This is a genomic window from Stappia albiluteola (assembly GCF_014050225.1).
Classification (GTDB): domain Bacteria; phylum Pseudomonadota; class Alphaproteobacteria; order Rhizobiales; family Stappiaceae; genus Hongsoonwoonella; species Hongsoonwoonella albiluteola.
In genome coordinates, this window is sequence record NZ_JACFXV010000043.1 from 575219 (window position 1) to 632188 (window position 56970).

Consider the following 56970-nt stretch of genomic DNA (forward strand, 5'->3'; position numbering starts at 1 on the left):
CTCGACAAGATCCGCGAGGAAACCGAGGAACTGGGCGCGGAGGTCGTCAGCGCCACGCCCGACCGCGACCGGATCGAGGACGAGATCGGCGACCTGATCTTCGCCATCGCCAATCTCGCCCGCCATCTCGACATCGACCCGGAAAAGGCGCTGAAGCGGACCAACGCCAAGTTCCGCAAGCGTTTCGCCTTCATCGAGAAGACGGCGGCAGAGCGCGAGACGACGCTGGAAGCCATGTCGCTTGAGGACATGGAAGACGCCTGGCAGGCGGCGAAGAAGGCATGAAGAAGCCCCTCGCGGGCGACCCGCGAGGGGCTGGTTTTTCCCTTGCCGATATCAGTGGCCCAGCACCGCCAGCAGCAGCAGCGCCACGATATTGGTGATCTTGATCATCGGGTTCACCGCCGGGCCGGCCGTGTCCTTGTAGGGATCGCCTACCGTGTCTCCGGTGACCGAAGCCTTGTGAGCCTCCGATCCCTTCACGTGCTTGACGCCGTCCTTGTCGACGAAGCCGTCCTCGAAGGACTTCTTGGCGTTGTCCCAGGCACCGCCGCCCGCCGTCATCGAAACGGCGACGAAGAGGCCGGTGACGATCACGCCGAGCAGCATGGCGCCGAGGGCGGCAAAGCCGTTATCCTTGCCGGCAATCCCACTGATCACGAAGTAGATGACGATCGGCGACAGCACCGGCAGCAGTGACGGCACGATCATCTCGCGGATCGCGGCGCGGGTGAGCATGTCCACCGCCCGGCCGTAATCCGGCTTCTCCGTGCCCTGCATGATGCCCGGCTTCTCGCGGAACTGCCGGCGCACCTCCTCGACCACCGCGCCGCCCGCCCGGCCGACGGCCGTCATCGACAGGCCGCCGAAGAGGTAGGGCAGCAGGCCGCCGAACAGCAGGCCGACGACCACGTAGGGGTTGGAGAGCGAGAAGTCGACCGAGACCCCGTCGAAGAAGGTGCCGGTTCCGGCGGCCTTCTCGGCGAAGAACTTGAGGTCGGACGTATAGGCCGCAAACAGCACCAGCGCGCCGAGGCCCGCCGAACCGATCGCATAGCCCTTGGTCACCGCCTTGGTGGTGTTGCCGACCGCGTCGAGCGCATCGGTGGTCACGCGCACTTCCTTCGGCAGCCCCGCCATTTCGGCAATGCCGCCGGCATTGTCGGTGACCGGGCCGAAAGCGTCGAGCGCCACCACCATGCCGGCAAGCGCCAGCATCGTCGTCACCGCGATGGCGATGCCGAACAGACCCGCAAGGTTGAAGGCCGCCAGAATGCCGCCGATGATGATGAGGGCGGGCAGCGCCGTCGCCTCCAGCGACACGGCAAGTCCCTGGATGACGTTGGTGCCGTGACCTGTGACGGACGCCTGGGCGATGGAGCGCACCGGACGATAGCCGACGCCAGTATAGTATTCCGTCACCCAGATGATGAGCCCGGTGACGACCAGGCCGACGATACCGCAGACGAAAAGCGCGCCGCCGGTGAAGGTCACCCCTGCCGACGTCGTGTATTGCGTCCCGAAGCCGAGCCAGAAGGCGACGATGAGCAGCAGCGCGACCGCCGAAAGCACGGCCGTTGCGATGAAGCCCTTGTAGAGCGCGCCCATGATGGAATTGTTGGCGCCGAGCTTCACGAAGAACGTGCCGATGATCGAGGTGACGACGCAGGCGCCGCCAATGACGAGCGGCAAGAGCATCAGCTCCACCGCGGTCCCGCCCGTGAAGAAGATCGAGGCCAGCACCATGGTGGCGACCACGGTCACCGCATAGGTCTCGAACAGGTCGGCCGCCATGCCCGCGCAGTCGCCGACATTGTCGCCGACATTGTCGGCAATTGTCGCCGGGTTACGCGGATCGTCCTCGGGGATACCCGCTTCCACCTTGCCGACGAGGTCGCCGCCGACGTCCGCACCTTTCGTGAAGATGCCGCCGCCGAGACGCGCGAAGATGGAAATGAGCGAGGCGCCGAAGCCAAGCGCCACCAGCGCGTCGATGACGACGCGGTCGGTCGGCTCATAGCCGGCGAAACCCGTCAGGATGAGGAAATAGACCGCGACGCCGAGCAGGGCGAGACCGGCAACGAGCATACCGGTGACCGCACCCGACTTGAAGGCGATCTCGAGACCGGCCGCCAGCGACTGGCTGGCCGCCTGGGCGGTGCGGACGTTGGCACGCACGGAAACCAGCATGCCGATGAAGCCGGCGGCCGCCGAGAGCACCGCGCCGATGGCGAAGCCGATCGCGACCGGAATGCCGAGCAGTATGGCGCCGATAATGAAGATGACGACGCCAACGATGGCGATCGTCGTGTATTGCCGCGTGAGATAGGCCTGCGCGCCTTCCTGAATGGCGCCGGCGATTTCCTGCATCCGTTGATTACCTGCGTCCGCTGCCATGACGGACTGGACGGCCCAGACGCCATAGGCAACGGACAAGAGCCCACAAAGTATGACAATGACGAGTTCGGTCATTCGCTCCCCCCTGGATCACCGCGCGCTCAGGCCTCCCCCCGATTGCGCAGGGATGATCGGTGAAATAACTGCGGAGCGGACCGCACCCGTTCGCACGAGCACGACGGCTCCGAAACGAAACTCAGGACTACCGGATTGTTTTTGTGATTGCCGGCGAAACAGACGGTATCCCGCCTGTGCCGGTCGTCAAGCTGGACTTTGCAATGACAGGAAGAAGTGGGTGCCTGTGGTCAGGAAGCGACGGTCCGCCTTTCGGCCAGCACCAGCCAGCCGAGCAGCAGGAGGGCCGCGGCACTGAAGGGAATGACGATCCAGTTCACCGTTTCCCAGCCAAAGATGTGAAGTATTTTTCCAGAAGAAAATGACGCTGCGGCAACAAAGCCGAAGACAAGAAAGTCATTCGCGGACTGCACGCGCGTGCGTTCGTTCGGCCGATAAGTGTCCGTCAGCATCGCGGTCGCGCCGATGAAACCGAAATTCCAGCCGACGCCGAGAAGAACGAGCGCGGTCCAGAAATGCGCCACGTCGACACCGTTCAGGGCGACAATGGCGCATCCGGAAAGCAGAGCCAGGCCGATGGAGACGATTCGTTCCTTGCCGAATCGCGCAATCAGCGAGCCCGTGAAGAAGCTCGGCCCGTACATGGCGATGACATGCCACTGGATGCCGAGCGCGGCATCCTCCGTGCTCAGCCCGCAGCCGACCATTGCCAACGGCGTCGCCGTCATGACGAAGGTCATCAGCGAATAGGAGACGACGCCGCAGGCGGCCGCCACGATGAAGCGACGCTGGGCGAAGATTTCCTTCAGCGGCCGCCCCTTGACGGCCACGGGCCCGCTCTCGCGATTGGGGACGCGGATGAAGGACAGGATGGCGCAGCAGACGAGCGCAAGGCCGGCCTGGGCGATATAGGTACCGGCGAACAGGATCGGGTCGAACAGATCCTTGGTGTAGATCACCGTCTGGGGCCCGACGACGCCGGCCAGCACGCCACCCGCCAGAACCCAGGAGATGGCCTTGGGCTTGAACCCCTCGCTCGCGGTGTCGGCAGCCGCGAAGCGGAACTGCTGGGCGAAGGCGCCAACCAGGCCCTGGCCGAGGATCGCCACACACAGAAGGGGGAAGCTGGCGCGGAACACGGCCACAGCCGCCAGCAGCGAGCAGAGGGCGGAGAAGAGAAAAGCCGCTGTGAAGCCGACGCGCCGCCCGAAGCGGTGCATGATTGCGCCTGCGGGAATGGTGCCGAAGGCGATGCCGAGCACGAAGAAGGACACTGGCAGCGTCGCGAGCGACTTGTCGGCGCCGAGCAGGCTGGACCCGACCAGCGGCGCCGTCAGGAAGATGATGGAGGCATTGGCCCCGCCAAGCGCCTGCGCGCCGGCCAGAAGCCGGGCATTGCGGCGCGCCAGACCATCGTCGATGAAACCGGCATCCGCCGTCGCAGCTGTGGCTGTCATGTCTTCCAGCCGGCTTTCCGGCCGCCTCTCCGGTTGGCCGGAAAGCCGGCCGAAATATCCACTCTCCGCTTACGCCGTTTCGCGGAGCGATCCACCCATATTAGAAAAATCAATAATCAAAAATGCGCGAAGCCGCCAGCGGCAGAAAGGTCAAGCTCCTCGCCTTTCGACAGGAATCGGGCCTTGCCCTCGCCTTCCGCCAGCGCGCCGATGCGCGTCACCGGCACCCCGGCCTTCTTCAACGCGGCCTGGTAGGACGGCGCCTGCTCCGCCGGGACGGCGGCGAGGATCTCGTAATCGTCGCCGCCGGTGATGCAGCCCGAAAGCACCGAGGGATCCTTGACCAGCGCATTCCAGACGGCCTTCGAGATCGGCAGCGTCTCGATATTCACCATCGCGTCGACGCCTGAAGCCTCGCACAGATGGGAGAGATCGGCGACGAGACCGTCCGACAGGTCGATCGCCGCATTGGCGTATGTCCGGACTGCCTCGGCGGCCTTCACGCGCGGCCGGGGCAGCAGGTAGCGGTTCTGCAGATGGGAGACATCCGCATCCGCGAGGCCGAGTTCGGCCGCCATAGCCGGATTCTGCCTGAGCTTCAGCCCGAGGGATGCGTCGCCCACGGTGCCGGTCAGGAAAAGCTGGTCGCCGGGCATTGCGCCGGACCGGCGAACGGCCCTACCCTCCGGCACGATGCCGATGGCGGTGATGGAGACGAGAAGCTTGCCGGGCGAGCGGATGGTGTCGCCGCCGTAAAGCGCGCAGGCATAGGTTTCCTGATCAGCCTTCAGCCCGAGCGCGAATTCGTTCATCCAGCCCTCGGTCCAGTCCGCCGGAAGCCCGAGGCCGAGAAGATAGCCTTTTGGCGTCGCACCCTTCGCAGCGAGATCCGACAGGTTGACGCGCAGCGCCTTGGCCGCGATCGCCGCAGCCGGATCTTCGGCGAAGAAATGCACGTCCGCCGCCAGCATGTCCTTGGTCAGGACGAGATCGTGACCCGGCCAGGACGGCAGCACGGCCGCGTCGTCGGTCAGCGCGAGGCTGCCGGGGTCGGTGGCAAGAGGGGCAAGATAACGGGCGATCAGCTCGAACTCGCCGGGACGTTCGGCCGCCATCTACTTGGCCTCGCCGGCGCCGCCGAATTCTTCCGAGCGCAGGGTGTGGGCGAGACGGTCGAGCACGCCGTTGACGAGGCGCGGCTCATCGCCTTCGTAGAAGGCCTTGGTAACGTCGATATATTCGTTGATCACCACGCGGGCCGGCACGTCCTTGCGGCGCAGCAGCTCGAAGGAGCCGGCGCGCAGGATAGCGCGCAGCGTCGTGTCGATGCGCTTCAGCGGCCAGTCCTCGGTCAGTGCCGTGTGGATCTTCGGATCGATCGAGCGCTGCTCGGCGACGACACCGGCCACGAGATCGCGGAACCAGGCGGCATCGGCCTCGCGATACTGGTCGCCGTCGACTTCCTTGCCGAGGCGGAACGCCTCGAATTCTCCAAGCACGTCGGCAAGCTGCGAGCCACCGACTTCCATCTGGTAGAGGGCCTGGACGGCAGCAAGGCGCGCGGCGCCCCGCTTGTTGGCGGGACGCGCCTCACGCTCCGGGCTCTTCTGCATCCTGTCGTTCATCTGTATCAGGCTCCGAGCTCGTCCCGGACCTTGATCATGGCAAGGGCTGCTTCTGCCGCGCCACCGCCCTTGTTCTTGCGCGTCTTGTCGGCGCGCGCCCAGGCCTGGTCGGCGTTCTCGACCGTCTGGATGCCGTTGCCGACCGGGAGTGCCGCGTCGATGACCAGTTCCATGATGGCACGTGCCGATTCATTGGCGACGATGTCGTAATGGGTGGTCTCGCCGCGAATGACGCAGCCGAGCAGCACGAAGCCGTCAAAGTCCGCCGAGCCGTTTTCCATGCCGGCAAGGGCCATGGACAGCGCCGCCGGAATTTCCAGCACACCCGGCACGGACACGCGCGAATAGGTAGCGCCAGCCCGCTCCAGCACCTCCGTCGCGCCTTCCAGCAGCGCGTCCGCGATGTCCTCGTAGAAACGGGCTTCGATGATCAGGAGGTTCGGTGCGGCGGACATGGCGAGGTCTTCTTTCGATTGGTTTCACGTCATGGACCACGCCTTGCGGCCTTTGTCCATAAAAGCTTGGCGAAGGGGCGCGTATCAGCGCGCTGCGAACTCTGCAAGGCGGGCCACATACCGCGCCATCATGTCGACTTCAAGATTGACGCGGTCGCCGATCTTGCGGTCGCTCCACGTCGTCACGCTCAGCGTATGCGGGATCAGGAGGACGGAGAAGCTGTCGCGCTCGACCTCGTTCGCCGTTAGGGACGTTCCGTCAATTGCGACCGATCCCTTCTTCGCGATGAACGGTGCGAGATCCTCCGGCACGCGGATTTTGAGGTAGACGCTGTCCGGCTTGTCCACACGTTCGATGATCTCGGCCGTGCCATCCACGTGCCCCTGTACGATATGGCCGCCCAGTTCGTCGCCGATCGCCAGCGAGCGCTCTAGGTTGAGGCGGTCGCCTTCCCGCCAGTCTGCCACGGTGGTCAAGGCGAGCGTTTCGGCGCCGGATTCGACCTCGAACCAGTTGCCATGCCCGTCCCTGCCCTTCGCCGTCACCGTATGGCAGACGCCGGAACAGGCAATCGAGGCTCCGATGGCGATGCCCTCCGGATCATAGGCCGTGGCGATGCGGGTTCGCAGACCCGCCGGGATCTTCTCCACCCGGGTGATCCGTCCCACATCGGTAACGATGCCGGTAAACATGGCCTATCCTTCCTCACGCCGTAAATATTCGAAGCTCTCGCCGCCCACGCGCCTGCGGCCGGGCAGTCGAACGAACCCCTTTTCGTCGAGCAGTTCCAGCCCGTGGTCGCCGAGGGGTTTCACACCTCCCTCGCCCACCGTGGCGGTGCCGTGATAGGCCATCACCTCGTCGACCGCCCCGGCCGCCACGAAGCTCTCCGCCACGCGGCTTCCGCCCTCCAGAAGCAGCCGCGTGATGCCCCGCTGCCCGAGCACACGCAGCGCCACATGCGGGGCGATCCGCCCGGCTTCGTCTTGCGGCACGCGGATGACGGTCACGCCCCGGGCGGCAAGGGCATCGGTCTTTTCATAATCCGCGGCATTGGAGACGATCAGCCAGACGGGAACCTCGCCCGCCGTCCTGGCGAGATAGCTGTTCATCGGCAGATCGGCCCGCGCATCGAGCACGACGCGCACAGGCGAAAGGTGACTCATGCCCGGCAGCCGGCACGTCAGTTCGGGATCGTCGGAGAGGACGGTTCCGATACCGACGCATATCGCGTCGCATTCGGCGCGGAAAAGATGCACCCGGCGCGCAACATCCTCTCCCGTGATGAGCACCTGTCCGCCATTCCGCCGGCCGATAAAGCCGTCCTGCGAAATCGCCAGCTTCAGGAGCACCTGCGGCCTGTTGTGGCGCATGCGCATGACGAATCCGGCATGGTGGCGCCTCGCCTCGTCTTCGCAAACGCCGGTGACGACCTCGACCCCGGCATCCCGCAGCATGGCGATGCCTCGGCCGGAAACCCTCGGGTTCGGATCGGCAAGCGCCACCACGACGCGGGAAATTCCGGCCTCGATGAGCGCGATCGAACAGGCGCCGGTGCGACCCTGATGCGAACACGGCTCCAGCGTCACATAGCAGGTGGCGCCGCGCGCGGCATCGCCGGCATTCCGCAGCGCGACCGCCTCGGCATGCGGTCCGCCCGGCGGCGAGGTCCAGCCCCGGCCGCGAATGACGGGTAGATCCCCGCTCTCGTCGACGATCAGCGCACCGACGGCGGGGTTCGGCCAGACGCGACCGCTGGCACGGCGCGCAAGCGACAAAGCAGCAGCCATGAACCGCTCGTCAGGCGGACATTTTGCGCCCGCTCCCGATCCATTATCGCTCATTTCCGATACACTTCTGATACGCGCCGCCTAGCAGGCCCGGCCTCAATCGTCTTCGAGCAGGGCGCCCTCGGGCCCGCTCATCTCGTCGAGAAGCGCCTCGAAATCCCTGGCTTCCCTGAAATTCTTGTAGACCGAGGCGAAGCGCACATAGGCGACGTCATCGAGCGCCTTCAGCCCTTCCATGACCAGATTGCCGATATCCTCCGCCTGGATATCCGCCTCGCCGGAGCTTTCCAGCTGACGCACGATGCCGCTGACCATGCGTTCCACCCGCTCGGGCTCCACCGGGCGCTTGCGCATGGCGATCTGCACCGAGCGCATCAGCTTTTCGCGGTCGAAGGGCACGCGGCGGCCCGAACGCTTGACCACCGTCAATTCGCGCAGTTGCACCCGTTCGAAGGTGGTGAAGCGCCCGCCGCAGGACGAGCAGATCCTGCGGCGACGGATCGCCGTATCATCCTCGGTCGAGCGGGAATCCTTGACCTGGGTCTCGCTTCCCCCGCAAAAAGGACAACGCATCGCGCCCTACGCTCCTGCCTTCGTTCAAATGCAGCCGATCAGAGACCGGAATAGATCGGGAAACGGTCGGTCAGCGCGATCACCTTGTCGCGAACCGAAGCTTCCACCCGCTGGTTGCCGTCATCATCATTGGACGCCTTGAGGCCGTCCAGCACCTCGACGATCAATTTTCCGATCTCGCGGAACTCCGCCTGTCCGAAGCCGCGCGTGGTGCCGGCCGGCGTGCCGAGACGAATGCCGGAGGTCACGAAAGGCTTTTCCGGGTCGAAGGGAATGCCATTCTTGTTGCAGGTGATGTTGGCGCGTCCAAGAGCGGCTTCCGCCCGCTTGCCGGTCGCATTCTTGGGGCGCAGGTCGACCAGCATCAGATGGTTGTCGGTGCCGCCGGAGATGATGTCGAGCCCCTCTTCCTTGAGGCTTTCCGCCAGCGCCTTGGCATTGGCGACAACATTGCGGGCATAGGTCTTGAACTCCGGACGCAGCGCCTCGCCGAAGGCGACCGCCTTGGCAGCGATCACATGCATCAGCGGACCGCCCTGCAGGCCCGGGAACACCGCCGAATTGATCTTCTTCGCGATCGCCTCGTCATTGGTCAGGATCATGCCGCCGCGCGGCCCGCGCAGCGACTTGTGCGTCGTGGTGGTGACCACATGGGCATGCGGCAGCGGCGAAGGATGCGTGCCGCCTGCGACCAGGCCGGCGATATGCGCCATGTCGACCATCAGATAGGCACCGATCTCGTCGGCGATCTCGCGGAAGCGTTTCCAGTCCCAAACGCGCGAATAGGCGGTGCCGCCGGCCAGGATCAGCTTCGGCCTGTGTTCCTTCGCCAGCCGCTCGACCGCGTCCATGTCCAGCAGATGGTCGTCGGACCGCACACCGTAGGAGACAACGTTGAACCACTTGCCGGACATGTTGACCGGCGAGCCGTGCGTCAGGTGACCGCCGGAATTCAGATCGAGGCCCATGAAGGTGTCGCCGGGCTGCAGCAGCGCCAGGAACACGGCCTGATTCATCTGGCTGCCGGAATTCGGCTGGACGTTGGCGAATTCGCAGCCGAAAAGCTTCTTCGCGCGCTCGATCGCCAGGTTTTCGGCGATATCGACGAACTGGCAGCCGCCATAGTAGCGCTTGCCGGGATAGCCTTCGGCATATTTGTTGGTGAGGATGGAGCCCTGCGCTTCCAGAACGGCGCGCGAAACGATGTTTTCCGAAGCGATCAGCTCGATTTCATGCCGCTGACGGCCGAGTTCCTTGCCGATCGCATCCGCGATTTCCGGATCGGCGTCGGCAAGCGAGCGCGTGAAGAAATCGGGATAGATGGGCATGTCGTTGGAGGCATCGGTCAGCGACATCGTCGTTCCCCTTGGTCGGTCTCAAAATACGGTGCCGCTCCGGCACCCGATCGGGCCTGAGCGCCATATCACAGTCGTGACGGCGAACCAAGGCCCGCAAGGTCCCCGGTCCGGCCGCTCTCACTCCTTAGCGCGGGCAAGCCGCCATTGCAGTTTCTTGACTGCCAGGGCTTCGAGGCTGCGTTGCGGCGTGCCGACGGGCCCGAAGACAACCACTTCCACGCCTGTATCCGCGTCGATGGCCGTTACTTTCACCTGCCGGCCAACGGTCACAAATTCAAAGAAGATCTCGCGCGGCTTGGCATCGCGGCCGTTCATCGAACCATCCTCCAGATCCTGCCGGAGCCCAAACGAAAAAGCCCGGTCGAATGCGACCGGGCCTTATACGATTTCGTCATGCGGCGGCAATGCCAATTGTCGGCGCGACGATTACTGCAGGTTGGCCTGCACGTCCTGATTATCTGCGAGCGCGAAGCCGTCGCGATTGTAGATGTCGTCCCGGAAGTGGATAACCCCCTCCGGGGTCGCCCAGGCTGTCACGTAGGTCAGGTAGAGCGGCACCTGCGTTTCCAGCTTCACGTCCTCGCGCACGCCGGTGCGGATCGTGTCGTCGACGCGCGAACGGTCCCAGCCCTGGGTGGTGGATTCAAGCATCCAGGTGATCAGCTCGCGCACGTTCTGCACGCGCACGCAGCCCGACGAATGGAATCGATAGTCGGAGCCGAAGAGCGACTTCGACGGCGTGTCGTGCAGGTAGACCTGATGCTCGTTATGGAAGTTGATCCTGACGGAGCCCAGCGAGTTCTCGTCGCCCGGGTCCTGGCGGAACTGGTACTGGGTCGCCTCGTCAGTATTCCAGTCGATCTGCTGCCAGTCGAGTTCGTTGTTCTTCCAGTCGAAGATGCGGATGCGGTTGCGCGCGAGATATTCCGGATCCTGCTTCATCTTCGGGATCAGGTCCTTGCGGATGATGGAAACCGGCACCGTCCAGTAGGGATTGAAGTTGAGCTCGTAGATCTTGGAATTGAGGATCGGCGTCTGGCGATCGATCTTGCCGACGACGGCCGTGTGGCGCGAACGGACGCGACCGTTCTCCACCGCTTCGATCTCGGCCGCGGGGATGTTGACCATCACGTAGCGGTCGCCAAGGAAACCGGACATGGAGCGCACGCGCACCAGATTGGTCTCAAGCTGCGCCAGGCGCACTTCCGCGGGCACGTTCAGCGCCACCAGCGTGCTACGTCCGACCACGCCGTCCGGCGTCAGGCCGTGACGCACCTGGAAGCGGCGCACCGCCGCATCGACGTAGGAATCGAAGGTATCGGAAAGGCCGGCATTCTGCTCCAGGTCGCCGGTCGCCATCAGACGGCGGCGCAGCGACACCACATTCTGGTCGCGCGCGCCAAGGCGCATTGCCTGCTTGCCCGACGTCACCCGCGGCCAGCCGCCCTGGCCGACAATAAGGCCATATTGCTGGATCGCCGCCTCGATATAGACGGCGGTGTCGACAGATAGCGTCGGCTGATCTGACTTGATTGCCTCCAGGCTGCGCAGCGTCGCGTCGAAACGGTCTTCCCATTCGGCGCGCTGCTGATACTGCCGCGTCGCTTCCAGCGGAGACTGCGCGAAGGACTGGCCCACGGCCAGTGCGAACACCGCACCGGAGACGGCCATGCGAAGCCCGGCCCTGAACCGGCTGGCTGATCCGCGACGGTCGGCCTTGCGTAAGGTCACTGCAAGCACTCCCAATTCCAATTCACCTGCATCCGCGATGATCGAACCTTGCACGAATATGCTTAACAAATTTCGCGCCGACGTTCGGCTTCCGTGCGCCCTGCCGCTTCACCGCACAAGGCCGGAGCGTCAGGAACCTGTAACTACCCTACAGACATTGGGCCGCTCTGGAAAAGCACCCGCTACCACAACGCAGACATGCGTTCCTTGACGGGCTGGCCATGACAACCTGGATCGCGACCCTGAACCCGCTTTCGACCACGCTCGTCGCCACGCTCCTGATAGTCAGCATATTGTGGCGTATTCATGTCGCATTGCGGGATGCGAGCATCATCGACTTCTACTGGGCGCCGGGCTTCCTCGTCATCGCCCTTCTCTGGCTACGGTCTTACGGCGGAGTATCAATAATATCTGCCTTATTGCTGATATTGCTGGCGATATGGGCAATCCGCCTGACCGCACATATCGTCCTTCGGCACAATCGGACCGGGAGGGAAGATGCCCGCTACACGGCCATGCGCGATGCCGGCGGGCCAAAGTGGTGGCTGCGCTCGCTTGTCACCGTATTCTGGTTCCAGGGGGTAATCCTGTGGGCCGTGGCAAGTCCGATTCACACCCTGTTCGCCACCAGCCCCTCGGCGAGCGTGGCCTGGAGCGAAGCAGCGCTCGGCGTTGCGGTTTTTCTTTTCGGCTTCACCTTCGAGACCGTGGCCGACTATCAGCTAGCCTCCTTTCTCTCGGAAAAATCGAATCGGGAAAAGCTTTACACGGGCGGATTGCGCGCCTGGTGCCGCTATCCCGCCTATTTCGGCGAAATTCTCGTGTGGTGGGGCTTCGGCCTGATTGCGCATGCGGCATCCGGTTCGCCGTGGAGCTTCGCCGGTCCGCTACTGCTGACCGCCGCCCTGATGCGGCTGTCCGGCGTCTCGCTGCTCGAGCGCAGGCTTTCGTCGAACAAGCCAGGCTACGAAGAGTGGGCGGCGCGCACCAACGCCCTGATACCGTGGCCGCCAAGAAAACGCGGCTAGGCGACCTCCAGTTCCCGCGCGACCTCCGCCAACAGACCAGCCACATAGGGCAGGAACGAACGCCAGCACTCGATGACGAACTGATCCTTTCCCGTCCGCCACAAGACGATTTCCGCCTTGGCGAAGAGGGTCCGTGTCGCCATGCCGACATGGAAAACCGTATCATCGAGATCGAGAAAGAGCTGGGAATTGAGGAGCCAGGCGGCTCTCGGGCCGCTGACGATCAATGCCGTATTCCGCTCGGAAACATCGACCAGCGCATGAGGCGTGTCGCCAAGGGCAGCCTCGATTACACCGAAGATCTGGCCGGCAGAGCCATCGGCCGCCAAAAGCAGCCATTCATCCGGCCCGAGCCAGAGGGCAGCCCGCGTTTGCGTGTGGCTGGATGAAAGCGGCGTGGTGGGCAGGCCGGTGCGGAAGGCCGGCCCGGCCTTGACACAGGCCGCTTCGGGCCCGCGGAACGAAAAGCGGGCAAGTGGCGCGGCGAGATTGACCTTCGCACCCCTTGCCGAAACGACAGGCGCCGCACCGTTTGCCTGATGAATGGCGATCTCAGACATCGAGCCTTGCTCCCTGCGGGTCATAGAAGACGGGCGATACCACCTCGACGGCAATCGGGCCGTCGGGCATCGGCACATACAGCGTCGAGCCCGTCTTCGCCCGTCCGTCCGCGACAAGGGCGAGCGCGATGGACCGGCCCAATGCCGGCGAATGATAGGACGAGGTGACATGCCCGAGCGCAGATGTCTTCAGCGCAGGCCTTGCCTCCTGGGTCACCTGCGCGCCCTCCTCCAGCACCACGGAAGGATTATCGGTCAGCAGCCCGACCAGCTGCTTGCGCCCCGAAACGACGATATCCGGCCGCGCCAGCGAGCGCATGCCGACGAAATCGGCCTTCTTCTTGCCGATCGCCCAGTCCATGCCGACATCATCCGGGGTAACCGTTCCGTCGGTCTCCTGTCCGACGATGATGTATCCCTTTTCGGCGCGCAGCACATGCATGGTCTCCGTGCCGTAGGCACAGCCCTCCAGCGCCTTCACCCGCTCCCATACAGCCTCCCAGACCTCACGCCCCTTCGACGCGGGAACGTTGATCTCGAAGCCCAGTTCGCCGGTAAAGCTCACCCGGAACAGCCGGGTCGGCACACCGCAGATCGTGCCCGTTTGCATGCTCATATGCGGCATCGCCTCGGGCGCAAGGTCGATCCCTTCGACCAGCGGCGCGATGGCCTCCCTCGCCTTCGGCCCCTGCACGGCGATCACCGCCCATTGTTCCGTCGTGGACGTCAGCCACACGTCCAGGTCCGGCCACTCCGTCTGGAGATAATCCTCCATATGAGCCAGCACGCGCGGCGCCCCGCCCGTTGTCGTCGTCACATGAAAGCGGTCCTCGGCGATCCTTCCGACGACGCCGTCATCCATGATGAAACCGGCCTCGTTCAGCATCAGGCCGTAGCGCAGCTTGCCGACACCGAGCTTCAGCCAAGGATTGGTGTAGATGCGGTTGAGGAATTCGGCGGCGTCCGGGCCCACGACCTCGATCTTGCCGAGCGTCGAGGCATCGAAAAGACCGACCGTCTCGCGCACCGTGGCACATTCGCGGGCGACCGCCTCGTGCATGCCTTCGCCGGGCTTCGGGAAGTACCACGCGCGCTTCCACAGGCCCACGTCCTCGAAGGCGGCACCCTGTTCCTCCGCCCAGCCGTGGATCGGCGTCTGGCGCACCGGGTCGAACAGATCGCCGCGCGAGGTCGTGGCAAGCGTGCCGAAGGTCACCGGCGTATAGGGCTGGCGGAATGTCGTCAGCCCCACGTCCGGTATCGTCCGGTCAAGCGCAGTCGAGGCAATCGACAGGGCATTCATATTGGACAGGCGACCCTGGTCGGTCGCCATGCCGGTCGTCGTGTAGCGCTTGATATGCTCGATGGACTGGAAGCCCTCGCGCACGGCCAGCTTCACGTCCTTGGCGGTTACGTCATTCTGAAAGTCGACGAAGGCTCGCACCCTGGCAGCATCCCGGTCGTGCGGCAATGCGCCGAGCGTGCCGCCGCTGCCGGCTTCGCCGCCAGACACCTCAGGCGCCTCCGGGCGTTTGCCCTTGCCGATCGCCGCCTTGGCCGCTACCTCGCCGGCTTCGAAGCCGTCTTCAATAACGGCCGCAAGCCCATTGATGCCGCGACAGGAGCCTGCAGAACGCTCCGCCTGCACCGAGGGGCCAGGAACAAAGGCGCCGGACGCCTCGTCGAAGACCACCTTGCCGCGCGACTGCGAATAGAGGCTCACATTGGGCGTCCAGCCGCCCGACATCAGCAGGCAGTCGCAGGCGATCGAGCCGGCGGAAACGACGCTGCCGTCGGGCCGGACCCTGCCGAGCAAAGCCTTGGAGACCCTTTTGCGGCCCTGCGTTCCGGTCACCACCATCGCCGGTTCCACACGAATGCCCGCCGCTTTCGCCGCATCAATTGCCGCCCCCTGCGGGTCCGGCCGCAGATCGGCGACCAGGTCGACCTCGATGCCCGCCTGCTTCAGGTCGATGGCGGCGTGGTAGGCCGTATCGCAGGCGGTTGCGATGACGACCCGACTGCCGACCTTCGCGCCGTAGCGGTTTAGATAGATACGCCCGGCCTCGGCCATCATGATGCCGGGCCGGTCGTTCTCCGGGAACACCATCGGCCGCTCGATGGCACCGGTGGCGATCACAACCTGTTTCGCCCTCACCTGCCAGAGGCGCTCGCGCGGCAGCCTCGGGTCGGGATCGGCGAGATGATCGGTGACCCGTTCGGCAAGCGCCACGAAGTTCTGGGCGAAATAACCAAATGCGGTTGTCCTCGGCAGGAGCGTGACCCTGTCGTTCGCAGCAAGATCCGCAAGCGTCTTTTCGACCCACTGGCCGGCGGGCTCGGACGAAATTGCCACTGAAGGGTCGTTTTCGTGCAGCAACGACCCGCCCATCTCGCGCTGTTCGTCGCAGAGGATCACCCGAGCGCCGGATTCTGCCGCGGCGGTGGCTGCAGCCAGCCCCGCCGGACCGGAGCCGATCACCAGTACGTCGCAATGGGCATAGGTATTGGCGTAGCGGTCCCGGTCGGCATCCCTGGGTGCATTGCCGAGACCTGCCGCAGCGCGGATAAAGGGTTCGTAGACCTTGTTCCAGAAGCTCTGCGGCCACATGAAGGTCTTGTAGTAGAAGCCGGCAGCGAAGAGCGGCGACAGCAGGTCGTTGACCGCGCCGATGTCGAAGGAAAGCGACGGAAACCGGTTCTGGCTGACGGCATCAAGGCCGGAATAGAGCTCGATCTGGGTCGCCCTGAGGTTAGGCGTGTTCTGGCCTTCATCGCGCCTGAGCCCGACAAGAGCATTCGGTTCTTCGGAGCCGGCCGTCAGGATGCCCCGGGGACGATGGTACTTGAACGAGCGTCCGACCAGATGAATGTCGTTCGCCAACAGGGCGGAAGCCAGCGTATCACCCTTGAAGCCCTGATAGGTCTCGCCGTCGAAAGTGAAGCTGAGCGGTGCGGCGCGGTCGATGCGGCCGCCGGAAGCGATGCGCTGCGGCTGTTTCATTGCGCCGCCTCCGCCGCGAGTTTCTTCATGTCAGGTCGTTTCTCACCGGCCTTGTAGACCTTCAGGAACCTGTCGGAGACGGTGTCGCGGATCGCGTTGAAGAAGCGACCGCAGCCATGCACGTGCCGCCACCGCTCGGCCATCAGCCCGCGCGGATTGGTGCGCATGTAAAGAAATTCCGCCCATTCCTCATCGGAAAGCTTTGAAGGCTCGGCGGGCCGCGCGATATGCGCCTCGCCACCGTAGCGAAACTCGATCTCCGGGCGCTCGACGCCGCAATAGGGACAGTGGATCAGCAACATAGTCGAGGCCTCAATGCGCCACGGCGGCGGCAGCCGCTTCGTCGATCAGCCGGCCGGTACGGAACCGGTCGAGCGTGAAGGGAGCGTTGATCGGGTGGGGTTCGCCCGTCGCCAACGTATGGGCGAAGACATGACCGGATCCTGGCGTCGCCTTGAAACCACCGGTGCCCCAGCCGCAATTCACGAAAAGTCCCGGCACCGGCGTCTTGCCGATGATCGGCGAGCGGTCCGGCGTAACGTCGACGATGCCGCCCCAGTTCCGGAGCATCCGCATGCGGCGGAACATCGGGAAAAGCTCGCAGATCGCGTCGACCGTGTGGGTGGTGATCTGCAATCCGCCGGTTTGGCTGTAGGACACGTACTGGTCCGTGCCGGCGCCGATCACCAGTTCGCCCTTGTCGGACTGCGAAATATAGGCGTGGATTGTGTTCGACATGACGACGCACGGAAAACACGGCTTTACCGGCTCGGAGACCAGCGCCTGCAGCGGGTTCGATTCCAGCGGCATGCGGACATCCGCCATCGACATGACCACACTGGTGTTGCCGGCGGCAACGACGCCGACCTTCTTTGCGCCGATGAAGCCGCGCGTCGTCTCGACGCCCGTTGCCGCGCCGTCCGGCCCGCGCCGGATGCCGGTAACCGCGCAATTCTGGATGATGTCGACGCCGCGCTGGTCCGCCCCCCTTGCATAGCCCCAGGCGACCGCGTCGTGGCGGGCGACACCGCCCTTGCGCTGGAGCGCCGCGCCCAGCACCGGATAGCGCATGTTGCGGGAGATATTGAGCGGCGGGCAGTAGTCCTTGGCCTGTTCCGCCGTCAGCCATTCGTTCTCGACGCCGGCCAGGCGATTGGCATGGACGTGGCGCTTGAACACCTGGACGTCATGGATGGTATGGGCCAGCATCATCACGCCGCGCGGCGAATACATCACGTTGTAGTTCAGCTCCTGCGACAGGTTCTGCCACAGGTCCATCGCGTGGTCGTAAAGCGCTTCGCTTTCTTCCCAGAGGTAGTTGGAACGCACGATCGTGGTATTGCGGCCGGTATTGCCTCCGCCGAGCCAGCCCTTTTCCAGCACGGCGACATTGGTGATGCCGTGTTCGGTTGCGAGGTAATAGGCGGTCGCCAGACCATGGCCACCCGCGCCGATGATGACGACGTCATATTCGGCCTTGGGTTCGGGCTGGCGCCATTGCCTGCCCCAGTTCTGGTGCCCGGTCAGGGCATTCCTGGCAAGTTCCAAAAAAGAAAAGCGGGTCATCGCGTTCCGATACTCCCGAAACACCGCCGAGTGCGGTAATCGCCTGACTTGTTTTGACTGCCCGGCCGACGGCGCTCTTGCTCGAATCCGACATGACAGGGCTGCAAACCGTCGCCCTTTTTCACCCGCGGCGGATCAATGCTGCAAGGCCGGCAAATGCGGTCGTTGCCCATCCGACGATGAGGAGCGTGCCGCCGGCGGGCGCCGCCATCGCAAACAGGCCGCTGCCCTGTCCGGCTCGCCACAGCAGGTCGCCGCAAAACAGGGCGAGGCCAAGCGCCATGAAAAGGAAAGCCGGGAATACGAAGACCGGACCTGCCTGCCGGCCGGCCACCCCCAACGCGAGAAAGGCCGGGGCGTGCGCCAGCAGAAACCGCGCGGGAATTTCGATCGTTCCTCCGGATGGGACATGCGCGGCCACCGCCGACAAGGCCACGCCGGCGGCACCGCTGAGACCGGCCAGAAGCAGGCCGATGGCCAGGCTAGCCGCGCGCGGCCCCTTCCGCTCCTTAAATCCGTGGCTGCCGGCAGCCTTGTCCATCGCCTGTTCCCATCCGCATAAATCCCAATTGCCGACAATCGCATAGCCAGTTGCCTGCGAAAACCGCAGATGCAGCTTACTGCCGTTGCGATAGGCGAAAATTGCGCTATTCCGCAAGCTAAGGTTTGACGTCGCCGCATTCTGCTGCATATTTTTCCTATAAGGGGGAAACAAGCCCCCCGCTTGGGAGGATTCGACAAAATATGCAGGATTTCGGCGCAGCCTTTGGTCTGGCCTTCCATCTGCTTGCTGGCATGGATGCCGAGCTGGTGGAAATCGTCGGCCTGTCACTGCGCGTCACTTTTGCCGCTGTATTTGTCTCCTGCGCCATCGGCCTGCCGCTTGGCGCGCTTCTGGCGGTCTCGCGCTTCCCCGGACGCCAGGTGCTCGTCGTTCTCTTCAATACTCTGATGGGCCTGCCGCCGGTCGTCGTTGGCCTGCTCGTATACATGATGCTGTCGAATGCCGGTCCGCTTGGCGTATTGCGGCTGCTCTATACGCCATCCGCAATGATCATCGCCCAAGCGATCCTGGTGACGCCGATCATCATCGCCCTGTCGAGGCAGGTCATCGAGGATCTCAACAATGAATATTCCGAGCAATTCCGTTCGCTCGTCGTTCCGTTCCCCAGGGCGATTGCAGCATTGCTGTGGGATGCCCGCTTTACGCTCGTCACCGTGGCCTTGGCGGGTTTCGGCCGGGCTGTGGCGGAAGTCGGCGCGGTGATCATCGTCGGCGGCAACATCAATCACGTCACCCGGGTGATGACGACGGCGATCGCGCTGGAAACCTCCAAGGGCGATCTCGCGCTGGCGCTGGCGCTCGGACTTGTCCTGCTGATCATCGCGCTCGGCGTCAATATCGCGGCGCAACTGCTGAAGTCCACGGCCCGGAGGCGCGCCTATGCTTGAAGCGAGCGCCCTGCGAGCCGCAAACCACCGAGTGGAGGAAGCGCCCGCACCGCTACCGGCGGCGGAACGCAACCCGCTGGTGGTTCGTGGCCTGGTATTTGAAACGCCAAGGCAGCGCATCATCGATGGCGTCGACCTGGAATTGCCCGACAACCGACTGACGGTGCTGATGGGCCCGAATGGAGCGGGCAAGAGCGTGCTGCTGCGTCTGCTGCACGGCCTGCTGACGCCGAGTGCGGGCACGATCCTGTGGAACGGCAAGCCGCCCGACGGCAGGACCCGGCGCAGCCAGGCGATGGTGTTCCAGGCACCGGTGCTGTTGCGCCGCTCCGTCCTGTCTAACTTGCGTTTCGCGCTCGGACTGAGGGGGCTTGGTTGCAGCAGGCGGGAAATGCTGTCGCTGCTTGGCATGCTTGGCCTTGAGCCCCTGGCCGACCGGCCGGCGCGCCTGCTTTCTGGCGGGGAGCAGCAGCGCCTCTGCCTTGCCCGCGCATTGGCCCTGAGGCCCGAAGTCCTGTTGCTGGACGAGCCCTGCGCTAATCTCGATCCCGCCTCGGTACTGATGATCGAGGAAGCGTTGATGAAAGCAAGGGCCGCGGGCACAAAGATCATCCTCGTCACCCATGACCTCTTCCAGGCGCGGCGCGTCGCCGAGCGGATCGTCTTCCTGCATCGCGGCCGGATCGCCGAAATCAGCCCTGCGGAAAGTTTCTTCGATACGGCGGGCTCGCCTGAGGCCCGCAGCTACATGGAAGGTCGCATTCTCGTTTGAATTGCCAATAATCGGAGGGGAAACCGCATGTTCAAGAAACTGACGACCGCCTTTGCCACGCTCGCCCTTGCCTGGTCGCTACAGGCCGGGGAACCGTCCAGCGCGGCAGACAGGTTCATCATTGTCCAGTCGACGACCTCGACGCAGAACTCGGGCCTGTTCGACGTCCTCCTGCCGAAATTCACCGAAGAGACGGGCATCGAAGTGCGGGTCATCGCGGTCGGCACAGGCCAGGCGATCAAGAACGCCACCAACGGCGATGGCGACGTGCTTTTCGTACATGCCAAGCCTTCGGAAGAGAAATTCGTCGCCGACGGCTGGGGCGTGAAGCGCTTCGACGTGATGTACAACGACTTCGTCATCGTCGGTCCCAAGGCGGACCCGGCCGGCATCAAGGGCTCGAGCGATGCCGACGCCGCCTTGAAGAAGATCGCCGAAGCCAAGGCGCCATTCGCGTCACGCGGCGACGATTCCGGCACGCACAAGAAGGAACTGTCGCTGTGGAAGGCGGCCGGTGTCGACGTGAAGGCCGCCTCGGGCGACTGGTATCGCGAAACCGGTTCCGGCATGGGCGCGACGCTGAATGCCGCCGCCGGCATGGGCGCCTATGCGCTGACCGACCGAGCCACCTGGATCTCCTTTAAGAACAAGGGAGATCTTGCGATCGTGACCGAGGGCGACGATCAGCTCTTCAACCAGTACGGCGTGATCCTGGTCAATCCGGAAAAGCACGCCGCGGTGAAGGCGGAAGAAGGCCAGCTCTTTATCGACTGGCTCATCGGCCCGGAGGGCCAGAAGGCGATCGCCGACTACCGGATCGAAGGACAGCAGCTGTTTTTCCCGAACGCGCACAAGGAAACGAACTGAGCGAGAGCGCTCATTCAATAACGGCCGGAGCGACATGCGCCACCGACCATGTGCCCGGCCACACCTCTGCCCCACCTGCCCGCAATCGGCGCACCGCGCCCACTGGAACGTCAGCGACCAGGAACGGCTCCTCGCCCTTCGTGCCGTCCACCGGAGGATGCTCGGCGGCAATGCCGGCAAACCCGAGTTCGGGCTCGCAAGGAACATAGAGAGCGGCACCCGAAACATTGGTCGGGCATTGGGTCGTCCCTTCGGCCGCGCCGACCGTGCCGCATACCGCTACCGAGGCCATCAGTTCGATGGCGCGCGCCTTGGCGCAGCCGTAGACGCGGTGATAGCCGGAAAGCTGCGAGGTCATCGACGGGACCAGCACAAGGTCGGGCTTCACCGGGGCGAGCAGGCCCGACAACGCCGGCATCTCGATATCGAGACAGATCAGCAGCGCGATGCGGACGCCATCGAGTTCGAACACGGAAAGCCTGTTGCCCGGTACAAGGTCCCAGCTCTGCTTGTCCTGCTCCTGCGGCGTCAGGCAAAGCTTGTCGAAATGGATCGTCCGGCCATCGGCGAGCAATGCGGTGGTGCGGTTCGTGTGGCCGCCGTCGACCGCCCAGGGCATGGACCCCGCCACCAGCGATACACCGTGACGATCCACGAGCTTCCGCAAGCCCTCCAGCGCTTTGGGAGCCTGGCTTGCCATCCAGGCGATCTCTCCGGTCGGGGCCAGGCCGGCCGGCTTCCAGGCAAGAAAGCATTCACTGACATATTCCGGCATGAGCAGCAGCCGGGCACCGCCCGATCTTGCTTCGACGATGCGCTCCTCGACACGCTCAAGCCACCCTGCCATCGAGGCCGAAGCGGCGCCCAGATTGACGGACCAGAGCGCTATCCGGAACGTCTCCGTCATTCCTTCTCATCCCTTACGATTTCATAGACGCGGACCATGCGTCCGGTATCCGGCTCCACCGTCTCTCGAAGGAATTGCATGCCGATCTTCTGCATCACGCGGCCGGACGCTTCATTGCCGACTTGATGAAGGCTGATCACGCGCTGCAAGCCACCTTCGGTCATGCCGAAATCGAGCGCGGCGCGCGCACCTTCCGTGGCGAGGCCCTTGCCCCAGCAATCGCGCTTCAGACGCCAGCCGATCTCGATTGCCGGCATGATTCCGGGTAGATAATCCGGCTCCAGGAAACCGGAGAAGCCGATCAGGGCATTCGTTTCCAGCAAGTCGACCGCAAAGAGGCCGACACCCTTTTCCTGCCAATGTCGTTCAAATCGCTCTATCGCGTCGACGCATTCCTGGCGGCTGCGCGTACGGCCGTTGCCGATCCATCGCATGACGTCCGGATCGGAGCATATTTCGGCGAAAGGGTCGATATCCGCCTCTTTCCACCGGCGCAGGCGGAGGCGTTTTGTCTGAAGCATCGAATTGGTCTCCGCCGTCAATGATCCGGCGCAGACTAATCACATGGCATGGACGCGCAAATCAACCCTGGGGGAAAAGCAGGCGCGCCGTCATCAGCAGGCCGGCAAGGATCAACGAGGAGCGGAGCGCCCATGCGCCCTTTGGCTCGACATCGGACAAAGCCACCGTTCTTGCACGCGCGCGGGCAAGGCTGCGTTCGGCCCGGGACGCTGCGACATCGACATCCGACATCATTCGCCTGAGTTGAGCGCGCGCGTCCATGGGCAATCCTCCAACGCAATACTGATGGCCCTGATTCTAGGAGGCGCATGCTTACAAGCCGTTAATGGCAAGCGGTAAATCGCGATGCGTTGGCTACGGGATTGATTGCCTCGCCCGTTACGCTCCGTTACCAATCATGGCGGGGGGAATCGGGCCATGAAGCAGTCTCGACGGCACGACTACATTCTCAATCTGCTGCAGGAGCGTCAGTTCTGCGCCATTGCCCAATTGGCAACCGAACTCGACGTATCCGACGAAACCATCCGCCGCGACATCAAGAAGCTCGACAAGGCGGGCAAGGCCCGCCGCGTACATGGCGGCGTCACGCTCGTGGCGAGCGCAACGGAAGGTCCTTTCGTGAGCCGGATGGAAGAAGGCGCCGACGCCAAGCGGAGGATCGCGCATGCCTTCGCAAGCAAGGTGCCCGCCGAGGCGCGTCTTTTCATCGACGGCGGCACGACCAACTGCTATCTCGCCCGCGAACTCGCCGGCGCGAAGGGACTGACGGTACTCACCAACTCTCTGGAAGTCGCCCGTATCCTCGCCAGTCAACCCGGCATCCGGCTCATCATGGCGCCGGGCGAAGTCGATCACGACGACAACGCCGTCTATGGCAGCGAAGCAATCGCCTTCATTCGCAATTTCCAGCTCGACATCGCGATCTTCACCGCGGCTGCCGTGGATCTGGCGGGCGATGCCGTCTATGACATCAAGCCGCAGGAGGCGCATCTGAAACGCGAGATTGCGAACCTCGCCGGGCGCGTCGCGGTTTTGGCGGACGCCCGGAAATTCGGCAAGAGCGGCTTCGTGCGCTTCTGCCAGGCATCGGATGCCTGGGCAATCGTGACCGACGCATCCTTGCCGAAGGAGCAGCGCGCGTTCGCGAAGAAAGAAACGCTGATGATCGCCGGCGGATAAGGATTTTCGCCCAGGGCGATTGTTGACATTTCCCCGGTGGCGGGGGGATATCGGCAGCATCCACCCGCCGTTTCAAGCCCCGATCCCATCAGCATTGCAGATACGGACCCCAGTCATGCCCGGATACGTGATTGAAGCGCCCAAGCCCGTAACCGCACCCGTCGCCGGCACCGAGGATCGCTTCCCGGTGCGCCGTATCTATTGCGTCGGGCGCAACTACGCGGCCCATGCCATCGAGATGGGCCACGATCCGGACCGGGAAGAGCCGTTCTTTTTCCAGAAAAACCCGGACAATCTCGATTTTTCAGGCAATTTTCCCTACCCGCCGAAGTCGGACGACGTGCATCACGAAATCGAACTTGTCGTGGCGCTGAAAAGCGGCGGCCGGGACATCGCCTCAACCGATGCGCTCGATCTCGTCTACGGCTACGCGGTCGGCCTCGACATGACGCGCCGCGACCTGCAGGGCGCGATGAAGAAGGCAGGCCGCCCCTGGGAGATCGGAAAGGCCTTCGAACACTCCCTGCCCTGCTCGCAGATCGTCCCCGCGACCGGAACCGGTCATCCCGACAAAGGCCGCATCGCGCTTGAAGTCAACGGCACGCTTCGCCAGGACGGCGACCTCAATCAGCTCATCTGGAAGGTGCCGGAAATCATCTCCTACCTTTCCGCCTATTTCGAGCTCGCCGCCGGCGACCTGATCCTGACGGGCACGCCATCCGGCGTCGGGCCGGTAGCTCGCGGCGACCGGCTGCGGGGAACGATCGATGGTGTCGGCTCGCTTGATGTAACCGTGATCTGACCGCAACCACCTCCTGGCATCGACATAAGAGGGCACTGACTTGGCCGACTTCGACATTGGTTCGCTGCTGCTGCTCGGCACGGCGCTGCTTGGCACGGGTGTGATTGCCGGCATCATTGCCGGTCTGCTTGGGGTCGGCGGCGGCATCGTCATCGTGCCGGTACTCTACCATATGCTGCTCGCACTCGGCGTCGACGAGCAGGTTGTGATGCATATCGCCGTCGGCACCTCGCTGGCGACCATTCTCGGCACCGGCACCTCCTCAGCGCTTGCCCACTACCGGCGCGGTGGCGTCGACGTCGATCTCCTGAAGCGGTGGTGGCTGCCGATCGCCATCGGCGTCGTCACCGGCTCCATCGTCGGCGGCAATGTCAGCGGCAACGTGCTGTCGCTGATCTTCGCGACGGTAGCCCTCGCCGTCGCCCTCAATATGATCCTGCGCAAGGACGGCGTATCGCTGGCCACAAAACTTCCCGGCACGCCGATCAAGGAGACCCTCGGTTTCTTCATCGGTTCGATCTCGGTGATGATGGGTATCGGCGGCGGCACCCTGAGCGTGCCGATCCTCACCCTTTTCTCCTATCCGATCCGCCTCGCCGTCGGTACGGCTTCGGCCATCGGCCTGCTCATTGCCGTTCCCGGCACAATCGGCGCGATCTACTACGGCCTCGGTGTCGAAGCGCGCCCGCCCTGGTCGCTTGGTTACGTCAACCTGATCGGATTCCTGCTGATCATCCCTGCCTCAACGCTTTCGGCTCCGCTTGGCGCCAGGATCGCCCATACGATCAATCCGCGCGCGTTGAAGATCGTTTTTGCACTCTTCCTCGCCTTCACCGGTCTGAGGATGTTCTACGACGTCCTGCTCTGACATCGGGCAAGTTTGCCGAGAGGGTACGATTCTGTCAGATTGCCGGTGATCTGGCGATCTGATGGAAGAGATCAATGCGCGATTTCAAGGACGACCTCGACCGCAAGCTCGTCGCCCTGCTACAGGACAATGCGCGCATGGCGACGGCGGAAATCGCGCGCAAACTCAAGGTCGCGCGCTCCACGGTGCAGGAGCGGATCGCCCGGCTTGAAAAAGACGGCGTCATCAGCGGATACACGGTCCTGCTGTCGCGTGCGCCGGACGTGGAAAGCGTGCAGGCGCTGGTGATGCTGGCGGTCGAGCAGCAGCAGGTTCGCGAGACGATCAAGCGGCTGGAAACCTTTCCCGAAATCCGCACCTGCCTGACCGTTTCGGGCGAATTCGACCTCTTTTTGCGGGTCGAGGCACCGCGTCTCGATGACCTCGACGAAGTGCTCGACGATATTGCCGCGATACCGGGCGTCCGCCGATCGCGATCCTCCATCGTTCTGGCGGCCAAGTTCGACCGCAAACGCGCGAACTGAAGCGATCATATCGCCGGAATTTTCGGCATATCGGCAATATTTAAGCGCGTGGCGGTCACTTCGCTCGCTCATCCGCGACATTGCCAGCTGATATCCTGTGATTCTGTTGAATTTCGAGGAGGATATCCATGCAGGCACGGCCCGTCCTGATTGTTGGCGCCGGCAAGATCGGCCGAATGATCGCAGCCCTTCTGACCGCGAGCGGCGACTATGACGTCACCATCGCCGACCGCGACGCCATGGCCTTGGCTGCGGCAATCCGACCGGGCGTGAAGACGCTGGCCGTCGACGTCGCAGACGAGGATGCGCTTGTGGCGGCACTTCAGGGCAAGGTCGCCGTCCTGTCCGCCGCCCCCTTCTTCCTCACCGCGACGATCGCACGCGCCGCGAAACGCGCCGGCGCACACTATCTCGATCTCACGGAAGACGTCGCTTCCACGAAAGCTGTGAAGGCATTGGCCGACGGCGCCGGCACGGCCTTCGCGCCGCAATGCGGCCTGGCGCCGGGCTTCGTGTCGATTGCCGGGCATGAACTCGCCTCCCGCTTCGACGAACTGGATGCCCTGACGCTCAGGGTCGGGGCACTGCCGCGCTTCCCGACCAACGCGTTGAAATACAATCTCACCTGGTCGACGGATGGTTTGATCAACGAATACTGCAACCCCTGCGAAGCGATCGTCGACGGCGAAAAGGTGCTGGTGCAACCGCTTGAAGGCTACGAGACCTTCTCGCTCGACGGCGTGGACTATGAGGCCTTCAACACGTCCGGCGGGCTCGGCTCGCTGGCCGAGACGCTTGCCGGCAATGTCCGCTCGCTGAGATATCTCACGGTCCGTTATCCGGGACATCGCGATATCGTCCGTCTGCTCCTGCAGGATCTGGGCTTGCGCGACCGGCGCGACCTGATGCGCGACGTGCTGGAAACCGCAATCCCCGTCACGAGGCAGGACGTCGTCCTCATCTTCATCACCGCCTCCGGTCGCATCGGCTATGACCGCGAACAGATCTCGTCGGTCTACCGCGTCACCGCCAAGGAAATCGCCGGCGAGTGCTGGAGCGCGATCCAGCTGACGACCGCCGCCGGCATCTGCGCCACACTCGACATGATCTGCGACGGATCGCTGAAAGGACAGGGCTTCGTGCGGCAGGAGGAAATACCGCTCAGCCGTTTCCTCGAAAACCGTTTCGGCCGCCACTACGCCGGCGACGCCGATCCCACCGCAGGTACCGACCGGTCCGGACGGCGCGCAGCCGCATAAGCCAAAAATCTGAAATCGTTAGGTAATAGAAGGCGGGTCTCATCCCCGATCCGCCTTCAATAGGCTATACTCCGCATGATCGAAGATTCTTCATGCGGATAGCGCCTTTCGCTCATGCTCGATACCATGAACCTCGTGATCCTGATTGCCGCCGGCCTCGTGGCGGTGTCGGTTTTCACGAGCCTCGTGAGCTTCCGTGTCGGTGCTCCGTTGCTTCTCGTCTTCCTGCTCGTCGGACTGGCCGCCGGTGAAGACGGACCCGGCGGCATCGAATTCGCCGACACGCGCGTGGCCTATTTCATCGGCTCGATCGCGCTTGCCATCATCCTGTTCGATTCCGGCTTCGAGACGCGCTTTTCGACCCTTCGCATGGCGGCGGGCCCGGCGCTCACGCTGGCCACGATCGGCGTGCTGCTGACCGCCGGCCTGATCGGCACGGCCGCGCATTTCCTGCTTGGCTGGAGTTGGGTGGAAGGATTGCTGCTCGGCTCGATCGTCGGTTCGACGGACGCTGCCGCCGTCTTCTTTTTGCTGCGAGTCGGCGGGGTGCATCTGCGCGAGATGATTTCCGCCACGCTGGAAGTGGAGTCGGGCTCGAACGACCCGATGGCGATCTTCCTGACCCTGACGCTCGTTTCCATGCTCGCAGTCGGCCTGAGCGAAGAGGCCGCAGCTCTCACCCTCTTCATCGAATTCGCCAGGCAGATGGGGCTCGGCCTGATCCTGGGGCTGGCCGGCGGATACGTCATCGTCCAGATCGTCAACCGCCTGCCGCTGGAGCCCGCTCTCTACCCGATCGTGGTGCTCGCCCTTGCCCTTGTGGTCTTCGCCGCGACATCGATGGTCGGCGGCAGCGGCTTTCTCGCCGTCTATGTCGCCGGCATCCTGTGCGGCAATGTCCGTATCCGGCAGGAGCCGGCACTGAAACGTTTCCAGGGCGGCATGACCTGGCTCGGACAGATCGGCATGTTCGTCACGCTCGGGCTGCTGGCAACGCCATCCCAATTCGGCGATGTCGCCGTCGCCGGGCTGGCACTCGCCGTGATCCTGATCTTTCTGGCGAGGCCCGTCGCAGTCTGGCTCTGCCTTCTGCCCTTCGGCTTCACGCGCTCGGAAACGGCATTCATCTCGTGGGTTGGCCTGCGTGGCGCGGTCTCGATCCTGCTCGCCATCTTGCCGCTGATCAACGGCCTTCCCAACGCGCAGGCGATTTTCAATATCACCTTCCTGATCGTGCTGACTTCGCTCGTCCTGCAGGGCTGGACAATCCGGCCGATGGCGGGCTGGCTGAAGCTGATCGTGCCGCCGCGGATCGGCCCCGTGGAACGCATGGAACTGGAACTGCCCGGCGGTGCGGATCAGGAAATCGTCGCCTATCGCGTCCACCCCGAGAGCGCCATCGCCCATGGCGATCGCATTCCGCGATGGGCGCGCCCTGTCCTGATCCTGCGCGAGGGACGGTCCCTGCGCGTACAGGCGGCGGGGCGGCCGCAGGCAAACGACCTCGTCTATATCCTGACCTCCGCGAGGCAGGTTCCAGTACTGGATCAGCTTTTCGCGGCTCCCTCCCAGGCAGCTCACGACCCCGCACTTTTTGGCGATTTTCCGCTCGATCCCGAAGCCGCACTTTCGGAGATCGGCGCGATCTACGGTTTCGAGGTAGAGGCCGAGGACCAGGGTCTGACGATCCGCGAATTCATGACCCGCGAACTGGCGGACGATATCGAGCCGACCGACAGGGTGCCCTACGGAAATATCGATTTCGTCGTGCGGGCGATCGACGCCGAGCATGGCATCGAGCAGGTCGGCCTCGCGGTAGAGCATATCGAAAGGGCCGAACCCAACCTGCCCTTCTTCTTCTCGCGCGAGGAGATCGCCGGATTCACCAGGCGAAGCTATCGGCGCCTTCGCAACCGGCGTGCACGGATCAAGGTCCTGAAGCGCCGCAGCGCGACGGCAGCAAGCGCCGAGGTAATAGCAACCGACAAGGCCGATGCGGAGCCGAAGCCGGCGGCCGGCGCCGATCCTTCAAAGGCAGCCGAATGAGCACCGGCGCTGCTACTTGCCGCCAAAGCGCCCCTTCAGGCTTTCGCAAGGATCCTCACGAACGATGCCCGGAGTGAACCAGACGAAATCGTAGGGCAACATATCCTGTACGGTATCGGCAAACATCTGGCGAGGGTCGCCCACGTTCGCTTCGACTTCCCGGAACGCGATCGAAATGCTGCTGTCCTGTCCCGCACGCCGAGCCAGATAGAGCGGGACGCCGAGGTCGGCGCGGACGTGGCCACCACCGGCGATCAGTACCGCGCCGTCCTTGCCGGACATCAGCATGGCGTCTGCGAGCGAGGCATCGCGCAGGCGCTGGATATCGGCCATCGGCTGAAGTGACGGTTTTGGAACAAGCCCGCAATGGGACCGAAACAGCGTCACTTCCAGCACCGCTCGCTGACCTTCGGGCAATGGTTCGACCAGACCCAGACGGCTGCGCGTCCCCGGTGGCAAAGCGTCAAGACCCTGAGCTGCGACGCTTTTCCTGACGGATTTCGCCGCATCGCCGGCCTTGATCGGCAAGCCGGCAGCAAGCGCAACGTCCATGATCGGCTGATAAATCGCCCAGTCTGGCCAGCCGCGCCCCTCCCAATTGACTGCCTTGCCGAACATCTCCGCGTCCGGACTTTCCGAAGCAAGGAAGGTGTCGACATCCGCTTGCATGTCGACGGGTATCATTTCCAGCGTGAGAGCGGGACGCCTGCCTGCATCGACAATCGCACCAAGCAGCCAGGCCTGGAGGGCATGGTGGTCCGGGTTGTCGTGGATCTCGCCAAGAAGAACAAACCGGCTATCGCCGGCGGCGGTAGCGACATCATTCGGCTCGACGAAACGTTCGTCGTTCAGGGACCAGATGCGGCCTGCGAGCGGATGATCGGACAAATGCCTGGAAAAAAAGGCCGGAGGCGCTTCACCTGCAAAGGCAGCGGCGGAAACAAGCGAGAATAAAGCGGCGATCAGAAAATACATGAGGCCCCCACGAATGGCGGGCCGATAAGGCCCGCCATCACATTGAGGGATAAATAGCTCAGGCGGCGAGATTTTCGACGGCAAGCGCAATGCCCTGGCCGCCGCCGATGCACATGGTTACGAGGCCGTAGCGACCGCCCGTGCGTTTCAGCTCGTAGATCGTCTTCACTGTCAGGATGCAGCCGGTCGCGCCGATCGGGTGTCCAAGCGCGATCGCGCCGCCATTCGGGTTGACCTTGTTGCTCGGAAAGCCGAGCTCGCGCATGACCGCGCAGGCCTGGGCCGCAAAGGCCTCATTCGACTCGATGACGTCGAAATCGGCCGGCGACATGCCGGTCCGCTCAAGTAGCTTGCGCACGGCGGGAATCGGGCCGATACCCATCAGTGTCGGATCGACGCCAGCATGGGCGTAACCGAGGATCTTTGCCATCGGCTTCAGGCCGGCCGCCCTGGCCGCTTCCTCATCGGCCAGAACGACAGCGGCCGCGCCGTCATTGATGCCCGAGGAGTTGCCCGCCGTCACCGAACCTTCCTTGCGGAAGACGGCACGAAGACCGGCGAGGCCTTCGGCGGACGTCTCGCCACGCACATGCTCGTCGGTATCGAAGGTGAAGGTCTTGCGGCCTTCGCTCACCTCGATCGGCAGTATCTGCTCCTTGAAGCGGCCATCCTTGATCGCGACTTCGGCGCGGTGCTGGCTTTCGAGCGCGAGCTGATCCTGCGCCTCGCGGCTGATCTTGTATTCGTTGGCAACGTTTTCCGCCGTCACGCCCATGTGTCCGCCGCCGAAAGGATCGTTCAGCGCGCCGATCATCATGTCGGTCATCTTGGTGTCGCCCATCTTCACGCCGAAGCGAGCGCCCTGCGAGGAAAACGGCGCGCGGCTCATGGATTCCGCACCACCGGCAACCGCGAAATCGGCATCGCCAAGCAAGATCGACTGCGCTGCCGAGACGATCGCCTGCGCGCCGGAACCGCAGAGCCTGTTCAGCGTCAGTGCCGGCGTTTCCACCGGAATGCCTGCCTCGACCGCCGCAACGCGGGCCAGATACATGTCCTTCGGCTCGGTATTGATGACGTGGCCATAGACCACGTGGCCGATCTTGTCGGGACTGATTCCGGCGCGCGAAATCGCCTCCCTGGCGACCATGCCTCCAAGCTGCGACGGCGGCATCGACTTCAGCGCGCCGCCAAAAGTGCCTATGGCCGTCCGCACACCCGACAGGATCACCACGTTTCGTTTCGTCATCACGCTTCTCCCCTGGATCACGATGAGAACGGATCGAGCCGATCAAATCTCATGAAACGTGATCGATTCTAATAGTTTAGAGCAGGATTTCAGGCAGAAACCGCTCACACATTTCGCCATCCTGCCCTAGCGCGCACTGTTTGGCCGCTTTCCGCGCATGCCTGCCGTATTAGGCGCGGCACGATAGTCTGCGTGCATCGGCACGGCAATCTCGCAAAAGAACTAATGTCCGGAGGGATACGTACGGCTTTGAGTGGAGGATCATTTCCACAAACGAAAAAGGGCGGCGCCAAAGCGCCGCCCAAGTGCACCTCGGGGAGGAGGATCTGTAAAAAATCAGCGCATCGTCGGGATGGAGAATTCCGCCCCTTCCTTGACGCCCGACGGCCAGCGCGAGGTGACGGTTTTCGTCCGCGTGTAGAAGCGGAAGCCGTCCGGGCCGTGCTGGTTCAGGTCGCCGAAGCCGGAGCGCTTCCAGCCGCCGAAGGTGTGATAGGCCAGCGGCACCGGGATCGGAACGTTGATGCCGACCATGCCGATGTTGATACGGCTGGCGAAGTCGCGGGCCGTATCGCCGTCACGGGTAAAGATGGCCGTCCCGTTGCCGTATTCGTGGCTCATCGGCAGGTCCAGCGCCTCGTCGTAGTTCTTGGCGCGAACGACCGAGAGAACCGGGCCGAAGATCTCTTCCTTGTAGATCGACATGTCCTTGGTAACATTGTCGAACAGGCAGCCGCCCATGAAGAAGCCGTTCTCGTAGCCCTGCATGGAGAAGTTGCGGCCGTCGACGACGAGCTTCGCGCCTTCCTTCACACCCTGATCGACGAGGCCCTTGACGCGGGCAAGCGCCTGACCGGTGACCAGCGGGCCGAAATCGACGTCGTTGCCGGCGGTGTAAGGACCGATCTTCAGGCTTTCGACGCGCGGCGCCAGCTTCTCGATCAACGCGTTGGCGGTTTCCTCGCCAACCGGAACGGCAACCGAGATCGCCATGCAGCGCTCGCCGGCAGCACCGTAGCCCGCACCCACCAGAGCATCGACGGCCTGATCCATGTCGGCGTCGGGCATGATGATCATGTGGTTCTTGGCACCGCCGAAGCACTGGGCGCGCTTGCCGTTCGCCGTTGCCCGCGAATAGACGTACTGGGCGATCGGCGTGGAACCGACGAAGCCAACGGCCTGGATTTCCGGATGGTCGAGGATGCCGTCGACGGCTTCCTTGTCGCCATTGACGACGTTGAGAACGCCGGCCGGAAGACCCGCTTCGATCATCAGTTCAGCGAGCATCATCGGAACGGACGGATCGCGCTCGGACGGCTTCAGGATGAAGGAATTGCCGGATGCGATCGCCGGGCAGAACTTCCACATCGGGATCATCGCCGGGAAGTTGAACGGCGTGATGCCCGCGACGACGCCAAGCGGCTGGCGCATGGAATACATGTCGATGCCCGGACCGGCGCCTTCGGTGAACTCACCCTTCAGCATCTGCGGGGCGCCGATGCAGAACTCGGCAACCTCGAGGCCGCGGATCACGTCGCCCTTGGCGTCCGGCAAGGTCTTGCCGTGCTCCCGAGAAAGGGCTTCGGCGAGCTTGTCCATGTCGCGGTGCAGCAGCTCGACGAAGCGCATCATGACGCGGGCGCGGCGCTGCGGGTTGGTGGCGGCCCAGGCCGGCTGCGCGGCTGCGGCATTGGCAACAGCGGCTTCCAGCTCGGACTGGCTCGCGAGGGAAACCTTCGCCTGAATTTCACCCGTCGCGGGATTGAAAATATCCGCGTAACGGCCGGACGTGCCTTCGACGTGCTTGCCGCCGATGAAATGACCGATAACGTTCATGTCTGTCTCCTCCCTGTGGAGTGCAACCTGGCCGCATGGGACCGAATTTGACGGTCTAGGTCATGCCTTTATTTTTTGCAGAAAACAATGCGCGATCTGCCGCATCCGTTGTGCGAAATTTGAAGTGCAAACGATTTTCCTCTATGACAGCGTGAATTAGCGCCATCGAGCGAGGTTTCCATGAACTGGGACGACCTGCGTATTTTCCTTGCGGTGGCCCGTTCCGGGCAGATGTTGGCTGCCGCCCGCCGCCTCGGGCTGAACCACGCGACTGTGGCAAGACGGCTCTCGGCACTGGAGGATGCGCTTTCGGCGAAACTCGTCGACCGGCGCACGACCGGGTGCGTGCTGACGGCCGCTGGCGAGAAATTCATGGAAACGGCGGAGCGGGTGGAAGCGGAGATGTTGGCCGCCCGCGCCGGCATCGGTGGCGAGGACGTGGCGATATCAGGCACTGTCCGTATCGGCGCGCCGGACGGCTTCGGCGTTGCCTATCTCGCCCCTCGCCTCGGCAGGCTGACGGCGCAGCATCCGGACCTGACCCTGCAACTCGTGCCGGTGCCGCGCGCGGTATCGCTGTCACGGCGCGAAGCCGATATCGCAATCACGGTCGAGCGGCCGGAGCATGGCAGGCTCGTCGCGCGCAAGCTGGTCGACTATGAACTGGCGCTCTACGCGTCGCGCAGCTATCTGGCCGAAGCGGGAGAACCCAGGACGATAGCCGATCTCAAGGACCATGCCCTTGTCGGCTATGTGGAAGATCTCGTCTATTCCTCAGGCCTCGCCTATTCGCAGGAAATCGACCGTTCGTTTCAGCCGCGCTTCGAGATTGCCTCGGCACTCGGCCAGACAGAAGCGGTCCGCGCCGGCGCCGGTATCGGCATCCTGCATTCGTTCATCGCTCGCACGGATCCCAATTTCGTCCAGGTTCTGCCGGAGCGCACGATCCGCCGCGCCTACTGGATCGTGATCCACGAGAGCCTTCGCGACCTGCGGCGCATTCGAACGGTCGCAGATTTCATTGCCGAACAGGTCGGCGCCGACCGGGCCTGCTTTGGCTGAATTGCGGGTGCAACGGCATTCCTACGTATTTTCCCTTAGGACACGCGATCACATCAGTGCGAGCCGCCCATTCCGGGCAAGCGATCATTAAGAGTGCAAGGCGCAGATAGATGCACATGCAAGTAAGCTGGGCACGGCACTTCGCGGCCGGGGAAAGGATAGTATTTTGGCCAACAATCGATTGAACACATTGACCGGCGCAATGCTTGGAAAGCCGATCGCGCGACGTTTTCTGATTACCAATTTCATCGTTCTGTGCTCGCTGGGCATGCTTGGCGTCGCATGGCTCCTCTACAGCCAGGCTCAGGACGCCGTACAGCGCGCTTACGACAAGCGTTATCAGTCGTATCTGCTGGCCGACGAACTCCGTCAGAGTTCCGACGATCTGACCCGTCTCGGGCGAACCTACGTAGTGACCGGCGACCCGGCCTACGAGCAGCAGTACCTCGATATTCTGGCCATCCGGAATGGCGAGAAGGCGCGGCCGCAGGATTATCATCGCGTCTATTGGGATTTCGTGGCGGCCGGCAGGAAGCCACGCCCCGACGGCCAGACGATCGCCTTGCTCGACCTGATGAAGCAGGCGGGCTTTTCCGATGCCGAATTCGCCAAGCTGAAGCAGGCTCAGGCGAATTCCGACGGGCTTGTCGGCCTCGAAGTCAAGGCGATGAACGCCGTGAAAGGTCTTTTCGACGACGGCAAGGGCGGTTTCAGCAGCAAAGGAGAACCGGACGCAAAGCTTGCCATGGACCTGCTGCATTCGCGCGAATATCACCAGTACAAGGCGCAGATCATGGCGCCGATCGACGAGTTTTTCGTTCTGCTCGACGAGAGAACCGGTCGTGCCATCGACAGCGCGGTGAGCGACGCGGAATTCTATCGTTACACACTGCTCGGCGCGATCGCCATCGTGATCGCCTGCTTCGTCGCCATGTCCTACCAGATCCTTACGAAGGTTCTTCGCCCCATGGGCAACCTCAATGCCGCCATGCTGCAACTGGCCGCAAACGACCTGGAGGCACGGATATCCGGTACCGAGCAGAGGGATGAAGTCGGCGAAATGGCCCGCTCGGTCGAGATTTTCCGTGACGGCCTGGTCGAGGCAAGCAGGCTGCGCGAAGGCCAGGAAGCCGATCAGGCGGTGCGGGAACGCCGGCAGGCGGCAATGGAAGAGGCAATCCGCAACTTCGACCGGGCAGTCAGCGAGTCCCTTGATGCGGTGACGAATGCCTCAAGCGAGCTGCGCACGACCGCAGAGAGCATGTCGGCAATTGCCGATGAGACGAGCCAACAATCCTCCGCGGTGGCAAGCGCCACCGAACAAGCCGCAAGCAACGTCCAGACCATGGCGGCGGCAACCGAAGAACTGACCAGTTCGATCGGCGAAATCGGCCGTCAGGTTTCCGCCTCCACCCGTATCGCCAGGCAAGCGGTGGATGATGCCGACAAGACCAACGCCCAGGTGCAGGCGCTCGCCAATGCCGCAAGCAAGATCGGCGACGTAATCCGCCTGATCAACGACATCGCCGCGCAAACCAACCTGCTGGCCCTCAATGCCACCATCGAAGCCGCGCGTGCCGGCGAGGCAGGCAAGGGCTTTGCCGTGGTCGCGGCGGAAGTGAAATCGCTTGCCGATCAGACCGCCCGTGCCACGGACGAGATCAGCGGTCAGATCAACGACATCCAGATGGCGACCACCGACTCGGTGACCGCGATCGAGGCAATCTCGAAGACGATCCGCAATATCAACGAGATCGCCACAAGCATTGCTTCGGCCGTCGAGCAGCAGACGGCAGCGACTGCGGAAATCGGGCGCAATGTCGATCGCGCGTCGGAAGCGACCGCCGATGTCGCTGCCAATATCGCCGGCGTCGCTCAATCCGCCAGCCAGTCGGGCGCCGCCGCCTCGCAGGTCCTCGCTTCTTCCGGTGGTCTGGCAAGCCAGTCGGAGAAGCTGCGCGAGGAAATCAACCGCTTCTTCGTGGCCGTTCGCGCCGCCTGATCCGTCAAATAGCATCGCCCTTTCATCGCCCGCGGCCGGGAAAACCGGCCGCGGGTTTTCGTTTGCCGGATTTGGCGTATCCGCAGCGCCGTGGCTTCGTCATGCTTGATTTTGGCGCCGGAACCGCCCCAACTGCTGCGGTCCCTGTTGCGAGTCATCGGCGTTGTTCATGAATTTCTCAATCGTTACTCTTGGCCGCGCCAAGTTGTTCCCGCGAGAGCGGCAAGCCGTTTCCTGCCTCTTTTTCATCAACGGCTTCGTCGTCGGCAGCCTCGCACCGAAAATTCCCGAGCTCGGCGAGAGGCTCGGGATTTCAGAAAGCGTGCTCGGGTTCCTGATCCTATGCTTCGGGCTTGGCTCATTGACCATGATGCCATTCATCGGGCCGATTATCGCACGTATCGGCTCGGCGCGACCGGCCAAGATCGCAGCCGCACTGCTTGCCCCGACGATCCTTTGGCTGACGCTTTCGCCGAACATCGCGCTCGCGGGCATCTCGCTTTTCCTTCTCGGCGGTTTCGCGGGCGCGATGGATATCGCCATGAACGCCAATGCGGTGAGCGTCGAACAGAAAACGCGCAGGGCGGTGATGTCGTCCTGCCATGGCTTCTGGAGTCTCGGCGGTTTTGTCGGCGCGGCCGGTGGCGGTATGCTGATTGAGGGCGCGGGCAACGCGACCCATGCTGCAATTGTGACCGTGACCGCTGCCGCGGGTTGCGCTCTGGCCTGGCGGAAGGTGCTTGAGGATCGCCCCGCAGGCAATAGAGAACGCAAACCGATCCGCCTGCCGCGTACGCCCCTGCCCTATCTCGTCGGTCTGATGGCGCTCGTTTCGATGGTGCCGGAGGGAGCCGTCCTGGATTGGGGAGCGCTTTATCTCAGGCAGACGTTTGCGGTCGATGTGGCCGCCTCGGGCCTGGCTTTCGGCGCCTTTTCCGCAGCCATGGCGCTGACCCGATTTGCCGGCGACACGATCCGCAACCGATTTGGCGCGACCGCGACGTTGCGTGCATCCGCCATGCTGGCTTTCGCGGGCATCTTCACCGCCAGCATCGCGCCACAGGCGGGGCTTGCAGTCGCGGGTTTTGCCATCGCCGGCATCGGCATCGCCAATATGGCGCCCATCCTCTTCTCCGCGGCCGGCAATCTGCCGGGAATGGCGCCGGGAATCGGCCTGTCTGTCGTCACTTTCATGGGATATTCCGGGCTTCTGATCGCGCCGGCGACAATCGGCTTCATAGCCGAACGGACCGGCTTCGGCGTCATCTATGCCGTTCTTGCCGTGCTCGTCGTGACCGTGGCCATCTTCAGCGGACAGGCTCGCCACGCCGACATGCGCTAGAACATTGATTTCGTGCCAACTTCTTACCAAGGATGCGATCCCGCTTTCGCCGAAAGCGTTCTCTTGGCACCTCCCGGTCTTGGTCCTTCTCCTGGAGCGCTTCTCGCTCAGTTGTTTTGCGGATCAGTCTCGGCCGCATAGACCCAGACGGCGGTCCTCCAGATTACCCAAAGAGACGGAACCGCCAGGATCAGGCCGAGACCGGCACTGACCTGCCAATCGAGATGGAGTAGGCCGCCGATCGCCCAGATCGTCATGAAACCGACGATCCCGATCTGCAAGGCAATGAGCAGTACGAGGCTGACGGTTCGTATCAGACTGTCGAATGTCACGACGCGTCCGCGACCGTCTCTCAGATCGGTACTTTTCATAGCGATGTTCCTGCGTGGGCCGAATGCGGCGGTGTCAGGACGTTCTCCCTGGCGGACCGTGGCGGTTTCGGCCTGTCTTCGGTATTAGCGGCTCGGGTTTCCACGGTGGCCGAGGAGCCGCGAGGCTCCCAATCCCAGCAGTGTCACTGCCAGCAACACGGCCACAGCCGAGGCAAGATCTCCCCAGAAGTGGAAAGGCAGGCGAAGCGCGGATGCGAACACTCCGATCAGGGTGCCAGCGAAAGCGGCCGTAAGGAGCGCGCAGAGGATCATCGACGTCACATCGCCACTGAGGATGCGAGGCATTCGTCCGGAGCGGTAGAGGCTCGCAAGGCCGAGGAACGCAAGGACGACAACTGCGAACAATCCGGCCGTCGTCGCCAGGCCAGCGAAATTTGCCAGCACGGTCATGTTGGGAAGTCCTAAAGGGCGAAACTCGCCCGCCACGCGATGTGCCTTCGCGCCAAGCCGGTGGCTGCGCCGTTTTATTTGGGCAACGGCGGAAAATACCTGTCACAGCTCTCTGCCGCAGCGATATACGCAACCAACCGCACTGATTTGAGTACGGATTCTTTTCCGCGCAAGATGTCTACAAGCGTAGGCACGATAATTATTTATTTTAGAAGCGTCCTATTCATACCTTAATTCCGCCACAGAGCGAGAGGTCTTGATTTTTTATGCTTTTTCCCGGCCATCGACCGGACCATCCGGAGTGAGTTCGATCCCGGTCAGCCGCTTGTCGAGATGGCGGGCGCGCCAGGCAAGCAGCTTTTCGGCATAGCGGACACGCGCCTTCTGATATGCCGGATCGTCCACCACGTTGCGCGTCTCGTCGGGATCATCGTCAAGGTCGAAAAGCAGGGGCGGCAAGCCGGCAAAGTGAACGTATTTCATATGTTTGTCGCGGATGACGGCCATGCTGCAGGCGTCCATATCAAGGCCGAGCGCCACCTGGGCCGTACCTCCCGCCACCTCTCGGAAGTCGTATTCCCAGTGAACTGTATCCCGCCATTTTTCCGGTTCACGCCCCTCCAGGAAAGGCGTCAGGGCAAGCCCATCCAGCCATCCGGGCCCCGGCGCGCCGATCGCCTCCAGAACCGTCGGCATGATGTCGATCGATTCCGTGAAGGCCTCCACCTTGCGCCCGAACCCTCCGGGATGGCGCGGATCGCGGATGACGAGCGGGATATGGAAGCTTTGATCGTAGAACCCCAGCTTGGACAGGAGCTGGTGATCGCCCATCATCTCGCCGTGGTCCGAGGTGAGCACGATCAGCGTGTTCCCGTATTCGCGCGTCGCCTTGAGACCGTCGATCAGCCGACCGATCTGCGCATCGACCTCGCTGACCATGCCCCAATAGGTGGCGCGGATACGCCGTCTCGTCGCTTCGTTCCAGTCCCGCACCTTTCCTTGCGCACCCCAGACAAAGTCGCTCTTGTCCTGGTTGTCGATCGCATAGGCAAGGAACGGGTGCACGTCCGCCGCTTCTTCCGGCGAAGCCGCGCCGCGGAAGACCGGACCGTCGGCCGGGTCGTACATTGACGCATAGGGCTCCGGCACGATGAAGGGCGGATGCGGGCGGATGAAGCTCACATGGGCAAACCATGGCTTAGCCGCGTCCACTCCGGCACGCCGCTCCCAGAGCCAGCGCTGAAACTCCTCCACCAGGAACGCCGTTTCCGTCTCCTCTGCGGAATAGGCGGGCGGTCGGCCGGAAGGCGGATCGGCCGGCCCCTCGTCCGGCAGCCAGATATCCTGGGCTCGCGCCGGCAGATCCCTGCCCTTCGCCTTCAGCCAGGACAGCCATGGCGTGTGATCCTCCGGCACCCGGACGCGGACGCTCATGCCGGGCAAGATGCCCTCATAGGTCCTGAGCCAGGGATCGTCGCCTGAGACGGTACGCGGGTCGACCGACTGGTCCGTATAGCCAAAGAGGGTCGGGTCATAGCCTTGGCGCCTGGCGGCCAGCGCGATCGTGTCGTGTCGGGCATCGAGCGGCGTGCCGTTCCTCACGACCCGCGTCGTCATCTGGTAGAGGCCCGTGTAGAGGCAGGCCCGCGCCGGCGAGCAAGGTGCGGCCTGGCAGTAATGCCGCGAGAAATACACGGCCTCCTCCGCCAGGGCATCGATATGCGGCGTCCTGACCACCGGATGGCCGGCTAATCCCAGGCAATCGCCGCGCCACTGGTCCGCCGTGATCAGGAGAACATTGAGCTTCACGTCCACGCCTCATGCAAGGGGAGCCGGTCTAAACAAATGGCCCCGGTCAACGGAAGCGGAGAGTTCCAAGAATTTCAGTGGCACGCAAGCGGTGAACGCTCTGTCGAATGGACCAGACGGCAAGAGTGACTATCTTCGGGTGGGAAGCTCTTCTGCACGGCCGCGAAAGGAAACGCTATGACCTGGATGCCTGGAAAAGATCCGATGCCGGGCGATGCCGGCGCCTGCGACCTGATCGACATGATCATCGTGCCGCGTGCTCGCGATCTCGGAGGCTTCGAGGTTCGCCGCGCCCTGCCCTCGCCCAAACGGCAGATGATCGGCCCCTTCATATTCTTCGACCAGATGGGACCGGCGGAATTCCTGGAAAGCGGCGGCATCGATGTTCGCCCTCATCCCCATATCGGTCTGGCGACGGTGACTTACCTCTTCGATGGCGAAATTCATCACCGCGACAGCCTGGGCTCGGATCAGGTCATTCGCCCGGGCGACCTGAACTGGATGACCGCTGGCAAGGGCATCGTTCATTCCGAGCGCGAGGATCCGGCCCGCAAGACGATGCCGCGCAAGATCTTCGGCATCCAGAGCTGGGTCGCGCTGCCCAAAACGCACGAGGAAAGCCAGCCGGTCTTCGAGCATCACGGTGCGGCCGGCCTCCCCGTCCTGTCGGATGGAGGGGCCACAGTGCGCGTGATCGCAGGCGAGATGTATGGCCTTCGCTCCCCGGTGGCCACTGCCACCGAGACGATCTATGCGGATGCGACGCTTGCCGCCGGCGGCCGGCTGCCAATCGATGCGAGCCACGAAGAGCGGGCGATCTACACCGTCGATGGCGAAATCGAGATTGCCGGAGACAAGTTCGGCCCCGGCCAGTTGCTCGTTTTCAAACCGGGAGACCCCATCACCGTTACCGCCAACGACAATGCCCGCTTCCTGGTATTGGGCGGCGAACCGATGGACGGCCCTCGCCATATCTGGTGGAACTTCGTCTCCTCTTCGAAGGAGAAGATCGAACAGGCGAAGGAAGACTGGAAAAGGCGGCGCTTCGACATTGTGCCCGGAGACGAGAAGGATTTCATTCCCTTGCCGGAAAGATAGGCTCTGTATCTGTTTCAGTATCTCCGCAACGATCCGAAATGCGGGCGTGCACTTTCAGGCAAAGTCAGCGGACGCTGAATATCTTGTACAGAATCTTGACGAGCTCCCTCACCCGATCATCGGCGAGCGAGTAGTAGATTTGCTTGCCTTCGCGGCGCGCCTTTACGTACCCCTCGAGGCGCAGGCGCGCCAATTGCTGCGACACTGCGGCCTGGCGTATCGAGAGCATTTCTTCAAATTCCGCCACCGAACATTCCCCTTCGGAAAGTCTACAGAGAATAATAAGCCGGCCCTCGTGGGCAAGGGCCTTTATAAGATCAGTCGCCTCCCTGGACTTTGCAGTCATTTTTCGAGAGCATCGATATTCAGCTTTTTGAATATTTCTGTGTGACTGGTGCATGGAAATGTTCATCTATTCAAAAACGGGAATCGGATGATATTATTGTCATTTCTATTTAATTTGCCTCGGGTAGAAAAGCTCAAAAACGCGGCCTGAAGGTGGAGCTATAACCCACTGAACCGCCTGCAATTTTGAACGCGGATGCGCAACCATTGGTCGCAAATGGTCGCTTTCCGGCTAACGATCGATCGGTTTCTGCCAGCTGAATGGTTCGAATCCCCTGCCCGTGTTTCGCAGCCTGCTTTCGGGAAAATCCATCACCACGTTGAGCCGCAGCACAGGGTCCGCTTCGTTCGTCAGGCCGGGATTTTCCCGATGCACGCTCAGCCTGACGCCCCGCTGCATCAGCTCTATCGCGCGACCTTGATCGATTGCCCTGTAAAGCTCGTCCGGCCAGTCCCAGCCATAGCGGACGGCCGTGGACCGAAGGATGTGGCCAAGCGTCACCTTGGCCAGCGGCACCGTTTGCGGATTGTCGCCGTTGAGCTTGATGCGGAGGAAGTCGAGCTGCTCTTCCACCGTCCCCCGCAGGCTGACGAAAAGGCTGCTTTGTCTTCCCCTCCCGTCGGCGGAGCCCAGCGGGACGAGTTCGCTTGAGCATTGCCAGCTTCCCTGCCGCAAGGGATCCGCCGACCAGTCCGACATCGGCACCCCGCTTTGCGCGATCTCCGCGCACAGATCGGCAGGATGCCCGGCAAAAACGATGTGAAACCGATCGGGATGGAAAGGCGATGGATCGAGCAGGCTGGGATCGGCGATCGGTTCGACTTCAGCCTCTATACGAACATCCGGCGCAGCAAGACGCTCCGCCGAGGGGACGTCCTCTGATCGTGCAACGAAAAATATCGCGAGAACGGCCGCGCCAAGCAGAGCGACCAGTCCCAGAAACAGGAACGGGCTCAAACGGCCAACCCTGTCCATGGTCTCCAGGAGCCCTGTCTCGCTACCATCGGGCCTTGTTCTGCGCTGACTGTTCCAGCGATCCATCCGCCAAACCGAAACCATTGCCTTGAAACGACGATCCGGTGCACCATGCCCTGAAACGAAAAAGGTCGCCACACCGGGATTCGACATGCTGGACGCGCTCGACAGGCGCATTGAAGACAAGCGTCAGGACCTCGTCGCATTGACGCAGGATCTCATCCGGATTCCGACCATCAATCCGCCCGGCGACGCCTACGTTCAATGCGCGGAATATATTGGCAACCGTCTGGCGCGGCGAGGCTTCGAGATCGCCTATATACGCGGGCAGGATACGCCCGGCGACAGCGACCGCTATCCGCGGACCAATGTGATCGCCCGGCGCGAGGGCGGCAAGCCCGGCTCCTGCGTCCATTTCAATGGCCATATCGATGTCGTCGAAGTGGGACGCGGCTGGACGGTGGATCCATTTGCCGGAATTGTGCGCGACGGAAAGGTGTTCGGCAGAGGCGCCTGCGACATGAAGGGCGGCATCGCGGCGGCGATCATCGCGGTGGAGGCGCTGATCGAACTTGCGCCGGATCTCGCCGGCGCCATCGAGATATCCGGCACGGTGGATGAGGAATCGGGTGGGCTCGGCGGCGTCGCCTATCTGGCCCGTCAGGGCTATTTCTCCAAACCGCGCGTCGACCACGTCATCATCCCCGAACCGCTCAACAAGGAAAGGATCTGCCTCGGCCATCGCGGCGTATGGTGGGCGGAGATAGAGACGCACGGCTCGATCGCGCATGGCTCGATGCCCTTTCTCGGCGATTGCGCGGTCCGCCATATGGGCGCGGTGATCGACCGGTTCGAAGCAGAGCTATTTCCATTGCTTGCCTCGAAGCACACCGACATGCCGGTGGTTCCGGAGGGGGCCAGATCCTCGACGCTCAACATCAACTCGATCCACGGCGGACAGCCGGAGGACTTCGACGGCCTGCCCTCGCCCTGCGTGCCGGACAGTTGCCGGATGGTGATCGACCGACGCTTCCTGATCGAGGAAGACATCGGCGAGGTGAAGGACGAGGTCGTCCGCCTGCTCAACCGGCTCGCGGCCGAGCGTCCGCGATTCAGCTATTCGGTGCGGGATCTTCTCGAGGTCCTGCCCACCATGACGGAGCGTGACGCACCCGTGGTGAAGGCAGTGGCCTCCGGCATCGAAGCGGTGCTCGGGCAGCGGCCGGACTACGTGATTTCTCCCGGCTCCTACGACCAGAAACACATTGCCCGGATCGGCCATCTGCATGATTGCATCGCCTATGGTCCGGGCATTCTCGATATCGCCCACCGGCCGGACGAGTTCGTGGTGATCGATGACATGGTGGCGAGCGCCAAGGTGATGGCAAGGGCGACGCTTGCCCTGTTGACCGGCGGCAAGGCCGCGCCGGAAGCGAACGGAAAAGGAAGGGCATCATGATCCGAAGGAGAAACGGGAGGCGATTGCTGCTCTCCGCCGGTGCGGCGCTGATCGGTCTTGCAGCCGCCCTTGCCATCAGTTCGCCCGCGTCTGCGGCGCGGACCGATGTGACGCTTGGCGTGCGACTGGAGCCGCCGCATCTCGATCCGACCGCCGGGGCCGCCGCAGCCATCGACGAAGTCGTCTTCATCAATGTCTTCCAGGGCCTGACCCAGGTCGACAGGGACGGCACAATCAAGCCGGCTCTGGCCGAGAGCTGGACCATCTCGGACGACGGAACGGTCTACACGTTCAAACTGCATCAGGGCGTGACCTTCCACGACGGGACAGCATTCGATGCCGAGGATGTGGTCTTCTCCCTTGACCGGGCGCGGGGCGCGGACTCCGTCAATGCGCAGAAGGCGAAGTTCGAGGTGATCGACAAGGTCGAGGCCATCGATCCCTCGACCGTGCGTATTACCCTCAAGCAGCCGACCGGCGACTTCCTTTTCACGCTTGGCATCGGAGATGCCGTCATGGTCGGCCCGGAAAGTGCCGACGCCAACAAGAGCGATCCCGTCGGCACCGGTCCGTTCAAATTCTCCCGCTGGGTGAAAGGCGACCGGGTCGACCTCGAACGAAACTCCGATTACTGGGGCACGCCGGCAAAGCTCGACAAGGCAACCTTCAAGGTCATCGGCGACAGCGCCGCGGCCCTTGCCGCCCTGATGGCGGGCGATGTCGACGGCTTCCCGATCTATCCGGCCCCGGAAAACCTGCCGCAATTCGAGGCCGACCCACGCTTCGCCGTCGTCGTCGGTTCGACGGAAGGCGAGACGATCCTGGCGACCAACAACGCGAAAAAGCCGTTCGACGACAAGCGGGTGCGACAGGCAATCGCGCATGCCATCGACCGCAAGGCGATCATCGACGGCGCGATGTTCGGCTACGGCACGCCGATAGGCTCGCATTTCGCGCCCCATCATCCAGCCTATGTCGATCTTGTCGGCACCTACCCGCACGATCCGGAAAAGGCGAAGGCGTTGCTGGCAGAGGCCGGTTATCCGGACGGCTTCAAGGCCACGCTGAAGCTCCCTCCCCCGGCCTACGCGCGGCGTGGCGGAGAAATCCTCGCCTCCGACCTGAAGAAGGTCGGCATCGAACTTGAACTGATCCCGCTCGAATGGGCCCAGTGGCTGGAGCAGGTCTTCAAGGGCAAGGATTACGATCTGACGATCGTCTCCCACACCGAAGCGCTCGACATCGATATCTACGCCCGGGACGACTATTATTTCGGCTACAAGAACCCTGAATTCAAAGCCCTGATCGCCAGGCTCGGCGCCACTACCGACACCACGGCCCGCTACGACCTGATGCGGGAGGCACAGAAGATCCTGGCCGATGACGCGGTGAACGGCTTCCTGTTCCAGCTTGCCAAGACCGGCGTCTGGGATGCGAAGCTGAAGGGCCTTTGGGAGAACGCCCCGGTGCAGGCCAACGACCTGACGGAGGTTTACTGGGAATAATAAGACAGACAGCGGGCGGGCGCCATCGCCCGCTCTCCAGCCGAACTCAGGCCAGCACGACAACTTTCGCGCCGAGATCGACGCGGTTGTAAAGGTCGATGATATCCTGCTGCCACATGCGAATGCAGCCGCTCGACGCATTGGTGCCGATCGATTGCGGCTGGTTGGTGCCGTGGATGCGATAGAGCGTGTCCTTGTTGCCTTGCCACAGATAGAGCCCGCGCGCGCCGATCGGATTCTGCGGGCCGCCATCCATGCCGTCGCGATATTTTTCCAGACTGGAATCGCGGGCAATCATCTCGTCGGGCGGAAACCACTTCGGCCATTCGCGCTTGAAGCCGACCGTCGCCTCTCCCGACCAGGCGAAACCCTCACGACCGACGCCGATACCGTATCGGATCGCCGTGCCGTCGGGCTGGATCAGGTAGAGGAATTTCGTGGAAGGGCTGACGACGATCGTTCCCGGCTCGTAATTCCCCGGACTGGAGACGGTCTGGCGCAGGAATGCGGGATCGAAATCGTTATAGGCAATCGCCGGCAACTGGAAGCCGCCGTCCTCGAGCGGCGCATAGGCGGACGCATAGTCGAACTGTTCGACGGGCGTGGAATAGGAAACGAAATTGACGGTCGGCAACGAAGCTCTGTTCGACGACTGGCAGGCAGCCAGAAGCAACGGCAGTGCGGCGACAACGGTGCGGCGGGTAAAACGGTGGCGGATATCCGCCCTGAAAATGGAAACCGGCAAGATCTTCGACACGGCGCGTCCACCTCTCAACTCAGGCAAGGTCGGAAGGCGGCCTGTGGCGTAAATCCGGATCCTGCCTTGTCTACTATTCCAAGGAACGAGCGCTGGCTTGATCTTGAGATTATGCGTTTGGAAACTTGTCTTTGTCGATGAAAAAGCTGCGGCAGGTTACAAAAGTGCGACCCGCCGCAGCCAAGGCCTGGCATCAATCCGGATCGGCGCCTTCCGCCTGCGGTTCGTCCGCAATCTTCGGACGCAGGTAGCGGCCGATGATCAGCGGCGCGACGAAACCGATGATCGCGAAGGCCCAAAGGCCGATTGTCAACGGAGAGGACAGCAGCACCGACCAGTCGCCATCGGAAATCTGTACCGCCCGCCTGAGGCTTTTTTCCATTTCGCCGCCAAGCAGGATACCGAGAATGATCGGCACCAGCGGCACGTCGAGCTTGCGCAGCACATAACCCATGACACCGAAGCCGACCATCACCATCAGGTCGAAGGTGGAGCCTGAAATGCCGTAGATGCCGACAAAGGAGATCATGGCAACGGCTGGCATCAGGAAGCGCGGCGGGATCAGGAGTACCCGCACGAAGAGGCTCACCATCGGGATATTCATCAAGAGCAGCATAATGTTGCCGATGAACAAAGCGGCGATGAGCCCCCACACCACATCCGGGTTCTTCTGGAAGAGCAGCGGCCCAGGCGTGATGTTGAGCGCAAGCAGCATGGCAAGCAGCACCGCCGTCGTGCCCGATCCCGGCACGCCGAGCGCGAGCATCGGCACAAGTGCGCCGCCGGCAGCGGCATTGTTGCCGGCCTCCGGTGCCGCCACGCCGCGCGGATCGCCCTTTCCGAATGTGCCCTTCTTGTCGGAGATCCGTTTCTCGACCGTGTAGGAGATAAAGGAGCCGAGCGAGGCTCCCGCCCCCGGCAACACGCCGGCGATGAAACCCAGCACTGTCGAGCGGCCCATCGCCCCGGCGCTTTCCTTGAGCATGGAAACAGGCGCCGTCACGCGGCTGAGTTTGGTGCCCGACGTCGAGGCTCCCCCTTCGCCGCGATGCTCGAGGAACAAAAAGACTTCGGAAATCGCAAAAAGGCCGACGATCGCCACCAGGAAGTCGATACCGCTGTAAAGGTGGACCTCGTTGTAAGTAAAACGCGCCACACCCGCCATGGCGTCGACACCGATCGTCGAAATGCCGAGGCCGATCATCGCCGCGATGGCCGCCTTCGCCTGATTGCGGGACGCGATGCCGCCGAGCGTGGCGAAGGCCAGCGCGTAAAGCGCGAAATATTCCGCCGGCCCGAACAGCAATGCGACGCCGACAAGCACGGGCGCGAGAAAGACCAGGCCCCAGGTGGCGAAGAAGGCGCCGACGAAGGAGGCAATGCCGGAAAGCGCCAGCGCCTCGCCCGCCTGCCCCTTGCGCGCCATGGGAAAGCCGTCGAGCGTCGTCATCAGCGCCGGCTCGTCGCCGGGGATATTCAGCAGGATCGACGAGATGCGCCCGCCATACATGGCGCCGTAATAGACGCTGGTCAGCAGGATGAGGGCCGGCGTTGCAGGCAGGCCGAGCGTGAAGGCGAGCGGGATGAGGATCGCCACGCCGTTCGACGGGCCGAGCCCCGGCAATGCGCCGATGATGGTGCCGAGGAAGCAGCCAAGCAGCGCCAGAAACAGGTTCTGGAAGGTGAAGGCGACTTCGAAGCCGGCGGCGAGCGAGGATAGAGCGTCCATGATGCCCCCTTAGAAGCCCCAGGGGCCGCGCGCCAGCGAGAGCCCGAGAACGAGATGGAAGACGACGTAGATGCCGACGGAGATCGCGACGCCCGCAGTCGCCGCGGCGAGAGGCGTCGTGCCGAGCCGCCAGCTCAGCACCGCGGCGGCGACGGCGGTGCACAGGACGAAGCCGCCGGTCGGCAGCAGCCAGGCATAGGCGAACATCACGGCGGCGGCGAAGGCGATCTCGACCAGGCCCCGCATGTCCGGCCACTCGGGCGGCGCATCGGGCACGAAGATCGGATAGAGCGCGCTGATCGCCAGCACGGCGCCGATGATATAGGGGAACGCGCGCGGCCCGACGGGGGTTTCGATGAAACCGAGTTCGATGGTGCTGGCCGAAACCAGATAGAAGCCGGCAAGCAGGAGACAGGCGATCCCGAAGATCCTGTCGCTCATGGGTGAGCCTCCCTTCACCGCCGCGCGATTACCCGGCAAAAAAATCCGGCGCGGGCAGTTTGTTGTTCTTCTGAAATGTCCCGAAATCAAAGACGTCCGGGCCATTTGCCCGGTACGCTGAAGCCGGCGGCAGCGGGGTGCAGCCGCCGGCTTTTCCGCAGAACCCGGCTTACTTGATGAGGCCGATTTCCTTGGACAGGGTCGCGACCTGATCGATCTGGTCGGCGACGAAGGCTTGGAAGGCCTCGCCGGACAGCGACAGCGGCATCAGGCCGTTCTGGGTCATGATGTCCTGCCATTCCTTGGAATCGTAGACGGTCTTCACCGCGTCCGACCAGAAGTTATAGGCATCGTCCGTCATGCCGCCCGGGCCGTAGAAGCCGCGCCAGTTGGCGCCGACCACGTTCAGGCCCTGCTCCTTGGCTGTCGGGAACACGTTGAACTCGCCCGGCAGACGATCCGGCGCCAGCACGGCGATGATCTTGATATCGCCGGAATCGACGAAGCCCTTCGCCTCGGAAATATCGCCCGAGAAGGCTTTCACGTGGCCGCCGAGGAGCTGCGTCACAGCCTCGCCGCCGCCGTCGAAGGCGACATACTTGACCTTCTTGACGTCGATACCGGCTTCCTTGGCCGCCATCAGCACCTTGAGATGGTCCCATCCGCCGACGGCCGAACCGCCTGCCAGCGGGACGGAGGACGGATCGGCCTTCACCTGCGCCAGGAGTTCCGGAAGCGTGTTGATCGGGGAATCCTTGGCAACGGCGATGATGCCGTAGTCGGCGCCGACCGTGCCGAGCCAGCGAACCTGGTCCATCGAGGCGCCCGGGAACGCGCCCTGGGCGAGACGGGTCGTCGTGGCCGAGGAAGCGGCGACGATCAGGTCGTTGTTTTCATTGCGCTTGTTGACCACTTCGGCATAGGCGACGCCGCCACCGCCACCGGCCATGTTGACCACCTGGACAGGGTTCGGCACGACCTTGATGTCATAGAGCGTCTTGCCGACCTGACGGCAGGTGAAGTCCCAGCCGCCGCCCGGATTGGCCGGCGCAATGCATTCGGTATTGCCCGGCTCGAAGGCGAGAGCGGAACCGGTCAGCGCGGCAACGGCGAAAAGGGTCGCAACCGACCCGGAAATCAGCTTTTTCACGGTGTCCTCCCTGGATCATCCCGCCGGGCCTTGCCGCCGCAAACGGTACAGATGACCATTTTCAAACTTCGCAAGCAGGCCCGCGTCGCAGAGGAACACTCCGGCGTCCTCCCCGCCGAAGCCTGCTTCCAAACGCCGGCCCTCCAACGCGGCCGGATACCTCCCTCTATTCCCTCAAGCTGTCATGAAGCTGTCAAGCAATTGATTTCCGTTACGACATTTTAGGGACCTTTGCCGGCTCCCCATTCTGGCCATCCTCGCCGAGCGCAATCCGAAGGTGATGAACGATCCGCCAGAGGTGATAGCCGCTGCGCTGCAGCCATCGCATCGCGTCCAGTCGAAGCAACGCGGTATCGGCATCCACCCGCTGGAGAGCGGCGGCGTCGAAGGTTTCCTCGCGAAACCGGCGGTCCCGCTCTTCCAGAAGCAGGCTTTCGCGCTCGAGTGTCGCTTCCAGAGCGGCGAGGTCGGCATCCGCCGGCAAGGCGCCAGCGAGGCGAAGCGGCTCCGCGGCCTTCGAAAGCGCCTCATTGTCGAGGATCGCATCAATGCGGACCTGCTGCTTCAGCCGGCTGTCCAGCCGCTCCAGGTGGTCGAGCGCATGCATGCAGGCGATATGCCGGCGATGCGGCAGCGCGATCTCGTCTCCCGTTCTTACCTTCTGGAGATAGTCGCGCGTCGCATCGATGGCGTTGCCGACGCGTTCCCGCGCCTCCGCACCATCGGTATAATCGACCGTTGGCGAGAGCGCGCTCGCCAGCACCGCGAACGCTTCGGCGGCAATTTCCCGGACGGTCGGCGCGGCCGCATCGATCGCCGCCTGCGGATCGGCAAGCAGCCTTTGATCCAGGCGCCTTAGCAGCGGCGCGCCGCGATCGGGGACAAGCCACTGCACCAGCTTCGCGAAGGCTCCGGCGAAGGGGAGTATCAGAACGACACCCAGAACATTGAAGGTGGTGTGGAAGGCGACCAGCGCGATCTGGCCATTGCCTATCTGCCCGCCCTGCAGCCAGCTCACGAAGGTCGCGTAGGGCGTGAGCAGGAAGAAGGCCATCGCGCCGGTCATCAGGTTGTAAATTACATGCGCCAGTCCGGTCTGGCGCATGGCGGTCGAACCGCCGATCGTGGCAAGCGCGGCCGTGCACGTGGTGCCGATATCCATTCCAATGACGAGGGCAGCCGCTTGGGGAAAGGAAATCGCCCCTGCCCCCAGCGCCACCAGCGCCGTCGCGACACCGACGCTGGATGCCTGCGTGACCAGCGTGATGACCACGCCCGTCAGGATCAGCTGCAGTCGGCCAAGCGTATCGTCGGCGGGAAAATCGGTCGGCGTCACCGTGCCTTCGAAAACGGCCATCCCCTTTTGCAGCGCGTCGAGACCGATGAAGAGCAGGCTGAAGCCGGCCATCGCCCAGCCGATGTGGCGCACCCTTCCCCGCCCGAACAGCCGCAGCAGGACGCCGACGAAGACAAGCGGCAGCACGATGGCACCGAGTTGCAGCTTCAATCCGAGGATCGTTACCAGCCAGCCGGTGGCCGTCGAGCCGATATTGGCGCCGAAGATCACGCCAAGCGCCTGGGGAAAGGTCAGAAGCCCGGCACCGACAAAGCCGACCACGGTCACGGTCGTGGCGCTCGACGACTGGACGAGCGCCGTCGTCGCCGCCCCTGCCACCGCGCCGGAAAGCGGGCTCTGCGTATGACGGGCGAGCGCGGCACGCATCGTGTTGCCGGCAAGGCTCTTCAGCCCGTCGGTCAGCACGATCATGCCGAGAAGGAAGAGGCCGATACCGCCCAAAACGGTCAGGATGGTTCCGGTCATCGATACTTTTGCCCGGCGGCACAAGGTTGAGGCAACCACTTGATCCGAAAGGTTGCGGATAGTCCATTCGCAATAACCGCTACCGATTGCGGATCGCGTGGACGGCTCTTACCCTGCGCATCATGTTTGCCTTCGCCATCAAACGCTTCGCCAGCCTTCTCGTCACGTTGTTGGTGGCGACCGGCGTCGTGTTTCTCGTGATGGAAGTCCTGCCCGGCGACCCTGCGGAGTTGATGCTGGGCGTGGAAGCGCGGGAAGACACGCTCGCGGCGCTGCGCCAGCAGCTGGGGATCGACCAGCCTGCCGCCCTTCGCTACCTCACGTGGCTTCATGGGCTCGTCACCGGCGATCTTGGCACCAGCTACACTTATTCCGTACCGGTGTCCGAACTGGTCGGCGAACGGCTCGCCGTCAGCCTACCGCTCGCATTCCTTGCGTTGCTCCTCTCCGTGGCGATCGCCTTTCCGGTCGGCATCGTTGCCGCGCGGCACCGCGGCGGACCGGCGGACACGGGTATTATGGCCCTGACCCAGATCGGCATCGCGGTGCCGAATTTCTGGTTCGCGATCCTGCTTGTCTATGTATTCGCGATCGCGTTGCGGCTTGTTCCCTCCGGTGGTTTTCCGGGCTGGGAAGCCGGCATCGGTCCGGCTTTGAGCGCCCTGCTCCTGCCCGCGATCGCGCTCGCCCTGCCCCAGGCCGCCATCCTCGCGCGCGTCCTGCGCTCCGGCCTGATCGACACGCTGCATGAAGACTACATCCGCACCGCAAGGGCCAAAGGGCTCACCCGGCAGGCCGTGCTCTGGCGCCATGCGGTCCGCAACGCCCTGATCCCGGTCCTCACCATCCTGGGCCTGCAATTCTCCTTCCTGATCGCCGGCACCATCATCATCGAGAACGTCTTCTATCTGCCCGGTATCGGCCGGCTGATCTTTCAGGCGATCACCCAACGCGACCTGATCGTGGTGAAAAGCGTCGTCACGCTGCTGGTGGCCATCGTCATCCTCGTGACCTACGCGGTGGACCTCGCCTATGCAGCCGTGGATCCCAGACTGAGGCGGCGCTGAACGATGGCATTCACCAAATCCCGTCTCCGCCGCCTGCGCTCCCATCTCTCCAGCCGCTCGCTGGTCGTGGGTGGTGCCATCACGTCGCTTGTCCTCGCGATGGCGCTGTTGTCGCTGGTCTGGACGCCTTATCCGATCGATGTGCTGTCGGTCGCCGACCGTCTCAAAGGACCTTCCACGGCTCATATTCTCGGCACCGATCAATATGGCCGCGACATCCTTTCCATGCTGATGGTCGGCGCGCGCACGTCCATCGCCGTGGCCCTCGTTGCGGTCGGCATCGGCATCTTCCTCGGCGTGCCGCTTGGGCTCGCGGCGGCCGCGCGCGGCGGATTGATCGAGGAGGCGGTAATGCGCTTCAACGATCTCGTCTTCGCCTTCCCCGCGCTTGTTTCGGCGATCATGATCACCGCGATTCTCGGCCCCGGCGCCATCAACGCGATCCTGGCCATCGGCATCTTCAACATTCCGGTCTTCGCCCGCGTCGCGCGGGGCGGCGCGCTGGCCTACAAGTCGCGCGACTTCGTGCTGGCCGCCCGCGTCGCCGGCAAGGGCGAGACGCGCATCGTTGCCGAGCACATCCTTCCGAATATCGCCAACCTGCTGATCGTGCAGGGCACCATCCAGTTCTCCCTCGGCATTCTGGCCGAAGCTGGTCTTTCCTATGTCGGCCTTGGCGCGCAGCCGCCGCTCGCCACCTGGGGACGCATGCTGAACGAAGCGCAGACCATGATGGCCTTCGCCCCGCAACTGGCGCTCTATCCGGGCCTTGCCATCGTCGTCACGGTGCTCGGCCTCAATCTCCTGGGCGACGGGTTGCGAGACATGCTCGATCCCAGACTCAAGCGGCGGGAGGCCTGATGCCGCTTCTTGCCGTCAACGGCCTCAACCTCTCGATCCACGGCACGCCGATCCTGAAGGATATTTCCTTCTCAATCGGGCGCGGCGAAACGCTGGGGCTGGTCGGAGAAAGCGGCTCGGGCAAGTCGCTGACGGCACTGGCGCTCATGCAACTCCTGCCTCACGGCAGCGAAACGCGGGGCAACATCCGCTTTCGCAAGCGGGACCTCGCAGGCCTTGCCGAGCGCGATCTCTGCAGAATCCGCGGCCGCCGCATCGGCATGGTGTTCCAGGAGCCGATGACTGCCCTGAACCCCCTGAAAACCGTCGGCGACCAGATTGCCGAAAGCCTGACCTGGCATCTCAAGGTATCGAAGGCCGAAGCCCTGGAACGTGCGGCCGAGCTCATGGGGCGGGTCGGATTGCCGGTCTCCCGGTTTCCGCTGTCGCGCTATCCGCACCAGCTTTCGGGCGGCCAGCGCCAGCGCGTCGTCATTGCCATGGCGATCGCCTGCAAACCGAAACTCCTGATCGCCGACGAACCGACCACCGCGCTCGACGTGACGATCCAGGCGCAGATCCTGGCCCTCATCAAGGAAATCGTGAAGAAGGACAATATGGGCCTTCTCCTGATCAGCCACGACCTTGCCGTCGTCGCCGAGATGACCGACCGGGTGGCGATCATGAAGGAGGGAGAAATCGTCGAAACGGGGCCGACGGGAAGCCTTTTCCGCACGCTGGCGCACCCCTATACGCGCAGGCTTTTCGACGCTTCGCGCCATGTGCCGAAACGTGCCGCGCCGCCGGTCCTCAATCTGGCTCCCGATCGTCCTGCGCCTCTGGTCAGCATCCGCAATCTGGTCCGCAGCTACCCCGAAAGGCGGCGCTCCCTGTTTTCAAGGCCGGCAAGCTTCGTGGCCGTCGATCGCGTAAACTTCGATATCCTGCCCGGCCAGAGCCTCGGTCTCGTCGGGGAATCGGGATGCGGCAAGTCGACGCTCGCCCGGACGATCCTTGGCCTTGAAAAGCCGGATGACGGCTCGATCTCGGTGCTTGGCCGCGATCCGCATTCCGCGCGCGGCGAAGAAAGGGAGGCCGTGCATCGCGCGGTGCAGGTCGTCTTTCAGGACCCTTACGGCAGCTTCAATCCGCGCCATCGCATCGGCCGCACGGTCGCCGAGCCGCTCCACCTCCTGCGCCGCGAGATCGACGACACCGAGCGGCGGCGCAGGGTGAGCGAGGCATTGGAGAATGTCGGCCTGTCGGCGAAGGACGCGGAGAAGTATCCGCACGAGTTTTCAGGCGGTCAGCGGCAGCGCATCGCGATCGCACGCGCACTCGTCACTCGCCCTCGCCTGATCGTCGCCGACGAACCGGTTTCCGCCCTCGACGTATCGATCCGCGCGCAGGTGCTCGACCTGCTGACGGAGCTGCGCGACCGTCTGGGCCTCGCCTATCTCTTCATTTCGCACGACCTTTCGGTGGTGAGGGCAATTACCGACGAGGTCATGGTGATGAATGCCGGCCGGATCGTCGAACACGGCCCGACGCCCGATGTCTTCGACCATCCGCGCCACCCCTATACGCGCCTGCTTCTCTCCGCCGCACCGAACCTCGACGCCGCGATCCGGCGGCGCGCCAAAAGAGAACGAAAGTCAGGGCTTGCAACGCAGGGCGAAAGCGGGAATGGAAATGAAGGCAGCTAAATAGCGGGAGCAAGCCGGGAATGCGGTTCGGGATCGACTGGGGCGGCACGAAGATGGAGATCATCGCGCTCGATGCGGCGGGCAACGAGGCCTTCCGCCGGCGTTTGCCAACGCCTCGCGACGACTACCAGGGCTGCATCGCCACGGTGGTCGACCTTGTCGAAAGCGCCAGGACGGCGACTGGCCGAACCGGTACCATCGGCTTCGGGATCCCCGGCTCCCTGTCCCCTGTCACGGGCCTTGTGAAGAACGCGAACTCGACCTGGATGAACGGCAAGCCGCTGGACAAGGACCTGGAGGCGGCGCTCGGTCAGCCGGTGCGCATCGAGAACGACGCCAATTGCCTGGCCGTTTCGGAAGCGACGGATGGCGCAGCGGCCGGGGCGCACCTTGTGCATGCCATCATCATCGGAACGGGCAGCGGTACGGGAATAGCGATTGACGGCAAGGCCCATCGCGGCGCCAACGGGATCGGCGGCGAATGGGGCGGGATCGTGCTTCCTTATTTGCGCCAGGACGAGTTTCCGGGCCCCAAAAGCTGGCTCGGACACCGCAACGCCATCGATATGCTGTGTTCCGGCACCGGATTCGAATGGGACTACCGGGAGACGACGGGCCGGGATATCCGGGGACACGAGATCGTACGGCGGATGCGTGAGGGCGAGGCGGAAGCCAAGGCCACCTATGGCCGTTATCTGGACCGGCTTGCCCGCGCCATGGCGATGTCGGCCAACCTGCTCGACCCGGATGTCTTCGTGCTCGGCGGCGGCATGTCGAATATCGACGAACTCTTTAGCGACCTTCCCAAGGCGATGGCCCCCTATATCTTCTCAGACCGGTACGAAGTGCCGATTCGCCGCGCCAGGCATGGCGATTCATCCGGCGTTCGCGGCGCTGCATGGCTCTGGAACGACTGACCGGCGCGTGCGCGCCATGTGACGTTCGCTGGATCCCACGGCAGCTTCGCTACGCATCTGGAGGTCGACCACAAGCCGGCGAGGCCTTAGGGTCAGGACTCATAAATTTGACTGGAATGGCGTTCGAGATGACGAGAGATGGAAGGAAAAGCTCGAAGAGCGGGGTTATTCCATCGGTCGAGGGCTTTGACGCGGCAGCTCGAAGTCAGCTCGATCGTCCTTTGGATCGGGCGGATCCGCACGGACTACTTTGTCGCAAACCCTTGCAAGGCTTTAGCCTTACTGTGGGCTTGCTCCTCGTATCCGCACAAATCCGCTCCGACCATTTCAGACAAATTAATGGGTCCTGACCCTAGATTCCCTGGCGGCGATGAAAGTACCGGCGGCGGCCGGCAACGCCGGAACGCGGAGGATTCGACCGGATGCTTCACAGTAGCGGACCGCTTTCCCGTGCAGGACATCTTCGTCCGCCGGGAGATCCCACGCCGCCCATGAGTGCTCGCTGATGGCACCCCGCCTGCTTTTGGCGATCTGCGTCTGCGTCATCTTTCTTCCTCTCGGCCTTGCCGCGACGAGCGGCCTGCGACCGAGATCGTTTTGGGATGAGCTCGCCTCCGGGGCGGCGATGCTGGCCTTCTCGATCTTCCTGCTGGAGTTCGCCCTGTCGGGGCGGTTCCGCCCGATCACGGGGCGCGTCGGCATGGACGTGACGATGCGTGTCCACCAACTCATCGCACGCACCGCACTTGTGGCCGCACTCGTTCATCCGTTCCTGTACCGAGCCGAATGGAACCCGCCCTATCCCTGGGACGTAACCCGGATCGAGACGGTTACGGCCAATATCGGCGCGCTCTGGAGCGGAATGCTCGCCTGGGTTCTTCTGCCCCCCTTCGTCGTGCTGGCGATCATGCGGGGGCGGCCGAATTACACCTACGAAGCCTGGCGGTTCGGCCATGGAGCCGGTGCTCTCGTCATTTGCGGGCTCGTGCTGCATCACACGCTGAGCGCCGGGCGCTATGCGTCAGCCCCATTCCTTGCCGGCTTCTGGATCGTCTTGTCGGCGCTCGCGCTTGCAAGCTTTCTCTGGATCTATCTTGCAGTGCCGTTGTTGCAGCTCCGGCGACCCTGGCGCGTAGAGAAGATTCGTCCCGTCGCCGAGCGGATCTGGCAGGTCGAGATCACGCCCGACGGGCATCGCGGGCTGGACTATGAGGCCGGCCAATTCGTCTGGCTCAATATCGGGCACAGTCCGTTCGGGCACAGGGAAAACCCGTTCTCGATCA

At 63.4% G+C, this 56970-nt stretch carries 54 protein-coding genes (2 of these 54 only partly in view); 22 read left to right on the forward strand and 32 right to left on the reverse strand.

Annotation, left to right across the window (positions count from 1 at the left end; genetic code table 11):
- On the forward strand, window positions 1-285 hold the 3' end of the coding sequence (gene mazG, locus H2509_RS06955; RefSeq protein WP_182163624.1) for a nucleoside triphosphate pyrophosphohydrolase. Its footprint begins 537 nt before the window's first position; only the last 285 of its 822 coding nucleotides appear in the window; its start codon lies beyond the left edge, outside the window; it ends in the stop codon at window positions 283-285.
- A 51-nt stretch (window positions 286-336) separates the two neighbouring features.
- Here the strand turns inward: mazG and H2509_RS06960 are convergent, their stop codons facing one another.
- The 11 genes from H2509_RS06960 to H2509_RS07010 all read right to left on the reverse strand — a co-directional run bounded on the left by H2509_RS06960 (window position 337) and on the right by H2509_RS07010 (window position 11402).
- Window positions 337-2472 (reverse strand): sodium-translocating pyrophosphatase, encoded by a 2136-nt coding sequence (locus H2509_RS06960; RefSeq protein WP_182163626.1) that lies wholly within the window; start codon window positions 2470-2472, stop codon window positions 337-339.
- 230 nt (window positions 2473-2702) lie between these two features.
- Window positions 2703-3929 (reverse strand): MFS transporter, encoded by a 1227-nt coding sequence (locus tag H2509_RS06965; RefSeq protein WP_182163628.1) that lies wholly within the window; start codon window positions 3927-3929, stop codon window positions 2703-2705.
- 116 nt (window positions 3930-4045) lie between these two features.
- On the reverse strand, window positions 4046-5044 hold the full coding sequence (gene thiL, locus H2509_RS06970; RefSeq protein ID WP_182163630.1) for a thiamine-phosphate kinase: 999 nt from the start codon (window positions 5042-5044) through the stop codon (window positions 4046-4048).
- Window positions 5045-5554 (reverse strand): transcription antitermination factor NusB, encoded by a 510-nt coding sequence (nusB, locus tag H2509_RS06975; protein ID WP_182163632.1) that lies wholly within the window; start codon window positions 5552-5554, stop codon window positions 5045-5047.
- A 5-nt stretch (window positions 5555-5559) separates the two neighbouring features.
- Window positions 5560-6009, reverse strand: a complete 450-nt coding sequence (gene ribH / locus H2509_RS06980; RefSeq protein ID WP_182163634.1) for a 6,7-dimethyl-8-ribityllumazine synthase — start codon at window positions 6007-6009, stop codon at window positions 5560-5562.
- Window positions 6010-6093: 84 nt separating this feature from the next.
- The gene (locus tag H2509_RS06985; RefSeq protein WP_182163636.1) at window positions 6094-6702 is read right to left on the reverse strand and encodes a riboflavin synthase; all 609 of its coding nucleotides are present in this window, start codon (window positions 6700-6702) and stop codon (window positions 6094-6096) included.
- A 3-nt stretch (window positions 6703-6705) separates the two neighbouring features.
- Window positions 6706-7800: a bifunctional diaminohydroxyphosphoribosylaminopyrimidine deaminase/5-amino-6-(5-phosphoribosylamino)uracil reductase RibD gene (gene ribD, locus H2509_RS06990; protein WP_235974722.1), complete on the reverse strand. Its 1095-nt coding sequence runs from the start codon at window positions 7798-7800 to the stop codon at window positions 6706-6708.
- Between the two features lie 96 nt (window positions 7801-7896).
- Entirely contained in the window at window positions 7897-8373 is a 477-nt protein-coding gene (gene nrdR, locus H2509_RS06995) for a transcriptional regulator NrdR (protein ID WP_182163640.1), read from the reverse strand.
- A 38-nt stretch (window positions 8374-8411) separates the two neighbouring features.
- Window positions 8412-9701: a serine hydroxymethyltransferase gene (gene glyA, locus H2509_RS07000; protein ID WP_235974772.1), complete on the reverse strand. Its 1290-nt coding sequence runs from the start codon at window positions 9699-9701 to the stop codon at window positions 8412-8414.
- 147 nt (window positions 9702-9848) lie between these two features.
- Window positions 9849-10046 carry a DUF6898 family protein gene (locus tag H2509_RS07005; protein WP_182163644.1) on the reverse strand — a complete coding sequence of 66 codons (198 nt, stop codon included), beginning with the start codon at window positions 10044-10046 and terminating at the stop codon, window positions 9849-9851.
- A gap of 111 nt (window positions 10047-10157) precedes the next feature.
- Window positions 10158-11402: a L,D-transpeptidase family protein gene (locus H2509_RS07010; RefSeq protein ID WP_182163845.1), complete on the reverse strand. Its 1245-nt coding sequence runs from the start codon at window positions 11400-11402 to the stop codon at window positions 10158-10160.
- A 281-nt stretch (window positions 11403-11683) separates the two neighbouring features.
- On the opposite strand from H2509_RS07010, the gene H2509_RS07015 reads away from it, so the two are divergent.
- Window positions 11684-12490, forward strand: coding sequence for a DUF1295 domain-containing protein (locus H2509_RS07015; RefSeq protein WP_182163646.1), 807 nt, complete (start codon window positions 11684-11686; stop codon window positions 12488-12490).
- On the opposite strand, the gene H2509_RS07020 is transcribed toward H2509_RS07015, so the two are convergent.
- The 5 genes from H2509_RS07020 to H2509_RS07040 all read right to left on the reverse strand — a co-directional run bounded on the left by H2509_RS07020 (window position 12487) and on the right by H2509_RS07040 (window position 18311).
- The gene (locus tag H2509_RS07020) at window positions 12487-13050 is read right to left on the reverse strand and encodes a sarcosine oxidase subunit gamma (protein ID WP_182163648.1); all 564 of its coding nucleotides are present in this window, start codon (window positions 13048-13050) and stop codon (window positions 12487-12489) included. The two genes, H2509_RS07015 and H2509_RS07020, sit on opposite strands and share 4 nt — an antisense overlap.
- Window positions 13043-16054, reverse strand: coding sequence for a sarcosine oxidase subunit alpha family protein (locus H2509_RS07025; RefSeq protein WP_182163650.1), 3012 nt, complete (start codon window positions 16052-16054; stop codon window positions 13043-13045). The genes H2509_RS07020 and H2509_RS07025 overlap by 8 nt, the downstream gene beginning before the upstream one ends.
- A complete protein-coding gene (locus H2509_RS07030; RefSeq protein ID WP_182163652.1) occupies window positions 16051-16356 on the reverse strand; it encodes a sarcosine oxidase subunit delta in 306 nt (101 codons plus the stop codon). The genes H2509_RS07025 and H2509_RS07030 overlap by 4 nt, the downstream gene beginning before the upstream one ends.
- A gap of 10 nt (window positions 16357-16366) precedes the next feature.
- A complete protein-coding gene (locus tag H2509_RS07035) occupies window positions 16367-17620 on the reverse strand; it encodes a sarcosine oxidase subunit beta family protein (protein ID WP_182163654.1) in 1254 nt (417 codons plus the stop codon).
- Between the two features lie 121 nt (window positions 17621-17741).
- Window positions 17742-18311: a DUF423 domain-containing protein gene (locus H2509_RS07040; RefSeq protein ID WP_328805005.1), complete on the reverse strand. Its 570-nt coding sequence runs from the start codon at window positions 18309-18311 to the stop codon at window positions 17742-17744.
- Window positions 18312-18364: 53 nt separating this feature from the next.
- Here H2509_RS07040 and H2509_RS07045 point away from each other — a divergent pair, with 53 nt between their 5' ends.
- Genes H2509_RS07045 through H2509_RS07055 form a run of 3 tightly spaced genes read left to right on the forward strand, consistent with a single transcriptional unit; the run spans window position 18365 to window position 20711 of the window.
- Entirely contained in the window at window positions 18365-19072 is a 708-nt protein-coding gene (locus H2509_RS07045; protein ID WP_182163656.1) for an ABC transporter permease, read from the forward strand.
- Window positions 19065-19844, forward strand: a complete 780-nt coding sequence (locus H2509_RS07050) for an ATP-binding cassette domain-containing protein (RefSeq protein WP_182163658.1) — start codon at window positions 19065-19067, stop codon at window positions 19842-19844. The genes H2509_RS07045 and H2509_RS07050 overlap by 8 nt, the downstream gene beginning before the upstream one ends.
- Window positions 19845-19871: 27 nt before the next feature.
- Window positions 19872-20711, forward strand: a complete 840-nt coding sequence (locus tag H2509_RS07055) for a substrate-binding domain-containing protein (RefSeq protein ID WP_182163660.1) — start codon at window positions 19872-19874, stop codon at window positions 20709-20711.
- A gap of 10 nt (window positions 20712-20721) precedes the next feature.
- Here H2509_RS07055 and H2509_RS21070 read toward each other — a convergent pair whose 3' ends face one another.
- From H2509_RS21070 to H2509_RS07070, 3 genes are all read right to left on the reverse strand, one after another.
- Window positions 20722-21618, reverse strand: coding sequence for a nitrilase-related carbon-nitrogen hydrolase (locus H2509_RS21070; protein WP_182163661.1), 897 nt, complete (start codon window positions 21616-21618; stop codon window positions 20722-20724).
- Window positions 21615-22139: a GNAT family N-acetyltransferase gene (locus H2509_RS07065; protein ID WP_182163662.1), complete on the reverse strand. Its 525-nt coding sequence runs from the start codon at window positions 22137-22139 to the stop codon at window positions 21615-21617. The genes H2509_RS21070 and H2509_RS07065 overlap by 4 nt, the downstream gene beginning before the upstream one ends.
- Window positions 22140-22200: 61 nt before the next feature.
- Entirely contained in the window at window positions 22201-22401 is a 201-nt protein-coding gene (locus H2509_RS07070; protein WP_182163663.1) for a hypothetical protein, read from the reverse strand.
- Window positions 22402-22557: 156 nt separating this feature from the next.
- Between H2509_RS07070 and H2509_RS07075 the strand changes: the two genes are divergently transcribed.
- The 6 genes from H2509_RS07075 to H2509_RS07100 all read left to right on the forward strand — a co-directional run bounded on the left by H2509_RS07075 (window position 22558) and on the right by H2509_RS07100 (window position 28818).
- The gene (locus H2509_RS07075) at window positions 22558-23319 is read left to right on the forward strand and encodes a DeoR/GlpR family DNA-binding transcription regulator (RefSeq protein ID WP_182163664.1); all 762 of its coding nucleotides are present in this window, start codon (window positions 22558-22560) and stop codon (window positions 23317-23319) included.
- Window positions 23320-23434: 115 nt separating this feature from the next.
- The gene (locus tag H2509_RS07080; RefSeq protein ID WP_182163665.1) at window positions 23435-24121 is read left to right on the forward strand and encodes a fumarylacetoacetate hydrolase family protein; all 687 of its coding nucleotides are present in this window, start codon (window positions 23435-23437) and stop codon (window positions 24119-24121) included.
- Between the two features lie 40 nt (window positions 24122-24161).
- Window positions 24162-24989: a sulfite exporter TauE/SafE family protein gene (locus H2509_RS07085; protein ID WP_182163666.1), complete on the forward strand. Its 828-nt coding sequence runs from the start codon at window positions 24162-24164 to the stop codon at window positions 24987-24989.
- Window positions 24990-25063: 74 nt separating this feature from the next.
- Window positions 25064-25513, forward strand: coding sequence for an Lrp/AsnC family transcriptional regulator (locus H2509_RS07090; RefSeq protein ID WP_182163667.1), 450 nt, complete (start codon window positions 25064-25066; stop codon window positions 25511-25513).
- A 128-nt stretch (window positions 25514-25641) separates the two neighbouring features.
- On the forward strand, window positions 25642-26772 hold the full coding sequence (locus tag H2509_RS07095) for a saccharopine dehydrogenase family protein (protein ID WP_182163669.1): 1131 nt from the start codon (window positions 25642-25644) through the stop codon (window positions 26770-26772).
- A 114-nt stretch (window positions 26773-26886) separates the two neighbouring features.
- On the forward strand, window positions 26887-28818 hold the full coding sequence (locus tag H2509_RS07100) for a potassium/proton antiporter (RefSeq protein WP_182163671.1): 1932 nt from the start codon (window positions 26887-26889) through the stop codon (window positions 28816-28818).
- A gap of 12 nt (window positions 28819-28830) precedes the next feature.
- Here H2509_RS07100 and H2509_RS07105 read toward each other — a convergent pair whose 3' ends face one another.
- From H2509_RS07105 to H2509_RS07115, 3 genes are all read right to left on the reverse strand, one after another.
- Window positions 28831-29793: a ChaN family lipoprotein gene (locus tag H2509_RS07105; protein WP_182163673.1), complete on the reverse strand. Its 963-nt coding sequence runs from the start codon at window positions 29791-29793 to the stop codon at window positions 28831-28833.
- A 58-nt stretch (window positions 29794-29851) separates the two neighbouring features.
- Complete coding sequence (locus H2509_RS07110) at window positions 29852-31042, reverse strand: acetyl-CoA C-acyltransferase family protein (RefSeq protein WP_182163676.1); 1191 nt, start codon at window positions 31040-31042, stop codon at window positions 29852-29854.
- Between the two features lie 336 nt (window positions 31043-31378).
- On the reverse strand, window positions 31379-32878 hold the full coding sequence (locus H2509_RS07115) for a CoA-acylating methylmalonate-semialdehyde dehydrogenase (RefSeq protein WP_182163678.1): 1500 nt from the start codon (window positions 32876-32878) through the stop codon (window positions 31379-31381).
- Between the two features lie 180 nt (window positions 32879-33058).
- Here H2509_RS07115 and H2509_RS07120 point away from each other — a divergent pair, with 180 nt between their 5' ends.
- The 3 genes from H2509_RS07120 (at window position 33059) to H2509_RS07130 (ending at window position 37284) form a co-directional block, all read left to right on the forward strand.
- Entirely contained in the window at window positions 33059-33940 is an 882-nt protein-coding gene (locus H2509_RS07120; RefSeq protein ID WP_182163680.1) for a LysR family transcriptional regulator, read from the forward strand.
- A 181-nt stretch (window positions 33941-34121) separates the two neighbouring features.
- Window positions 34122-35942, forward strand: coding sequence for a methyl-accepting chemotaxis protein (locus H2509_RS07125; protein WP_209001823.1), 1821 nt, complete (start codon window positions 34122-34124; stop codon window positions 35940-35942).
- 169 nt (window positions 35943-36111) lie between these two features.
- Complete coding sequence (locus H2509_RS07130) at window positions 36112-37284, forward strand: MFS transporter (RefSeq protein ID WP_182163683.1); 1173 nt, start codon at window positions 36112-36114, stop codon at window positions 37282-37284.
- Window positions 37285-37391: 107 nt separating this feature from the next.
- Here H2509_RS07130 and H2509_RS07135 read toward each other — a convergent pair whose 3' ends face one another.
- The 3 genes from H2509_RS07135 to H2509_RS07145 form a co-directional block, all read right to left on the reverse strand.
- Window positions 37392-37655 (reverse strand): hypothetical protein, encoded by a 264-nt coding sequence (locus H2509_RS07135; RefSeq protein WP_182163684.1) that lies wholly within the window; start codon window positions 37653-37655, stop codon window positions 37392-37394.
- Window positions 37656-37739: 84 nt separating this feature from the next.
- Complete coding sequence (locus H2509_RS07140) at window positions 37740-38066, reverse strand: hypothetical protein (RefSeq protein ID WP_182163685.1); 327 nt, start codon at window positions 38064-38066, stop codon at window positions 37740-37742.
- 264 nt (window positions 38067-38330) lie between these two features.
- Window positions 38331-39875 carry an alkaline phosphatase family protein gene (locus tag H2509_RS07145; protein ID WP_182163686.1) on the reverse strand — a complete coding sequence of 515 codons (1545 nt, stop codon included), beginning with the start codon at window positions 39873-39875 and terminating at the stop codon, window positions 38331-38333.
- Window positions 39876-40052: 177 nt separating this feature from the next.
- Here H2509_RS07145 and H2509_RS07150 point away from each other — a divergent pair, with 177 nt between their 5' ends.
- Window positions 40053-40973 carry a pirin family protein gene (locus H2509_RS07150; protein WP_182163687.1) on the forward strand — a complete coding sequence of 307 codons (921 nt, stop codon included), beginning with the start codon at window positions 40053-40055 and terminating at the stop codon, window positions 40971-40973.
- Between the two features lie 64 nt (window positions 40974-41037).
- On the opposite strand, the gene H2509_RS07155 is transcribed toward H2509_RS07150, so the two are convergent.
- Together H2509_RS07155 and H2509_RS07160 are read right to left on the reverse strand one after the other, a co-directional pair.
- Window positions 41038-41385 (reverse strand): ArsR/SmtB family transcription factor, encoded by a 348-nt coding sequence (locus H2509_RS07155; RefSeq protein WP_182163688.1) that lies wholly within the window; start codon window positions 41383-41385, stop codon window positions 41038-41040.
- 165 nt (window positions 41386-41550) lie between these two features.
- The gene (locus tag H2509_RS07160; RefSeq protein ID WP_182163690.1) at window positions 41551-42294 is read right to left on the reverse strand and encodes a DUF6030 family protein; all 744 of its coding nucleotides are present in this window, start codon (window positions 42292-42294) and stop codon (window positions 41551-41553) included.
- A gap of 151 nt (window positions 42295-42445) precedes the next feature.
- On the opposite strand from H2509_RS07160, the gene H2509_RS07165 reads away from it, so the two are divergent.
- Both H2509_RS07165 and H2509_RS07170 read left to right on the forward strand, forming a co-directional pair.
- Window positions 42446-43753 (forward strand): acetylornithine deacetylase/succinyl-diaminopimelate desuccinylase family protein, encoded by a 1308-nt coding sequence (locus H2509_RS07165; protein WP_182163692.1) that lies wholly within the window; start codon window positions 42446-42448, stop codon window positions 43751-43753.
- Window positions 43750-45258, forward strand: a complete 1509-nt coding sequence (locus H2509_RS07170; protein ID WP_182163694.1) for an ABC transporter substrate-binding protein — start codon at window positions 43750-43752, stop codon at window positions 45256-45258. Before H2509_RS07165 ends, H2509_RS07170 begins: the two co-directional genes overlap by 4 nt.
- Before the next feature lie 46 nt (window positions 45259-45304).
- Here the strand turns inward: H2509_RS07170 and H2509_RS07175 are convergent, their stop codons facing one another.
- From H2509_RS07175 to H2509_RS07195, 5 genes are all read right to left on the reverse strand, one after another.
- Window positions 45305-46015, reverse strand: coding sequence for a L,D-transpeptidase (locus H2509_RS07175; RefSeq protein ID WP_328805007.1), 711 nt, complete (start codon window positions 46013-46015; stop codon window positions 45305-45307).
- A gap of 193 nt (window positions 46016-46208) precedes the next feature.
- Window positions 46209-47744 (reverse strand): tripartite tricarboxylate transporter permease, encoded by a 1536-nt coding sequence (locus H2509_RS07180; protein ID WP_182163696.1) that lies wholly within the window; start codon window positions 47742-47744, stop codon window positions 46209-46211.
- A 9-nt stretch (window positions 47745-47753) separates the two neighbouring features.
- On the reverse strand, window positions 47754-48185 hold the full coding sequence (locus tag H2509_RS07185; protein ID WP_182163698.1) for a tripartite tricarboxylate transporter TctB family protein: 432 nt from the start codon (window positions 48183-48185) through the stop codon (window positions 47754-47756).
- A 169-nt stretch (window positions 48186-48354) separates the two neighbouring features.
- Window positions 48355-49335, reverse strand: coding sequence for a Bug family tripartite tricarboxylate transporter substrate binding protein (locus H2509_RS07190; RefSeq protein WP_182163700.1), 981 nt, complete (start codon window positions 49333-49335; stop codon window positions 48355-48357).
- Between the two features lie 211 nt (window positions 49336-49546).
- Window positions 49547-51157, reverse strand: coding sequence for a Na/Pi cotransporter family protein (locus tag H2509_RS07195; protein WP_182163702.1), 1611 nt, complete (start codon window positions 51155-51157; stop codon window positions 49547-49549).
- Window positions 51158-51279: 122 nt separating this feature from the next.
- On the opposite strand from H2509_RS07195, the gene H2509_RS07200 reads away from it, so the two are divergent.
- The 5 genes from H2509_RS07200 to H2509_RS07220 form a co-directional block, all read left to right on the forward strand.
- Window positions 51280-52224 (forward strand): ABC transporter permease, encoded by a 945-nt coding sequence (locus tag H2509_RS07200; protein WP_182163851.1) that lies wholly within the window; start codon window positions 51280-51282, stop codon window positions 52222-52224.
- Between the two features lie 3 nt (window positions 52225-52227).
- Entirely contained in the window at window positions 52228-53085 is an 858-nt protein-coding gene (locus H2509_RS07205) for an ABC transporter permease (protein ID WP_182163704.1), read from the forward strand.
- Window positions 53085-54770, forward strand: a complete 1686-nt coding sequence (locus H2509_RS07210) for an ABC transporter ATP-binding protein (protein ID WP_182163706.1) — start codon at window positions 53085-53087, stop codon at window positions 54768-54770. Before H2509_RS07205 ends, H2509_RS07210 begins: the two co-directional genes overlap by 1 nt.
- A 20-nt stretch (window positions 54771-54790) precedes the next feature.
- A complete protein-coding gene (locus H2509_RS07215; protein ID WP_182163708.1) occupies window positions 54791-55687 on the forward strand; it encodes an ROK family protein in 897 nt (298 codons plus the stop codon).
- 505 nt (window positions 55688-56192) lie between these two features.
- A protein-coding gene (locus H2509_RS07220) for a ferredoxin reductase family protein (RefSeq protein ID WP_182163711.1) crosses the window boundary here: on the forward strand, window positions 56193-56970 show its 5' portion. The gene runs 542 nt beyond the window's last position; 778 of the gene's 1320 nt are visible here — the first part of the coding sequence; its start codon is at window positions 56193-56195; its stop codon lies off the right edge, out of view.

Bases quoted from the DNA above. Each gene is read 5' to 3' on its own strand.
- H2509_RS06960 (WP_182163626.1), bottom strand. From the start codon at position 2,472: ATGACCGAACTCGTCATTGTCATACTTTGTGGGCTCTTGTCCGTTGCC.
- H2509_RS06965 (WP_182163628.1), bottom strand. From the start codon at position 3,929: ATGACAGCCACAGCTGCGACGGCGGATGCCGGTTTCATCGACGATGGT.
- thiL (WP_182163630.1), bottom strand. From the start codon at position 5,044: ATGGCGGCCGAACGTCCCGGCGAGTTCGAGCTGATCGCCCGTTATCTT.
- nusB (WP_182163632.1), bottom strand. From the start codon at position 5,554: ATGAACGACAGGATGCAGAAGAGCCCGGAGCGTGAGGCGCGTCCCGCC.
- ribH (WP_182163634.1), bottom strand. From the start codon at position 6,009: ATGTCCGCCGCACCGAACCTCCTGATCATCGAAGCCCGTTTCTACGAG.
- H2509_RS06985 (WP_182163636.1), bottom strand. From the start codon at position 6,702: ATGTTTACCGGCATCGTTACCGATGTGGGACGGATCACCCGGGTGGAG.
- ribD (WP_235974722.1), bottom strand. From the start codon at position 7,800: ATGGCTGCTGCTTTGTCGCTTGCGCGCCGTGCCAGCGGTCGCGTCTGG.
- nrdR (WP_182163640.1), bottom strand. From the start codon at position 8,373: ATGCGTTGTCCTTTTTGCGGGGGAAGCGAGACCCAGGTCAAGGATTCC.
- glyA (WP_235974772.1), bottom strand. From the start codon at position 9,701: ATGCCCATCTATCCCGATTTCTTCACGCGCTCGCTTGCCGACGCCGAT.
- H2509_RS07005 (WP_182163644.1), bottom strand. From the start codon at position 10,046: ATGAACGGCCGCGATGCCAAGCCGCGCGAGATCTTCTTTGAATTTGTG.
- H2509_RS07010 (WP_182163845.1), bottom strand. From the start codon at position 11,402: ATGGCCGTCTCCGGTGCGGTGTTCGCACTGGCCGTGGGCCAGTCCTTC.
- H2509_RS07015 (WP_182163646.1), top strand. From the start codon at position 11,684: ATGACAACCTGGATCGCGACCCTGAACCCGCTTTCGACCACGCTCGTC.
- H2509_RS07020 (WP_182163648.1), bottom strand. From the start codon at position 13,050: ATGTCTGAGATCGCCATTCATCAGGCAAACGGTGCGGCGCCTGTCGTT.
- H2509_RS07025 (WP_182163650.1), bottom strand. From the start codon at position 16,054: ATGAAACAGCCGCAGCGCATCGCTTCCGGCGGCCGCATCGACCGCGCC.
- H2509_RS07030 (WP_182163652.1), bottom strand. From the start codon at position 16,356: ATGTTGCTGATCCACTGTCCCTATTGCGGCGTCGAGCGCCCGGAGATC.
- H2509_RS07035 (WP_182163654.1), bottom strand. From the start codon at position 17,620: ATGACCCGCTTTTCTTTTTTGGAACTTGCCAGGAATGCCCTGACCGGG.
- H2509_RS07040 (WP_328805005.1), bottom strand. From the start codon at position 18,311: ATGCAGCAGAATGCGGCGACGTCAAACCTTAGCTTGCGGAATAGCGCA.
- H2509_RS07045 (WP_182163656.1), top strand. From the start codon at position 18,365: ATGCAGGATTTCGGCGCAGCCTTTGGTCTGGCCTTCCATCTGCTTGCT.
- H2509_RS07050 (WP_182163658.1), top strand. From the start codon at position 19,065: ATGCTTGAAGCGAGCGCCCTGCGAGCCGCAAACCACCGAGTGGAGGAA.
- H2509_RS07055 (WP_182163660.1), top strand. From the start codon at position 19,872: ATGTTCAAGAAACTGACGACCGCCTTTGCCACGCTCGCCCTTGCCTGG.
- H2509_RS21070 (WP_182163661.1), bottom strand. From the start codon at position 21,618: ATGACGGAGACGTTCCGGATAGCGCTCTGGTCCGTCAATCTGGGCGCC.
- H2509_RS07065 (WP_182163662.1), bottom strand. From the start codon at position 22,139: ATGCTTCAGACAAAACGCCTCCGCCTGCGCCGGTGGAAAGAGGCGGAT.
- H2509_RS07070 (WP_182163663.1), bottom strand. From the start codon at position 22,401: ATGGACGCGCGCGCTCAACTCAGGCGAATGATGTCGGATGTCGATGTC.
- H2509_RS07075 (WP_182163664.1), top strand. From the start codon at position 22,558: ATGAAGCAGTCTCGACGGCACGACTACATTCTCAATCTGCTGCAGGAG.
- H2509_RS07080 (WP_182163665.1), top strand. From the start codon at position 23,435: ATGCCCGGATACGTGATTGAAGCGCCCAAGCCCGTAACCGCACCCGTC.
- H2509_RS07090 (WP_182163667.1), top strand. From the start codon at position 25,064: ATGCGCGATTTCAAGGACGACCTCGACCGCAAGCTCGTCGCCCTGCTA.
- H2509_RS07095 (WP_182163669.1), top strand. From the start codon at position 25,642: ATGCAGGCACGGCCCGTCCTGATTGTTGGCGCCGGCAAGATCGGCCGA.
- H2509_RS07100 (WP_182163671.1), top strand. From the start codon at position 26,887: ATGCTCGATACCATGAACCTCGTGATCCTGATTGCCGCCGGCCTCGTG.
- H2509_RS07105 (WP_182163673.1), bottom strand. From the start codon at position 29,793: ATGTATTTTCTGATCGCCGCTTTATTCTCGCTTGTTTCCGCCGCTGCC.
- H2509_RS07110 (WP_182163676.1), bottom strand. From the start codon at position 31,042: ATGACGAAACGAAACGTGGTGATCCTGTCGGGTGTGCGGACGGCCATA.
- H2509_RS07115 (WP_182163678.1), bottom strand. From the start codon at position 32,878: ATGAACGTTATCGGTCATTTCATCGGCGGCAAGCACGTCGAAGGCACG.
- H2509_RS07120 (WP_182163680.1), top strand. From the start codon at position 33,059: ATGAACTGGGACGACCTGCGTATTTTCCTTGCGGTGGCCCGTTCCGGG.
- H2509_RS07130 (WP_182163683.1), top strand. From the start codon at position 36,112: ATGAATTTCTCAATCGTTACTCTTGGCCGCGCCAAGTTGTTCCCGCGA.
- H2509_RS07135 (WP_182163684.1), bottom strand. From the start codon at position 37,655: ATGAAAAGTACCGATCTGAGAGACGGTCGCGGACGCGTCGTGACATTC.
- H2509_RS07140 (WP_182163685.1), bottom strand. From the start codon at position 38,066: ATGACCGTGCTGGCAAATTTCGCTGGCCTGGCGACGACGGCCGGATTG.
- H2509_RS07150 (WP_182163687.1), top strand. From the start codon at position 40,053: ATGACCTGGATGCCTGGAAAAGATCCGATGCCGGGCGATGCCGGCGCC.
- H2509_RS07155 (WP_182163688.1), bottom strand. From the start codon at position 41,385: ATGAACATTTCCATGCACCAGTCACACAGAAATATTCAAAAAGCTGAA.
- H2509_RS07160 (WP_182163690.1), bottom strand. From the start codon at position 42,294: ATGGACAGGGTTGGCCGTTTGAGCCCGTTCCTGTTTCTGGGACTGGTC.
- H2509_RS07165 (WP_182163692.1), top strand. From the start codon at position 42,446: ATGCTGGACGCGCTCGACAGGCGCATTGAAGACAAGCGTCAGGACCTC.
- H2509_RS07170 (WP_182163694.1), top strand. From the start codon at position 43,750: ATGATCCGAAGGAGAAACGGGAGGCGATTGCTGCTCTCCGCCGGTGCG.
- H2509_RS07180 (WP_182163696.1), bottom strand. From the start codon at position 47,744: ATGGACGCTCTATCCTCGCTCGCCGCCGGCTTCGAAGTCGCCTTCACC.
- H2509_RS07185 (WP_182163698.1), bottom strand. From the start codon at position 48,185: ATGAGCGACAGGATCTTCGGGATCGCCTGTCTCCTGCTTGCCGGCTTC.
- H2509_RS07195 (WP_182163702.1), bottom strand. From the start codon at position 51,157: ATGACCGGAACCATCCTGACCGTTTTGGGCGGTATCGGCCTCTTCCTT.
- H2509_RS07200 (WP_182163851.1), top strand. From the start codon at position 51,280: ATGTTTGCCTTCGCCATCAAACGCTTCGCCAGCCTTCTCGTCACGTTG.
- H2509_RS07205 (WP_182163704.1), top strand. From the start codon at position 52,228: ATGGCATTCACCAAATCCCGTCTCCGCCGCCTGCGCTCCCATCTCTCC.
- H2509_RS07210 (WP_182163706.1), top strand. From the start codon at position 53,085: ATGCCGCTTCTTGCCGTCAACGGCCTCAACCTCTCGATCCACGGCACG.
- H2509_RS07215 (WP_182163708.1), top strand. From the start codon at position 54,791: ATGCGGTTCGGGATCGACTGGGGCGGCACGAAGATGGAGATCATCGCG.